Raw genomic sequence first — 57,671 nt, forward strand, 5'->3', positions numbered from 1 at the left:
GCGCTCCGAGCGGGTCAACAATGCAACTTTCTGAATTAAGTCGGTATTCGCCGGGAGTACGAGCAGGGCGCCCCCGCCGTCAGGACACCGCGGGCAGCGCCGGCCAGGGGCCGAGCGGATCGTCGTGCAGGGCGCCGAGGGCGACGGCCGTTCCCGCCACGGCCAGGACCCGGCCGGTGAAGCTGCTCGGCACGACGGAGCGCTCGGGGTCGTCGCAGACCAGCGACCGTTCGGCCGTGGTGGCCCGCAACTCGGCCAGGCAGGGTGCCAGTCGGCCGACGCTCGGTTCGACGACGACGAGTACCTCGGGGTCGAACATGTCGAGGAGGACGGCCGCGGCCCGGCCGACGAACCGGGCCCGCCGGCGGAACACCGAGACCGCCACCTCGTCCCCGTCCACCGCCCGCCGCAACAGCTCCGGGAACGACTCGGCGATCAGACCCCGCCGGGCAGCCCGGCGCAGCATCGCGGGCTCCGACACCTCGGACTGGAGGCAGCCGGGGACGCCGCACTCGCAGGTCGTGCCGGCGTCACCCGTCCCCACCGGCAGATGGGCGATGTTGCCCGCGCCGAACCTCGGCCCCTGGTGCACCGCTCCGGAGGAGACGAAGGCCGCGTCCACCACGTTTCCGACGAAGAGCACCACCGCGCTGGCCCGGGTCGACGCGACGCCGACGAGCTGTTCGGCGCGGGCCAGGGCGCGGGCGTGACTGTCCACGTGGACGGGGAGCCCGGTGGCCTCCGCGAGCACCTCCCGCACCGGGACGTCCCGCCAGCCCAGTTGCGGATGGTGGACGACGACCCCGGCGGCCGGGTCGACCCAGTGGCCGGTGGCGACGCCGAGCGCGAGCGCGGTCCGGTCGGCGCCCTGGGCGGCGAGCATCCGGGGCAGCCCCTCGGCCACCCGGTCGAGCACCTCGGTGGGTTCGGTGCCGGTGTGCGGGAGGCGCTCCTCGGCGACGAGGCGCCCCCGGAGGTCCATGAGAGCGAGCGTGGTGTGGGTGACGGCGACGTGCGCGCCGGCGAGGAGATAGCGCGCGGTGTCGATCTCGACGGGGATGTGGGGGCGGCCGAGGCCTCGCGGACCTGCCGTCTCCGGGCCCTCCTTGACGAGCCCCCGGCCGATCAGCGCGCCGCAGTGGCCGGTGACCGAGGCGGGCGAGAGACCGGTGAGGCGGGCGATCGTGCTGCGGGCGACCGGTCCGTGGTCGAGGATCGCCCCCAGGACGGCTCCGGTGCTGGCGGCGCGGCGCGGGGGGACGGCCGCGGAGGGGATGTCGGCGCGGCGCAGGGGGACGGGGCGGGAGGAGGACATGCGCGTTCTGTCCACGAGGGCCTTCTTCGGGTCCGTTGCGGTGGTGCGTACCGCCGCCGCGCGGGGTGCGGCCGCCCGTCCCGCCGGGTGCGGCGGCGGGGAGGGACGGCGGACCGGAGGGGCCGGACGGACGGGGGCCGTTCCGGGGCGGGCGGACGCGCGAAGCTCCCGGGCGGGAGCCGCTCTCGGCGTGCGCCGACGGGCCGCGGGTCCACTCCCCCGGAAGGCGCTCTCGGGGTGTCAGGGGGCCGCGCGGTCTCCGCCGTACGCTCGCGGAGCTACGGACACGCGGCAGAGCACACACGCTTCAGGTCGACGTGACCTCGTGTCGTGAGAAGCGCGGAACGGTGCATGGCGCGCAACATAGCCCGAGTGCCGCAAGACGGTCAATCGACGGCCCGCATGATGGACGGCGCCCGCCCGGGCGCTTCTCGGGCCCCCGACGATCATGACGTGACGTCAGTTTCGCTCCCCCATGAGCACTTTGAGTCCCTCCGTGAGGTCGTCCGCCGTCGGCGCCGTCTCCGGGTCCACCATCCACTGGATCATGACGCCGGTGGCGAGGGCCTGGCAGAGCAGTCCGGCCACCCGGGCCTTCTCCGGCTCCGCCTCCGGGTCGATGCCGAGGAAGCCCTCGGCCATGCCGAGTCGGCCCTCGCGCTGCGGCTCCTTGATCGCCTCGCGCAGCTTCTCGTCGTCGTCGAGCCGGGTGACGATCTCGGTCTGGAGCTTCCAGACGGGCCGGCTGGCCCCGGCCGCGGCGATGACCTGCTCCCAGACGGCATGGAAGCGCCGGTACGGGTCGGCCGGCAGCTCCCGCTTCTCCTCGCCGCTGCCCGCGGGGCCGACCGCCTCGCCCCACTCCTCGGTGACGGCGAGGAAGGCCTGCTGGAGCAGGGCGTCCTTGGAGCCGTAGTGGTAGCCGATGGAGGCGAGGTTGGTGCCGGAGGCGGCGACGATGTCGCGGGCCGTGGTCCGCCCGTACCCCTTTTCCAGGAGGCAGCGCTTGGCGCCTTCGAGCAGGTCTTCCTTGTGTCCCATGACAGCACTGTACCCGGCCGGTAGACGCTTGTGTAAGACGAGCGTCTACCAACCGGGTACGGGAACTCCGGGGTGCGTCAGATCAGGTTGACCGAGCGGGCCGAGGCGGCGCCGATCTCGTCCGAGATCTCCGCGAGCACCGCGGCCGGGACGGTGTCGTCCACGGTGAGGACGACGAGCGCCTCGCCGCCCTCCTCCGCGCGCGCCACCTGCATGCCCGCGATGTTCAGACCGGCCTCGCCGAGGATCCGGCCGACGGTGCCGACGACACCCGGACGGTCCTCGTAGCGCAGCACGACCATGTGGTCGGCGAGCGCCACGTCCACGTCGTAGTCGCCGACGGCGACGATCTTCTGGAGGTGCTTGGGGCCGGCGAGCGTGCCGGAGACCGCGACCTCCTCGCCGTTCGAGAGCGTGCCGCGCACGGTGACCACGTTGCGGTGGTCGGGCGACTCGGAGCTCGTCGTCAGACGCACCTCGACGCCGCGCTCCTGCGCGAACAGCGGGGCGTTGACGTACGACACGGTCTCGTCGACCACGTCCTCGAACACGCCCTTGAGCGCGGAGAGTTCGAGCACCTTCACGTCGTGCTGGGTGATCTCGCCGTACACCTCGACGTCGAGACGGGCCGCGACCTCGCCCGCCAGGGCGGTGAAGATCCGGCCGAGCTTCTCGGCGAGCGGCAGACCCGGCTTGACGTCCTCGGCGATGACACCGCCCTGGACGTTGACCGCGTCCGGCACGAGCTCACCGGCGAGCGCCAGGCGCACCGAGCGGGCGACGGCGATGCCGGCCTTCTCCTGGGCCTCGTCCGTGGACGCGCCGAGGTGCGGGGTGCAGACGACCTGGTCGAGCTCGAAGAGCGGGGAGTCCGTGCAGGGCTCCTTCGCGTACACGTCGAGGCCGGCACCGGCGACCCGGCCCTCCTTGAGCGCCGAGTACAGCGCCGCCTCGTCGACGATCCCGCCGCGCGCGGCGTTGACGATCCGGACCGAGGGCTTGACCTTGTGCAGCGCCTCGTCGCCGATGAGACCGAGGGTCTCGGGGGTCTTCGGCAGGTGGACGGTGATGAAGTCGGCGACCTCCAGCAGCTCGTCCAGGGCCAGCAGCTTCACCCCCATCTGGGCGGCGCGGGCGGGCTGCACGTAGGGGTCGTACGCGACGATCTTCATGCCGAAGGCCGACATGCGCTGCGCGACCAGGACGCCGATGCGGCCGAGGCCGACGACGCCGAGCGTCTTCTCGCTCAGCTCGACGCCGGTGTACTTGTTGCGCTTCCACTCGCCGTTCTTCAGCGCGGTGTTGGCCTGCGGGATGTTGCGCGCGGTGGCGACGAGCAGACCGCACGCGAGCTCGGCGGCGGTGACGATGTTCGAGGTCGGGGCGTTGACGACCATCACGCCGGCCTTGGTGGCGGCGGAGACGTCGACGTTGTCCAGACCGACACCGGCACGGGCGACGACCCGGAGCTTGTTCGCGGCGGCGATGGCCTCGGCGTCGACCTTGGTCGCGGAACGGACCAGGATCGCGTCCACGTCCGCGATGGCGGGGATCAGCTCGGCGCGGTCCGCGCCGTTGCAGTGCCGGATCTCGAAGTCCGGGCCCAGCGCGTCGACGGTGGCGGGCGACAGCTCTTCAGCGATGAGTACGACAGGTTTCGAGCTCACGTGAGTCCTCACAGATCCAGTGCGGACGGCCGTCCCGACGGCCGCAGGCGGTGGAGGGGGCTTGCCGCGTGAAAGCGCACGACGCTGTGGGCCTGAACGCGAATGTTGTTGAGCAGTGTAGTGGTGCGTCGGCGCCGATCATGCGCCTCGTTGGAAGGATCACCCGTCCGTGGTTGGACGGGGTGTCCAACGATGTGGAGAGGGGCCGGACACACGTCCGGCCCCCTTCCCGAAGGCTTACGCCTCCTCGTCGTTCACCCAGCTCATGAGCTTGCGCAGCTCCTTGCCGGTGGTCTCCAGGAGGTGGTTCTCGTCCTGGGTCTTGTACTCGTTGTACTTCTTCAGACCGCCGTGGTACTCGGCCATCCACTCCTTGGCGAAGGTGCCGTCCTGGATCTCCGCGAGGACCTTCTTCATCTCGGCCTTGGTGGCGTCCGTGATGATCCGCGGGCCGGTGACGTAGTCGCCCCACTCGGCGGTCTCGGAGACCGACCAGCGCATCTTCTCCAGGCCGCCCTCGTACATGAGGTCGACGATGAGCTTCAGCTCGTGGAGGCACTCGAAGTACGCGATCTCCGGCTGGTAGCCGGCCTCGGTCAGGGTCTCGAAGCCCGCCTTGACCAGCGCCGCGGTGCCACCACAGAGGACGGCCTGCTCGCCGAAGAGGTCGGTCTCGGTCTCCTCGGTGAAGGTCGTCTTGATGACGCCGGCGCGGGTGCCGCCGATGCCCTTGGCGTACGAGAGCGCCAGCGCGAAGGCGTTGCCGGTCGCGTCCTGCTCGACGGCCGCGATGCACGGAACGCCGCGGCCCTCCTCGTACTGACGACGGACCAGGTGGCCCGGGCCCTTCGGGGCGACCAGGGCGACGTCGATGCCCTCGGGCACCTTGATGAAGCCGTAGCGGACGTTCAGACCGTGGCCGAAGAAGAGCGCGTCGCCCTTCTTGAGGTTGTCCTTGATGGACTCCTCGTAGACCTGGGCCTGGATCGGGTCCGGGGTCAGGATCATGATGAGGTCGGCCTCGGCGGCGGCCTCGGCGACGGAGACCACGCGCAGGCCCTGCTCCTCGGCCTTGGCCTTGGACTTCGAGCCCTCCTGCAGACCGACGCGGACGTCGACACCGGAGTCACGGAGCGACAGCGCGTGGGCGTGGCCCTGGCTGCCGTATCCGATCACCGCGACCTTGCGGCCCTGGATGATGGACAGGTCGGCGTCGTCGTCGTAGAACAGCTCGGCCACTGGGTATCTCCTTGAGGTGCTGGTGTTGCGTCCCACCGTACGGCGGGGAGCGGGAGGAAAGTTTTCGGGTCTCGTCAGTCGGACCGGCGGATGGACCGGCGGTCGACCTTCGACGACTCCGGGGCGATGATTCTCAGGCGCTGCGGTCGAGGGCCCGGAGGGACCGGTCCGTGATGGACCGGGAACCACGCCCTATGGCGATCGTGCCGGACTGCACGAGCTCCTTGACGCCGAACTGCTCCAGCATCTTGAGCATCGCGTCGAGCTTGTCACTCGAACCGGTGGCCTCGATGGTGACCGCCTCGGGCGAGACGTCCACGGTCTTGGCGCGGAACAGCTGGACGATCTCGACGATCTGGGAGCGGGTCTCGTTGTCGGCGCGGACCTTCACCAGGACGAGCTCGCGCTGGATCGCAGCGCTGGGCTCGAGTTCGACGATCTTCAGGACGTTGACCAGCTTGTTGAGCTGCTTGGTCACCTGCTCCAGGGGCAGGTCCTCGACATTGACCACGATGGTGATGCGGGAGATGTCGGGGTGCTCGGTGATGCCGACGGCGAGGGAGTCGATGTTGAAGCCGCGGCGCGAGAACAGGGCGGCGATCCGGGCGAGGATGCCGGGCGTGTTCTCGACGAGAACGGAGAGCGTGTGCTTGGTGGACATGGTCTGGGTCTCTTCCTTTTCGCTCTGCTTCGTTCCGCGCTTCAGTCGTCTTCGCCGTCGCCGAAGTCGGGGCGGACGCCCCGGGCGGCCATGACCTCGTCGTTCGAGGTGCCGGCGGCGACCATCGGCCAGACCTGGGCGTCCTCGTGGACGATGAAGTCGATGACGACCGGACGGTCGTTGATGGCGTTGGCCTCGGCGATGACCTTGTCCAGGTCGGCCGGGTCCTCACAGCGCAGGGCGACACAGCCCATGGCCTCGGACAGCTTGACGAAGTCGGGGACGCGGGTGCCCTTGTTCGCCTGGACGTCGTCCGGGCCGGAGTGCAGGACGGTGTTCGAGTAGCGCTGGTTGTAGAAGAGGGTCTGCCACTGGCGGACCATCCCGAGGGCGCCGTTGTTGATGATGGCGACCTTGATCGGGATGTTGTTCAGGGCGCAGGTGGTGAGCTCCTGATTGGTCATCTGGAAGCAGCCGTCGCCGTCGATCGCCCAGACCGGGCGGTCGGGCATGCCGGCCTTGGCGCCCATCGCAGCGGGGACCGCGTACCCCATCGTGCCGAGGCCGCCGGAGTTCAGCCAGGTGGCCGGACGCTCGTAGTCGATGAAGTGGGCGGCCCACATCTGGTGCTGGCCGACGCCCGCGGCGAAGATCGTGTCGTCGGGGGCGAGCTGGCCGATGCGCTGGATGACCTGCTGCGGCGAGAGGCTGCCGTCCTCCGGCAGGTCGTAGCCGAGCGGGTAGGTCTCGCGCCAGCGGTTCAGGTCGCTCCACCAGGCGGTGTAGTCGCCCTTGTTGCCCTCGCTGTGCTCGGCCTGGACGGCCTGGACCAGGTCGGCGATGACCTCGCGGGCGTCACCGACGATCGGGACGTCGGCGGTGCGGTTCTTGCCGATCTCGGCCGGGTCGATGTCCGCGTGGACGATCTTGGCGTACGGGGCGAAGCTGTCGAGCTTGCCGGTGACGCGGTCGTCGAAGCGGGCGCCGAGGGCGACGATCAGGTCGGCCTTCTGCAGCGCGGTGACGGCGGTGACCGCACCGTGCATGCCGGGCATGCCCACGTGCAGCGGGTGGCTGTCGGGGAAGGCTCCGAGCGCCATCAGGGTGGTGGTGACCGGGGCGCCGGTGAGCTCGGCGAGGATCTTCAGCTCGGCGGTGGCGCCGGCCTTGATGACGCCGCCGCCGACGTACAGGACGGGGCGCTTGGCCGCGCTGATCAGCTTGGCGGCCTCGCGGATCTGCTTGGCGTGCGGCTTGGTCACCGGGCGGTAGCCGGGCAGGTCGGTCTGCGGCGGCCAGCTGAAGATGGTCTTCGCCTGCAGGGCGTCCTTGGAGATGTCGACCAGGACCGGGCCCGGGCGGCCGGTGGAGGCGATGTGGAAGGCCTCGGCGATCGTCCGCGGGATGTCCTCGGCCTTGGTGACCAGGAAGTTGTGCTTGGTGATCGGCATCGTGATGCCGCAGATGTCCGCCTCCTGGAAGGCGTCCGTGCCGATCGCCTTCGAGGCGACCTGGCCGGTGATCGCGACCAGCGGCACCGAGTCCATGTGCGCGTCGGCGATCGGGGTGACGAGGTTGGTCGCACCGGGGCCAGAGGTCGCCATGCAGACGCCGACCTTGCCGGTCGCCTGGGCGTAGCCGGTGGCCGCGTGGCCCGCGCCCTGCTCGTGCCGGACCAGGATGTGGCGGACCCTCTGCGAGTCCATCATCGGGTCGTACGCGGGGAGGATCGCGCCGCCGGGGATGCCGAAGACGGTGTCGGCGCCCACTTCCTCGAGAGAACGGATGAGGGACTGCGCGCCCGTGACGTGCTCGACGGTGACGGCGGGCTGCGCGCCGCTGCGGGGCCGCGGCTGCGGATGGTGCCCGGTGGCCTGGTCGGTCATCAGCATCTCTTCTCGAAGCAGAGGTTTTACGAGGGTTTGGGACGACTTTGGGGTGAGTCAGTGCAACAAAAAACCCCTCGTGCCGTGAGGCAAGCGAGGGGAGCGCGTCGGGTGCGTTTCAAGCGGGGCCTGCCGTGACCCTGCTTCAGCCGACGCGCTTTCCAAGTACGAGAATTCGGGTGCGCATGGCAATGACCCTCCCTCTCAGCCCTCACCACTGTCAAGTGGGTGGGACGGGCGTCTCATTATTTGAGCGAAACGGGGGACGGTTTCCGACCCGGACGGGGACCGCTCCGGGCAGCGGGTACTCGTCCCGTACGAGCGCCCTGCGCAGCCGGTACTCGTCGAGCGGGCCCGAGAAGGCCATGCCCTGGGCGTGGCTGCAGCCCATCGCCCGCAGCGCGACGACCTGCTCCGGTACGTCGACGCCCTCGGCGACGGTCTGCATCCCGAGCTCGTCCGCGATGCGGAGCACCCCGCGGGTGATCTTGCGGAGCCGGGCCGACTCGACGACGCCCTCGACGAGCCCCCGGTCCAGCTTCAGTATGTCGACGGGAAGCCTGCGGAGGGCGTTGATCGCCACATGTCCGCTGCCGAATCCGTCGAGCGCGATCCGCACCCCGAGGCGGCGCAGGGTGACCAGGCGCTGCTCCAGCTCGTCGAGCGGGATCCGGGGGTCGCTGTCGGCGAGCTCGACGATCAGCGAACCGGACGGCAGCCCGTGCCGGGTGAGCACGGACTCGATCGAGCCGAGCGGCAGGGAGCGGTCCAGGAGGCGGCGGGCGGAGAGCCGGACGGACACGGGGGCGCGATGGCCGATTCCCGCACGCTCGGCGGCCTGCTCGACGGCCTCTTCGAGCAGCCAGCGGCCGAGCTCGGCGGTGCGCTCGCCGTCGTCGGTGACCCGGAGGTACTCGGCGGGGGTGAAGAGGATGCCCTGGGCCGAGCGCCAGCGCGCCTGGGCGCTGACGGCGGAGATCCGGCCGGTGGCGAGGTCGACGACCGGCTGGTGGAGCAGGGCGAACTCGCCGTCGTGGAGGGCGGTGCGCAGCCGGGCGGCCAGTTCCGTCCGGCGGACCACCTCTGCCTGCATCTGGGGCGCGTAGAGCTCGACGCGGTCCTTGCCGGCCGCCTTGGCGCGGTACATGGCGAGGTCGGCGTTGCGCAGGAGGTCGCCCGCCTCGATGCCGGGCTCGGCGAAGGCGACGCCGATGGAGGCGGCGACCCGCACCTCGTTGCCCCCGTCGACGCGGTAGGGCCGGGAGAGGGTCAGGCGGAGCCGGTCGGCGATCTCCTGGACCTGCTTCTGGCGGGCCGCCTGGTCGCGGCCGCCGTCGCCGAGGATGAGGGCGGCGAACTCGTCGCCGCCGAGCCGGGCGGCGGTGTCCCCGGCGCGTACCGAGTCGTGGAGGCGGCGGGCGGCCTGGACGAGGAGGTCGTCGCCCGCCTGGTGGCCGAGGCGGTCGTTCACGCCCTTGAAGCCGTCGAGGTCGATGAAGAGCACGGCGGTGCCGGGGTCGGAGGCGCGGCGGCCGCTGAGGGCCTGCCGGACCCGCCGGGTGAAGAGCGCCCGGTTGGGCAGGTCGGTGAGCGGGTCGTGCTCGGCGTTGTGCTGCAACTGGGCCTGGAGCCGCACGCGTTCCGTGACGTCCCGGCTGTTGAAGATCAGTCCGCCCTGGTGCCGGTTGACCGTGGACTCGACGTTCAGCCAGTCGCCGCGGCCCGAGCGGAACCGGCACTCGATCCGGGTGGTGGGCTCATCGGCGGGCGAGACGGCCAGGAAGCGCCGTACCTCGTGGACGACGGCGCCGAGGTCCTCGGGATGGATGAGCGAGGCGAGCTCGGAGCCGATCAGCTCCTCGGCGTCCCGTCCGTACACCCCGGAGGCGGCCGGGCTGACGTAGCGGAGGATCCCGGTCGGCGCGGCGATCATGATGACATCGCTGGAGCCCTGCACGAGTGACCTGAAGTGGTTCTCCTTCTGGGCCAGTTCATGGGTCAGGGCGATGTTGTCGAGGAGCATGATGCCCTGCCGTACGACGAGGGCCAGGACCACCGTGCAGCCGGTGAGGACGACGACCCGGTCGACCCTGCGCCCTTCCACGACGTTGTACAGGATGCCGAGGGTGCAGACCGCGGCGGCCAGGTACGGCGTGAGGGCGGCGAGCGAGCCGGCGACCGGGCGGCTGTGCAGCCACGGCCCGCGCGCGGTGACGGCGCTGTCCGGGATGCGGCGCACACCCCAGGGCGCGTAGGCGAGCAGCAGGGAGCCGGCGAACCAGCCGGCGTCGAGCAGCTGGCCCGAGGCGTAGTTCTCACGCAGCAGCGGCGAGGTGAACAGGGCGTCGCACAGCACGGTCAGGGCGAGGGCGGCGATCGCGGTGTTGGTCGCCGAGCGGTTCGCCTGCGAGCGCCGGAAGTGCAGCACCAGGACCATGCTCACGAGGACGATGTCGAGCAACGGGTAGGCGAGCGACAGTGCCGCCTGGGCGACCGGCTCGTTCTGGAAGTGGGCGGTACGGGCGAGGGCGAGGCTCCAGGAGAGCGTGAGCAGCGAGCCCCCGATGAGCCAGGCGTCGAGCGCCAGGCAGACCCAGCCGGCCCGGGTGACGGGCTTCTTGGCCAGGACGAGCAGGCCGACGATGGCCGGCGGAGCGAAGAGTAAGAAGAAGAGGTCGGCGATGGAGGAGTCGGGCACCTCCGAGCGGAGCACGACCTCGTACCACCCCCACACCGCGTTGCCCGCGGAGGCCATGAACGAGGAGAACGCGAAGAGCAGCCAGGCGGGGCGGGCGCTGCCGCGGTGGGCGCGCCCGTAGAGGAAGCAGGAGACCGCGGCGGTGAGGGCGGCGGCGCTGAGTCCGAAGTCGCCCATGAAGAGCGCGATTTCCGGTGATCCCCAGCCGAGCGAGGCGCCGGTCGTGTAGCCCGCGCAGATCACCACCAGGGCGATCTGGGCGAGGAGCGAGCCGAAGCCGGGACGCCCGGGGTCCGGGTGTCCGGATTCGCCTCCGCCGCCGACGGGGCGCCGTGCGAGGACCGCCCCGGGCGCGCTCACCGGTCCCTCCGGCGCCGCGCCACCGCACCCGGCCGCGTCGTGCGGGCGCGCCGGCGGCTCGTCGGCGCCGCCGGGAGCGTGCCCGTCGCAGTCGTGGGGGCCGGCGGGGTCCCGTACGGCAGGGGCGGCCCGCTCCGGTGCGGCACCCGGCTTCCGTACGGCAAGGGGCGGCCCGCTCCGGTGCGGCGCCCGGCTTCCGTACGGCAGGGGCGACGGACTCCGGCGCGGCACCCGGCTTCCGTACGGCAGGGGCGACCGGCTCCGGCGCGGCGGCGTCGCAGGCGCTGTGTGGCGTGAAGTCGCCATGAGGCGCGGGTGCGCCGCGCGGCGCGGCGGCGCGGGTGGCCGGGGCCGTGGCGTCGCCGGGGCGAGCGGCCGTGCCCGGTGGTTCGGCACCGTGACCCTCGGCTCGGCGGTCCGTTCCGGTGCGCGGTCCGGAGGTCGGGCCGCTGTCCGGCCCGACCTCCGGTCCGGTGTCCGGTGGCTCGGCTGCTCGGGGCGCGAGGTGCGGCGCGGCCTGGTCCGGCACGGCACGTGCGAGGCCGGCGGCGAGGCGCGGAAGGCTCGCCGGCGGCGGCGTCGCCGCGTCGGATCGTCGCTCCTCCGGCCGTGCTTCACCCGTCGCCCCCCTCGAAACCTGATGACCCGTCACTTCGCTCCCCAGCGTCAGCCCGTACTCGACGCAGTCCCCCCGCTCCGGGACGATACACCAGGACGGTCACTCAGGGACAGGGTCGCAGTACTCTCCGTGACGGTCCAGGGGCTTGCAGGCGGCGCGTGTCGGGGGCGCGTACCACCCGACCGGCCCAGCACGGCCGGTCAGCCGGTGGTGAGCAGGACGTTGGCCGGCTCCTCGCCCGCCACGAACCGCCGCAGCTGCCCGGCGATCAGCCGCTTCGCCCGCGGCATGAAGGCCGAAGTGGAGCCTCCGACATGGGGGCTGATCAGGACACCGGGAGCGTGCCACAAGGGATGCCCGGCCGGCAGCGGTTCCGGGTCGGTGACATCGAGTGCCGCCGTGATCCTGCCGCTCTCGACCTCCTTGAGCAGGGCCGCGGTGTCGACGACCGGCCCGCGGGCGACGTTCACGAGGAGCGCCCCGTCCTTCATCCGGCCGAGGAACCCGGCGTCGGCGAGATGCCTGGTCGCGGGCGTAAGCGGAGTGGAGAGCACGACGACATCGGCGTCCGGAAGCAGCGCGGGCAGCTCCGTCAGGGGGTGGACCTCGCCGCGCGCTGTGGTGCGCGCGGAGCGTGCGACGCGCGACACCCGCGCGCACTCGAAGGGCGCGAGCCGGTCCTCGATGGCGGCGCCGATCGACCCGTACCCGACGATCAGGACGGACTTGTCGGCGAGGGCCGGGTAGAAGCCGGCCCGCCACTCCTCGGCGTCCTGGCCGCGCACGAAGCCGGGGATGCCGCGCAGCGAGGCCAGGATCAGCGCGAGCGTGAGCTCGGCGGTGCTGGCCTCGTGGACGCCCTTCGCGTTGCAGACGGCGACTCCCGGGCGCAGCGAGTCGATGCCGGGGGTGACGTGGTCGATGCCCGCGGACAGGGTCTGCACGACCCTCAGCGAGGTCATCGCGGCCAGCGGCCGTACGGCGATCTCGGAGCCCTTCATGTACGGGACGACGTAGAAGGCGCAGTTCGCCGGGTCGGCCGGGAACTCCGGTCCGCCGTCCCAGCAGCGGTAGTTCAGGCCCGACGCGCCCGGTTCGGGGAGATCCTCGATCTCGTCCGCGGGAATCGGAAGCCACACGTCGGCGGTCGTGTTCTCAAGTCTCATGAGCGGGAGGCTATGCGAAGGATCCCGTGCGTCATTGGTTACTTTGGGGGACGGCACAGGGAGGGGTACCGGCAGGTGGAGCGCAGGACTATCGGGGCGACGGCGCTCGACGTGGGTGCGATCGGCCTGGGGTGCATGCCGATGAGCTGGGCGTACAGCCGTTCGGAACAGCGGGGTGACCGCTCGCTGCGGACCGTGCACGCGGCGCTGGACGCCGGGGTGAGCCTGCTCGACACCGCCGACATGTACGGTCCGTTCACCAACGAGCTGCTGGTGGGGCGGGTGTTGAAGGAGCGACGGGCGGACGCCTTCGTCTCGACGAAGTGCGGACTGCTCGTCGGCGACGGCGGCGAGCGCCGGCACGTGGTCGCCAACGGCAGGCCGGGGTACGTCCGTCGGGCCTGCGACGCCTCACTGCGACGGCTCCAGACCGATGTGATCGACCTCTACCAGCTGCACCGCGCGGACCCCGAGGTGCCGGTCGAGGAGACCTGGGGAGCGATGGCCGAGCTGGTCTCGGCCGGCAAGGTCCGGGCGCTCGGGCTCTGCGCCGTCGGCAGCCGCTCGGCCCGGCGGGGCGCGACCGGCGTCAGCCGCGACGGATATGAGGGAACGATCCGCCAACTGGAGCGGATCCAGCAGGTGTTCCCGGTGGCGGCGGTGGAGGCCGAGCTGTCGGTGTGGTCCCAGGAGGCGCTGGTGCGGCTGCTGCCGTGGTGTGCGGCGCGGGGTGTCGGCTTCCTGGCGGCGATGCCGCTGGGGAACGGCTTCCTGACCGGGACGCTGACCCCGGGCGGCGGCTTCGAGCCGGACGATCCGCGGGCCCGGCACCCCCGGTTCACGGCGGAGATGATGGCGGCGAACCAGCCGCTGGTGGCGGGTCTGCGGCGGGTGGCCGCGCGGCACGGGGCGGAGGTCACCCCGGCGCAGGTGGCGCTCGCCTGGGTGCTCGGCCGGGGGCGGCACGTCGTGCCGCTGCCGGGGGCGAAACGGGAGTGCTGGGCCGTGGAGAACGCCCGGGCGGCCGGGCTGCGGCTGACGGCGGCGGACCTGGCGGAGATCGCGGCCCTTCCGGCGGCCCGGGGGTCCTGGGACTGAGTGCCTCGCGGTATCGCGGGAACGGGTTGTCGCGGCGGTCGGGAACCTGATCGCGCCGGGCGGTGTATCAAGGGTGAAGGGATGCCGCTCGACTCGTCGAAGGGGACCGTGCCATGAGCCGTCCTGCAGTTGTGAAGGCCCTGTGGGGCGCCGCCGTGCTGGTCCTGGTGGCGGGCTGCTCCTCGGGAGGTTCGGAGGATCGGCCGGGTACGGCTCCGCCGACGTCGGCCTCGGCCTCGGCCACCGCCCCGGCGAGCCCGTCCGGATCCGCCACCGCTCCCGCCGGCGGGCGGGCGACGGTGACGGGCACGCTCACCGAGGGGCTGAAGTCCCCCTGGGGACTCGCCGAGCTGCCCGGCGGGGATCTGCTGGTCTCCTCGCGGGACGAGCGGACGATCACCAAGGTCGACGGACGGACCGGGGCGAAGACCTCGCTCGGCGAGGTGCCGGGGGTGGTGCCGGGCGGTGAGGGCGGCCTGATGGGCCTCGCCGTGCGGGACGGCTGGGTGTACGCGTATCTGACCGCCGAGTCGGACAACCGCATCGTGCGCATGCGGTACGGCGGCGCGGAGGGCGACCGCCTCGGCGCGCCGCAGCCGGTGCTGACCGGCATCCCGAAGGGGATCGTGCACAACGGCGGACGGATCGCGTTCGGGCCGGACCGGATGCTGTACGCGGGGACGGGCGAGACGGGCCGGACCGGTCTGGCCCAGGACCGGGAGTCGCTCGGCGGGAAGATCCTCCGGATGACACCGGAGGGCAGGCCGGCACCCGGCAACCCCTTCCCCGGGTCGGTGGTCTATTCGTACGGGCACCGCAATGTGCAGGGCATCGCCTGGGACGACGAGGGTCGCCTGTGGGCGGCCGAGTTCGGGCAGAACACCTGGGACGAGCTGAATCTGGTGGAGCCCGGGAAGAACTACGGCTGGCCGGAGGCCGAGGGGCGGGCCGGGAAGGCCGGGTTCGTGGACCCGGTGGCCCAGTGGCCGACCTCGGAGGCCTCCCCCAGTGGGATCGCGTACGCGCGGGGCGCGATCTGGATGGCCGGGCTCAGAGGCGAGCGGCTGTGGCGGGTCCCGCTCTCCGGGGCGGAACGCTCGGGGGACCCCCAGGCGTTCCTCTCGGAGGAGTACGGACGCCTGCGCACGGTCCTCGCGGGGGGCGGCGGGCGGCTCTGGCTGGTGACCAGCGAAACCGACGGCCGGGGTACGCCCGGGCCCGGGGACGACAGGATTCTCCGGCTGGAGGTGAGCTGAAGGAGCTGGTGACCGTGTTCGACCCGTTGGCGGAGCTGTTCGCGCCCGGCCGCAGGCACACCGAGGAGGAGCTCCGCAGGCAGGCGCTGACCAGGGAGGACCCGGGTGACGCCGACCCGTCGCGGGGACCGATAGACCTCACCTCGGGCCGCGTGACGATACGGGCCCCCCGCCGCCCGGCGGCGGGGGGCACGGCGGCCGGGAACGCGACGGCCGGGGACGCGGCGGCGGGCGGTGGGACGGGTGGGTCAGAGGGGCGTGCCGAGGAGGTGGAGGCGGTGGGCCAGGGCGGCGGCCTCGCCCCGGCCGGCGACGCCGAGCTTGGCGAGGATGTTGGAGACGTGGACGCTGGCCGTCTTGGGTGAGATGAAGAGCTCCTCGGCGATCTGACGGTTGGTGCGGCCGGCCGCGACGAGGCGCAGGACGTCCTGCTCGCGGGGGGTGAGGCCGAAGGTGTCGTCCGCCGGCTCCGCGGGCGCCGGGACCTGCTTCTCCTCGGTCAGGGAGAGGCGGGCGCGGGCGGCGAGGAGTTCCACGTCCTCGCGGAGCGGGCGGGCGCCGAGGCGGACGGCGGTGGCGCGGGCCTGCCGGAGCAGGGCCGTGGCCTCCTCGCGGCGGCCGCCCTCGACGAGCAGGGCGTCGGCGAGGCGGTGGCGGGCGCGGGCCAGCTGGTGCGGGCGTTCGAGCGGTTCGTAGGCGGCGACGACCTCGGCCCAGCGGGCGGCGGTCTCGCGGCCCTCGGCGCGGGCGATCTCCTCGGAGACCTGCCGGGAGTAGGCCTCCCAGACCGGGGCCGGGGTCGCGAGGCCGCGGACGCTGCGGCGGACGACGGCGAGCGCCTCGGCGCGGCCCTCGGCGGCGGCGGGCAGTCCCCGGCTGTCGGCCTCGGCGGTGACGGCGGTGAGGAGGAGGGGCCAGCCGTAGCGGTGGGTGCCGGGCGGGAAGCCGGCCTGTTCGGCGGCGGCCAGCTGGGTCCGGACGTCCTCGATGCGTCCCGCGGCGGCGGCCACGGCGATCTCGACCTGGGCCATGGGCAGGACGTACTGCGGGATGGTGTCGCGGCTGCCGTAGGCGGCGCGGGCGTCGGCGAGGTGGCGGCACGCCGCGTCGAGTTCGCCGCGGGCGACGGCGAGCTGGGCGAGGCGGAGGGAGGCCGAGCCGCGGGGCTTGCTGCTGGTGACCGAGCGGAGCAGCCGTGCGGCGATCTCCCCGATCTCGTCCCAGCTGCCGAGGGAGAAGAGGGACTCGGCCCGGTTGGCCTCGACCCAGCCGACGCTGTCGACGAGTCCGTAGGAGCGGGCGACGCGGATGCCGGTGTCGGCGAGTTCGACGGCCTCCGCCGAGCGGCCGAGGGACTCCAGGGCGGAGGAGATGTTGATGTGGGCGCGGGCGGTCTCGGTGAACTGGCCGAGGGCCGCGGTGCGTTCCCGTACCGCGTGCATCTCCTCGAGGCCGGCCTCGACGTCGCCGGCCGCGGTCATGAGGGTGCCGAGGGTGAGCCGGGCGTTGAGTTCGATCGACTCGGCCTTGACGAGCCGGGCGTACTCGACGGCGCGTTCGGCGGCGGCGAGGGCGTCGGGTCCGGGGTTGCGGAGCATGCCCCAGCCGGCGGCGCCGACGAGGACCACGGCGTGGACGGCGGACGGCGGGAGGCCCTTGACGAGTTCCTGGGCGCGGGCGATCTCCTCCCAGCCGTCGCCCCGGCCGAGGTTGGACTGGAGACGGGCCCGCTCGGTCCAGAACCAGGCGGCGCGCAGCGGGTCGCCCGGATCCGCTTCGTCGAGGAGGCGCAGCGCCGTCTTGCCGATCTTCAGGGCGCGTTCGCGGTCACCGCTGAGCCGGGCGGCGACGGCGGCCTCGGCGAGCAGGTCGAGGTAGCTGAGCGCGGCGGTCTCGGGGTCGCAGCCGCAGGCCGGGTAGGCCTCGGCGTAGTCCATGGGCCGGAGCGAGCCGCGGATCTCGGCGGGGGCCTCGTCCCAGAGCTCCATGGCCCGTTCGAGGAGGCGGAGTTGCTCGGCGTAGGCGTGGCGCTTGCGGGTCGCGACCGAGGCGCTGAGGACGGCGGGCAGGGCCTTGGACGGGTCGTGCGCGTGGTACCAGTAGGTGGCCAGCCGGTTGGCGCGCTCGTCGGCCCGGACGAGCCCGGGGTCGGCCTCCAGGGCTTCGGCGTAGCGCCGGTTGAGGCGGGAGCGTTCGCCGGGCAGCAGGTCGTCGCTGACGGCCTCGCGGACCAGGGAGTGGCGGAAGCGGTAGCCGTCGCCGTCGGGGACGGCGAGCAGGAGGTTGGCGCCGACGGCGGCCCGCAGGGCCTCGATGAGTTCGTCCTCGGTGAGCCGGGCGACGGCGGCGAGCAGTCCGTACTCGACGGTGGAGCCGCCCTCGGCGACGATCCTGGCGATCCGCTGGGCGTCCTCGGTGAGCGTCTCGACCCGGACGAGCAGGAGGTCGCGCAGGGAGTCGCTGAGCTGTCCCGCGGCGCAGCCGGCCTCGTGGGAGACGATGAGCTCCTCGACGAAGAAGGCGTTGCCGTCGGAGCGTTCGAAGACCTCCTCGACGAGGCCGGGGTCGGGTTCGGCGGCGAGGATGCCGGTGAGCTGGCGGTGCACCTCGGTGCGGGTGAAGCGGGCGAGTTCGATGCGGCGGATGGTGCGGAGCCGGTCGAGTTCGGCGAGGAGGGGGCGCAGCGGGTGGCGGCGGTGGATGTCGTCGGCACGGTAGCTGGCGACGACCACGATGCGGCCGCGGCGCAGGGTGCGGAGGAGGTAGGTGAGGAGGTGCCGGGTGGAGGCGTCGGCCCAGTGCAGGTCTTCCAGGACGAGCACGATCGTACGGTCGGCGGCGAGCCGCTCCAGAAGCCGTACGGTCAGTTCGAAGAGGCGGGCGGTGGAGTCCTCGTCCGAGGACTCGTGGCCGCCGGGCTCGCCCAGTTCGGGGAGCAGCCGGGCGAGTTCCGCCTGCTGGCCGTCGGCCGCCGCGGCGAGTTCCTCGGGGAGGCGCCGGCGGAGCGAGCGCAGTGCGGTGGCGAAGGGGGCGAAGGGCAGGCCGTCGGCGCCGAGCTCGACGCAGCCGCCGAGCGCGACGACGGCGCCCTGAGCGCAGGCCGTGTCGAGGAACTCCTCGATGAGCCGGGTCTTGCCGACCCCCGCCTCGCCGCCGACGAGCAGGGCCTGGGGCTCCCCCGCGGTCGCGCGGGAGAGCGCCTCGGTGAGGGCGGTGAGTTCGCCGGCGCGGCCGACGAACACGGGACTGACTGACCTGGTCTCCACGGCGCCGAGCATCGCACAGCCGTCCATGCCGTCGCTCATACGGGGGTCACGCGGCCCGGACGAAGCGACCCCGTCCGCCGTCACTCACCCGCCCCTCCGCGTCCTTGTTCCCGCTCCGGCGGCCGAGGCGGCGCAGGCCCCGGGCGGAGCCGACCGTCTCGGCGGCCTCGTGGGACAGCCGCTGGGCGGCGGCCTCACGGACGAGCTGGGCGTGGTTCATGCGGTGGAGTTCGTACTCGAACATCGGGTGCTCCCTGGTTCTTCGGGTTTCGGTATCGCTCCTTGCGATGCCTCTACTCTCGTTTCCCAGGGGGTGCGGCCACATCGGGCGTGTGCCGCATGTTCGGGGTACGGGGGTCCTTAGGCGGGTCCTGGGGGTACTTAGGCGTCGCCCCGGGCTGCCCTGGGCAGGGGTCAGGATCCGGCGGTCGGCAGGCTCAGGAACAGGTCGAAGTAGGTACCGACCGACAGGAGCAGCCCCAGGCCGCCGAGGACGGCGCCGGCGACGGCGACGGAGCGGACCCAGGCGGGGCGCCCCGGGAGGACGAGCACGAGGACGGCGACGAGCAGGGCGATCAGCGCGAAGACGCCGTTGACCAGGGCGGTGCTGTGCCAGGCGTCGCCGTAGATCTCGGAGATCTGCTGGGCCGGGGTGCCGGACCCGGAGGTCTTGATCTGCCCGAGGAGGGTCTCGCGCTCGGAGACGACCTTGCCGGTCCAGGTGCCGGTGAGCGCCACGGCGCCGAGAGCGGCGGAGACCACGGCCGCGGCGGCGCCGCCGATGCCGGCGGAGGCGGGAGCCGCCGCCTCGGCGAACAGCTCGTCGTCCTCGTCGCCGTCCCCGGCCTCGTTCTCGGCCTCGTTGTCGTCCCCGTCGATCAGCGCGGTGGCCGGCTCGGTGTCCTGCTTGTCGAGCGCGACCGCGGCCTTCTCCTCGACGGGCGCGGCCGCCTCGGCGGTCCCGGCGGCGTCCGCGCTCTCGCCGGTCTTCTCTGTCGTCGTCTTCGTGTCCATGCGCGGCACGCTAGGCGCCCCGGATGAGAACCGTATGAGGAAAGCGGGTTACGAGGCCTTCGCCGCGCGCCACTCCGGGGCGAGGACGGCCCAGACCTCGGTGTCGGCGCGGACGCCGCGGTGCGGGTAGTTCTCCCGCAGCACGCCCTCGCGGGTCATGCCCAGGCGGCGGGCGACGGCGATGCTCGGCCCGTTCTTCGCGGAGGCGTGCCACTCGACGCGGTGGATGCCGCGCTCCTCGATCGCCCAGTCGATGATGACCCGGCAGGCGCGGGTGATCAGGCCCTTCCCGGCGGCGGAGGGCTCCAGCCAGCAGCCCGCCTCGGCGGTGCCGTACGTGACGTCGAAGGTCCGGAAGAGGACGCCGCCGACGAGGGTGCCGCCGGCCCAGATGCCGTAGATGCGTCCGGTGTCGTTCGCGGCCTTCTCGGCGTACGAGCCGAGGAAGGAGCGGGCGGAGTCGATGTCCGCCACGAAATCGGGGAGGGCGATGTGCTCGCCGATGAACTCGCGTCCGCGGTCCATGTGGGCGAGGAACTCCTCGGCCTTCGAGGGCTCCAGGGGCCTCAGCTCGGCACCGTCGTCACCCAGCGATATCGCGAACATCGTCGTCCCTCTCCTCCACGGCCGACGCCGCGGCCGCCGTCACTGCCGTCACACGTTGAGCGGGTATTTTCCCACGCGCGTCGGCGGCCTCGCGGCACTCGGGCGTTTCGATGCTGATCCGGGGCAGGAGGCGGTCGAGCCACTTGGGCAGCCACCAGTTCGCCCCGCCGAGCATGTGCATGAGGGCGGGGACGAGAAGCGTCCGGAGCACGAAGGCGTCGAGGGCGACGGCCGCCGCGAGCGCGATGCCGAACATCGCGATGACCCGGTCGCCGGAGAGGACGAAGGCGAGGAAGACCGCGATCATGATCACGGCGGCGGAGTTGATGACGCGGCTGGTCTCGGCGAGGCCGACCCGGACCGCCCGCCGGTTGTCGCCGGTCTCCAGCCACTCCTCGTACATCCGGCTGACCAGGAAGACCTGGTAGTCCATGGAGAGTCCGAAGAGGACCGAGACCATGATCACCGGGAGGAAGGGTTCGATCGGCCCGGCGCTGCCGAGGCCCAGGAGCTCGCTTCCCCAGCCCCACTGGAAGATCGCCACGACGACGCCGAAGGCACCGGCGACGGCGGCGACGTTCATGGCGGCGGCCTTGAGCGGGATGCCGATGGAGCGGAAGGCGAGCAGGAGCAGCAGACAGCCGAGCGCGATGACGACACCGACGAAGAGCGGCAGCTTGCCGATGATGATCTCGGCGAAGTCGTCGTACGAGGCGGTGACGCCGCCCACGTGCACGTCGAGCGAGGTGCCGCTCTCGGCCGCCGGGAGGACGTCCGTGCGGAGCCGGTCGACGAGCTCGCTGGTCGCCTTGGACTGGGGCGAGGAGTCGGGGACGACGGTGAGGACGGCGGTGTCGCCGGAGCTGTTGTACGTGACCGGGGAGACGGACGCGACCCCCTTGGTGGCGGTCAGGGCGGCCGGCAGCTGGTCGAGGGCGACCCGGTCGTCGGCGCCGTCGAGCCCGGCGACCAGGGTGAGCGGGCCGTTCACACCGGGGCCGAAGCCGTCGGCGATCAGGTCGTACGCCTGCCGCGTGGTCGCGGTGTCCGGGCCGTTGCCCTGGTCGGACGTGCCCAGGTGGAGCGAGAGGGTGGGCAGCGCGAGGACGCCCATGACGACGGCGGCGACGATCCCGAGGAGCTTGGGGTGCCGCTCGACGAAGGCGGACCAGCGGGCGGCGAAGCCGGTGGGCAGCTCGGGCTGCGGCCCGTGCTCGGCGAGGGTCCGGCGTTCGCGCCGGGACAGCGCCCGCATGCCGATGAGGGAGAGCAGCGCCGGCAGGAGGGTGACGGAGGCCGCCACCGTGAGGACGACGGTGAGGGAGGCGGCGATGGCGACGCCGTTGAGGAAGCTGAGCCGCAGGATCAGCATGCCGAGCAGGGCGATGCAGACGGTGGCGCCGGCGAACACGACGGCGCGGCCGGTGGTGGCCACGGCGGTCTCGGCGGCCTCGGCGACGGAGAGCCCGCGTTTCAGGCCTCTGCGGTGCCGGGTGACGATGAAGAGGGCGTAGTCGATGCCGACGCCGAGGCCGACGAGCATGCCGAGCATGGGGGCGAAGTCGGCGACGGTCATCAGATGGCCGAGGAGCACGATCCCGGAGTAGGCGATGCCGACGCTGACGAGCGCGGTCGCGATGGGGAGCGCGGAGGCGGCGAGGGAGCCGAAGGCGAGGAAGAGCACGACGGCCGCGACGGCGACGCCGACGACTTCGGCGATGTGTCCGCCGGGGGCCTCGGTGAGGGCGACGGCGCTGCCGCCGAGTTCGACCGAGAGGCTTTCGTCCGCGGCGTCCTTCGCGGTGTCGACCAGGGCCCGGGCCTGCGCCTCGGGGATGTCGTCGGCCTGCTCGTGGAAGGTGACGGTGGCGTAGGCGGTGTGCCCGTCCTCGCTGACCTGGCCCCGGGTGTCGCCGTACGGGGAGGTCACGGTGGCGATGCCGGGGAGCTCGGCGACCTTGTCGAGCATCGCGGTCATGCGGCGCTCGACGGCGTCGGCGCGGACGCTGCCCTTGTCGGTGTGCCAGACGATGGTGTCGCTGTCACCGCCGAGGCCGTGGAAGCCGCGCTCCAGGAGGGCGGTGGCACGGCCGGACTCGGTGCCGGGGACCTCGTAGTCGTTGGAGTACGCGCTGCCGGCGACGACCGCCGAGGTGCCGACCCCGCCGAGAGCGACGAGCCACAGCAGGACGGCGACGAGGCGGTGCTTGATGCACCACCGTGCGATGGCTGCCAAAGGACGTGCTCCCTGGGTGGTTCGAGGATCTTCAGCGGGAACAGCCCGAAAAAGAACGCTTGACCTACGTGGGCCCACTGTGGCAGTCAAACGTGATCGTTTGTCCGTTTCGTGTCGATGCTCACAGGCATGCCCGGAGGGTCGGGGCGGAGGTCCCGGACCTCGTCCCGACCCTCCGGGCACTACGGCTCACCGCGGGTGTTCAGCCGGAGACGCTGGCACGGCCGTTCTCGATGTGGCCCATGAGCCGGCGGCGGAAGCCGCCGGGCGCGGTCACCTCGATGTCGTACCAGCCGTGCGCGTCGGCGGCCGAGTGCACGACGGTACGGGTCTTCCCGGGCTTCACGGTGACGGTACGGGTCCAGTCTCCGAGGTCGGCCGAGTCTTCGGGGTCCACGTACCCCAGCGGCCGCACGGTGAAGGAGACCGGCGCCGAGCCCGTGTTCCGTACGGTGAGATGCAGGTCACGGTCATGATGATCGATCCGGGAGGCGAGCTCGGCACCGCCGGTCGCGGGTCCCTCGAACTCGCGGCGGAAGCCGTTGGGGCCGGTGATCGTGAAGCGGTAACGATCACCCGGAACGGGGACGGTCCACTCCCCCGTCCCCCTGACGTCCTTGTGCTGCGGGACGGCGAACTCACCCGCGTACGGGTAGAGCGCGAAGTGCGCGCTCGCCTTCCCCCTGTTGCTGAGCGCCACGCGCACGGAGCCGGCCGCCGAGGTCACGGCGGCGTCCGGCTGGTACGGCAGCGGGCGGGCGCGGCGGACGCCGGGCTCCTGCACGGGCATCCGCTGCACGGCCGGGGGCTGCGGCCGCCAGCGGCCGCTGAAGGGCGGGATCGGGCCCGGCTGGTCGACGTCGGGCTGCCGGCGGCCCCGCTGGAAGTCGAAGGCGGAGGTGAGGTCGCCGGTGACGGCCCTGCGCCAGGGGGTGATGTTGGGCTCCCGGATGCCCGTGAGCTTCTCCAGGAAACGGATCACCGAGGTGTGGTCGAAGGTCTCGGAGCAGACGTAGCCGCCGACCGACCAGGGGGAGACGACGAGCAGGGGGACGCGGATGCCAAGGCCGGTGGGCAGGCCCTTCCAGCGCTCGTCCGTGTTCTCGGCCGGCGGGACCGGCGGCGGCACGTGGTCGAAGAAGCCGTCGTTCTCGTCGTAGTTGATCAGGACGACGGTGTGGCGCCAGACGTCCGGGTGGGCGCCGAGGGCGTCGAGCACCTTGTAGACGAGGGTCGCGGAGGCGATCGGCGAGGAGGAGCCGGGGTGCTCGGAGTCGATCGCGGACGGCACGAGGTAGGAGACCTCGGGGAGGGTGCCGGCGGCGACGTCGGCGCGGAAGGCGTCGGCGAGGGTGCCGCTCTCGACGCGGCGCAGTCCGCGCTCGAAGAGGGAGCGCTCGGCCTCGGTGAGGGTCGCCACGCCCTCCTCCAGGAGACCGAGGAGGCGGGCGCGCTCGGTGGCGTCGTCGGTGTCGCGGACGGCGGCGTAGAAGGACTCCATGAAGGTGTGCCCGCCGGTTCCGGCGAGCGCCTTGCGGGCGATCTTCTTGAAGCCGGTGAAGAACTCGATGTTGTTGTCGGTGAAGTTCTCCCACTCGGTGTACGTCTTCCAGCTGCGCCCGGCGGCTTCGAGCCGCTCGGCGTAGGTGGGCCAGCCGTAGCCGGGGTGGGTGCCCTCGGCGTACGCGGCGTTGGTGACGGCGCGGCTGCCGTCGGCCTCGAAGCCGGTCCAGCCGGACCAGAGGTGGTTGCGGTTGGGGCTCGTCGAGGTGTGGATGGACGAGTGGTAGGCGTCGCAGACGGTGAACGTGTCGGCGAGCTCGTAGTGCAGGGGGATGTCCTGCCGGTCGTAGTACGCCATGGTCGCGGCGGTCTTGGCCGAGACCCAGCCGTCCATCCAGCCGTCGCGCCAGGCCTTGCCCCCGCCGCCCCAGGAATGGTCGAGGTCCCCGATGTACTGGAGGTCCTTCTGCTGCGTCTCGGCGGCGCCGCGGATCGGGAAGGGCAGCACGGTCCGGCCGAGCGCGGCGGGCTGCTCGAACACGGGCTTGCCGGAGGGCAGCTCGACGGCGTTGCGGTCGGAGAAGCCGCGGACGCCGCGGAGGGTGCCGAAGTAGTGATCGAAGGAACGGTTCTCCTGCATCAGGATCACCACGTGCCGAACCGCCGACATCCCGCCGGCCGGCGGCTCCGCGGCCATCGCGGCCTGCAACGACGGCGGCAGCAAGGAGCCGGCTGCGGCAACACCGAGGGCGCCTCCGCCCAGTGCGAGGAGCCTTCTGCGGGACATCTCGGATGACAAGACCGACCTCCAGTCGACGACCAATGGTTCGCCATCGAGCCATTGGGTGGTACGCCGGGGACGGTAGTGAGGCGGAATGACGGAAAGAAGACCCGACGGGGACGCGGTGGTGAACGTCCAAGAGCCCGTGACGGGAGTCCAAGCGGTCCCCCCTGCCGCGCCACCCCCTTCCGCGTTGACCACGGGCATGTCGGAGCGGCAAGCTGACCATCTGTCAATCACTGTGCCCTGGGGGAAACTTGAGCAACACGGCACATCACATCGGGCCCGACGCGACTCCTGACCGGTACCGGCTGCTGCGGTCCATCGGGCGGGGCGGCGAGGCCGTGCTCTATCTCGCGGAGATCGAGCTGGCCGGCGGCACCGAGCCCGTCGTCGTCAAGGTCCTCGACTCGAAGACGACGATCACACCCGAGGTCTTCGAGCGGATCAGCCAGAAGTGGAACGAGCAGGCCGAGCTGCTGCGCTTCGTCCACCGGCCCGGTGTCGTCGGCGTACGGGAGCACTTCCAGGGGCCGCCGATCCACCGGCCCGGCGAGTCCGGGACGATCACCGGCCGGGCCCTGGTCCTCGTGATGAACCACGTCGACGGCCTCGACCTGCGCGACTGGCGGGCCGAACGCACCCTCACCACGCCCGGCGAGCGGCGCGAGGTGATGCGGACCCTGGAACAGCTCGCGGACGTCCTCGACTGGCTCCACTCCGGCAAGGCCACCCCGTCCGGGCGCATGGTCGTCCACGGCGACCTGTCCCCGGGCAACGTCATGGTCGATGAACACGGCCAGGCCACCCTGGTCGACTTCGGCCTGAGCAAGCTGACGGCCGACCACCAGACCGCGGAGGTGTGGTTCACCCCCGGCTACGCGGCCCCGGAGATCTTCGAGGGCAAGCGCACCCCGGGCACGGACCGCTACGCCTTCGGCGCCATCGCGTACTTCCTGCTCAGCGGCCAGTCCCCGCCCACCGCCCCCGAACAGCTGGTGTCCGCGCTCGGCGCGCTGCCGCAGATCGCGGGGATGCCGGAGGAGCAGCGGGAACGGGTGCTGAGCATCGCCTCGGCCGACGCGGCCCGGCGGCCGCTCTCCCTGTCGGCCTGGGTGAAGGACGTACGGCACGGAGTGGTGTCCACGACGACGACCTCGCGCCCGGCGACGGTCGAGGACGCGGTGCCGGCCGCGCCGTCTGCCGCCCCGTCGGCCGCGCCGTCTGCCGCCCCGGAGAAGCCCGCGGCGCCGCCCCTGCCCACGACACCGCCGCCGGCCGCCGCCCCGCCACCCGTGGCCCCGCCGGTCGTGGCCCCGCCGGTCGTGGCCCCGCGGCCCCCGGTGACACCGGAGCCGGTCGTGACCCCGCAGCACATCGCGGCCCCGCAGCCCGCCGTGGCGCAGCCGTCCGCCGAGCCGCCCACCGTCGCCACACCCGGCTTCGGGCCGCCGGCGCCTCCCGCGGCGTCCGCCGGGGCCGCGACCACCGCTCCCCCGGCGCCCGAGCCGCGCCGCCGCCGCAAGGGCCCGCTCATCGGGGCCGTGGCAGGGGTCCTGGTGGTCGCCGTCCTCGCGGTGATCGGTGTCCAACTGCTCGGCGACAAGAAGGACAAGGGCGACGAGGGCAAGGGCGGCACGCCCTCCGCCACCGTCACCACGGAGCCCACGGCCGACCCCACCACCGAGGCCCCGACCGAGGAGCCCACCGGGGAGCCGACGACCGCCGAACCGACCGACACGGCGACGACGGACCCGGCGGAGTCGGCGAGTCCGACCGACGACCCCGGGACCGTGCCGGACGCGCCCACCGCCGATCTGACCACCCTCGCCTCCGTCAGCGAACCCGACAGGTTCTCCGTCGGCACGGCGAAGATCGACACCAAGGAGTACGGAGCCGCCCTCATCGGCGACTGCTACAACGGCGCGTACGTCGAGTACGACCTCAACCGCGAGTGGTCGTGGTTCGACTTCACCGCCGGCATCGACGACGGATCGAACATCGAGACCGCCCGCGTCATCGTCTCCGTGGACGACCAGCCGGCCCTCTTCAACGAGACCGTCGACCTGGGCAAGCCGATCAAGAAGACGCTGAAGATCGAAGGGGCGCTGCGGCTGCGCCTCAAGGTCGAGGAGACCTGCACCGACGAGGGCAGCGGAGTGATCGCGGCCCCGATCCTGCGCCGCTGACCGGACGGCACAAGGGAGCGGCCCCGCACCGGAGTTCCGGTGCGGGGCCGCTCACATGCCCGTACGAGAAGGGGATCAGCCCTCGCTGACGCCCAGCTTCTCCAGGATCAGGTCCTTCACGCGCGCCGCGTCCGCCTGGCCGCGGGTGGCCTTCATGACCGCGCCGACCAGGGCGCCGACCGCCGCGACCTTGCCGCCGCGGATCTTGTCGGCGATGGCCGCGTTGGCCGCGATGGCCTCCTCGACCGCCGTGCCGAGCGCGCCGTCGTCGGAGACGACCTTCAGACCGCGCTTCTCGACGACCTCGTCCGGGGTGCCCTCGCCGGCGAGAACGCCCTCGATGACCTGACGGGCCAGCTTGTCGTTGAGGTCGCCGGAGGCGACCAGGGCGGAGACCCGGGCCACGTCCGCCGGGGTGATCGCCAGCTCCTCCAGGGACACGCCCTGCTCGTTGGAGCTGCGGGCGAGCTCGCCCATCCACCACTTGCGGGCCGAGGTCGCGTCCGCGCCCGCCTCGATCGTGGCGACGATCGCGTCGACCGCGCCCGCGTTGAGGATGGACTGCATGTCCAGCTCGGACACGCCCCACTCCTCGCGCAGCCGGTTGCGGCGCACCCGGGGCGGCTCGGGCAGCGTGCCCCGCAGCTCCTCCACCCAGGCACGGGCCGGGGCGACGGGGACGAGGTCGGGCTCCGGGAAGTACCGGTAGTCCTCGGCGTTGTCCTTGATGCGGCCGGAGGTGGTGGAGCCGTCGTCCTCGTGGAAGTGACGGGTCTCCTGCACGATCGTGCCGCCGGAGGACAGCACCGCGGCGTGCCGCTGGATCTCGAAGCGGGCAGCGCGCTCCACCGAACGGAGCGAGTTGACGTTCTTCGTCTCCGAGCGGGTGCCGAAGGTCTTGGTGCCGTGGGGGCGCAGCGACAGGTTCACGTCGCAGCGCATCTGGCCCTTGTCCATGCGCGCCTCGGACACGTCGAGCGCGCGGATCAGCTCGCGGAGCTCGGCGACGTACGCCTTGGCGACCTCGGGGGCCCGCTCGCCCGCGCCCTCGATCGGCTTGGTGACGATCTCGATGAGCGGGATGCCGGCCCGGTTGTAGTCGAGCAGCGAGTGGGACGCGCCGTGGATACGGCCGGTGGCGCCGCCGACGTGCAGCGACTTGCCGGTGTCCTCCTCCATGTGGGCGCGCTCGATCTCCACGCGGAAGATCTCGCCGTCCTCCAGCTGGACGTCCAGGTAGCCGTTGAAGGCGATCGGCTCGTCGTACTGGGAGGTCTGGAAGTTCTTCGGCATGTCCGGATAGAAGTAGTTCTTCCGGGCGAAGCGGCACCACTCGGCGATCTCGCAGTGCAGCGCGAGGCCGATCTTGATGGCGGACTCGACGCCGATCGCGTTGACGACGGGCAGCGAGCCCGGCAGACCGAGGCAGGTCGGGCAGGTCTGCGAGTTCGGCTCGGCGCCCAGCTCGGTCGAGCAGCCGCAGAACATCTTCGTCTTGGTGCCGAGCTCGACATGGACCTCCAGGCCCATGACGGGGTCGTACTCGGCGAGCGCCGCTTCGTACGACAGCAGTTCAGTGACAGTCACGGTGAGACTTTCCCTCTCAGCCCAGCAGGACGTCGTCGTCGCCCAGGCGCTTGAGCTCCCGGTAGAGGATCGCCAGGCCGGTAACGATGGCGGCGGCGGACACGGCGGAGTCGATCAGCCGCAGCATGTCGTTGTCGTTGCGGGCCAGCTTGGCCTGCTTCGCGACGCTGACGGCACCGAACGCGGTGGTCGCGAGCGAGACGTAGACGCCGGTCTTGGACTTCTTGAAGTTCTTGGCCTTCTTTGCCATGGCACTCACAGCGACGGAGCCTCCTCAAGCAGCGGGTGCCCCCACTTTTCCACGAAGGCGGCCTCGACGGCGGCGCCGACCTTGTACAGCCGGTCGTCCTTCATGGCGGGAGCGATGATCTGCAGGCCGACCGGCAGACCGTCCTCGGGCGCCAGGCCGCAGGGCAGCGACATGGCGGCGTTGCCGGCCAGGTTGGTCGGGATGGTGCACAGGTCCGCGAGGTACATCGCCATCGGGTCGTCGGCACGCTCGCCGATCGGGAAGGCGGTGGTGGGGGTCGTCGGGGAGACGATCACGTCCACCTCCTCGAAGGCCTTCTCGAACTCGCGGGTGATCAGGGTCCGCACCTTCTGGGCCGAGCCGTAGTACGCGTCGTAGTAGCCGGAGCTCAGCGCGTACGTACCGAGGATGATGCGGCGCTTGACCTCGTCGCCGAAGCCGGCCTCACGGGTGAGGGCGGTGACGTCCTCGGCGGACCGCGTGCCGTCGTCGCCGACCCGGAGGCCGTACCGCATGGCGTCGAAGCGGGCCAGGTTGGAGGAGCACTCCGACGGCGCGATCAGGTAGTACGCCGAAAGGGCGAGGTCGAAGGTCGGGCAGTCCAGCTCGACGATCTCGGCGCCCAGCGACTTGAGCAGCTCGACGGACTCGTCGAAGCGCTGCACGACACCGGCCTGGTAGCCCTCGCCGCGGAACTGCTTGACGACACCGACGCGCATGCCGGCGACCGAGCCGTTGCGCGCGGCCTCGACGACCGGCGGGACCGGGGCGTCGATGGAGGTCGAGTCGAGCGGGTCGTGCCCGGCGATCGCCTCGTGCAGGAGGGCCGCGTCCAGGACCGTACGGGCGCAGGGGCCGCCCTGGTCGAGGGAGGACGAGAAGGCCACCATGCCGTAGCGGGAGACGCCGCCGTAGGTCGGCTTGACGCCGACGGTGCCGGTGACGGCGGCGGGCTGGCGGATCGAGCCGCCGGTGTCCGTGCCGATGGCGAGGGGCGCCTCGTACGCGGCGAGGGCGGCGGACGAGCCACCGCCGGAGCCGCCGGGGATCCGGGTCAGGTCCCAGGGGTTGCCGGTCGGACCGTACGCGCTGTTCTCGGTGGAGGACCCCATGGCGAACTCGTCCATGTTGGTCTTGCCGAGGATGACGACGTCGGCGGCCTTCAGGTTCTTGACCAGGGTCGCGTCGTACGGCGGGATCCAGCCCTCGAGGATCTTCGAGCCCACGGTCGTCGGCATGCCGGCGGTGGTGAAGATGTCCTTGAGCGCGAGCGGCACACCGGCGAGCGGGCCGAGCTTCTCGCCGCGGGCGCGCTTCTCGTCGACGGCACGGGCCTGGGCGAGCGCGCCCTCACGGTCGACGTGCAGGAAGGCGTGGACCTTCTCGTCGACGGCCTCGATGCGGGCGAGGTGCGCCTCGGTGACCTCGACGGCGGTCAGTTCGCCGGCGGCGATCTTCCCGGCGATCTCGGCCGCGGTGAGCTTGATGATGTTGTCCGTCATGACTGTTAGTCCTCCCCCAGGATCTGCGGCACCTTGAAACGCTGCTGCTCCTGGGCCGGGGCGCCGGAGAGCGCCTGCTCGGGGGTGAGCGACGGACGGACCTCGTCCGCGCGCATGACATTGGTCAGCGGCAGCGGGTGGGAGGTCGGCGGTACGTCTTGGTCGGCGACCTCGGAGACGCGGGCGACCGCGCCGATGATGTCGTCGAGCTGGCCGGCGAAGTGATCGAGTTCTTCGCCCTTCAGCTCCAGACGCGCCAGCCGTGCGAGGTGGGCGACCTCCTCGCGCGTGATGCCAGGCATGCGGATCCTCACGGGGTGAGCTTGATGGTGTGGGCCCATCCTATGGGGCCGGTGCCGCTGCCCGTGAAACGGTTTGCCCGGGGTCGTCTCCCCGGGTGGACGAGGCCTACGGAACGACCTGGCCGGAGGGGTGGTCCACGTCGAGTTCGGCGGCGATGTCGGCGGGTCGGCGCCAGCCGCGCTCGCCGCGGGCGAGCAGCCACGCGGTGGCCTCGCCGGGCGGCATCGCGGCGGCGACGAGCCAGCCCTGGACGGCGTCGCAGCCCAGGTCGCGCAGGCGCTCCCAGGTCTCGTCGTCCTCGACGCCCTCGGCGACGACGAGGAGGCCGAGGGAGTGGGCGAGGTCGACGGTGCAGCGGACGATCTCGGCGTCCTCGGTGTCGACGGCGAGCCGGGCGACGAAGGAGCGGTCGATCTTCAGTTCGCTGACGGGGAGCCGGCGCAGATGGACGAGGGAGGAGTAGCCGGTGCCGAAGTCGTCGAGGGACATCTTGACGCCGTGGCCGGTGAGGCCGTTGAGGGTGTCGGCGGCGCGCTGGGGGTCCTCCAGGAGGACGTGCTCCGTTATCTCCAGCTGGAGCGCGCCGGCCGGGACGCCGTGGCGGGCGAGCCGGGCGGCGACGGCGCCGGCGAAGCCGGGGGTGTGCACGTCGCGGGGCGAGACGTTGACGGCGACCGGGACGTTGAGGCCCTGGGCGCGCCAGCGGGCGACCTGGGCGAGGGCGGTCTCCAGGACGTACTCGGTGAGGTGCGGCATCAGGCCGGAGGACTCGGCGATGGCGATGAACTCGTCCGGCGGGACCTTGCCGCGCTCGGGGTGGACCCAGCGGACGAGGGCTTCGAGTCCGGCGACCTGGCCGTCGAAGCGGACCTTGGGCTGGTAGTGGAGTTCGACCTCGCCGGCGTCGAGCGCGCGGCGCAGGTCGCCGAGGAGGCCGAGCCGGTCGGGGGTGTTGGAGTCGCGCTTGGACTCGTAGACCTCGACGCCGGTGCGGTCGCGCTTGGCCTGGTACATGGCGACGTCGGCGCGGCGCAGCAGGCCTTCGGCGTCGAGGGCGTGGTCGGGGAAGACGGCTACGCCCGCGCTGGCCTCCAGGACGAGGGTGAGTCCGTCGAGGTCGAGCGGGGAGGAGAGTTCCGCGACGAGGTGGCGGGCGACCCGCTGGGCGCTGGTGGTGGAGTCGGCGGTGGGCAGCAGGACGGCGAACTCGTCGCCGCCGAGCCGGGCGGCCTCGGCGCCGCGGGGCAGGGCGAGGCGGAGCCGGTCGGCGATCTGGAGGAGCAGCCGGTCGCCCGCGAGGTGTCCGAGGGTGTCGTTGACCGATCGGAAGCGGTCGAGGTCGATCAGGACGAGGGCGGCGCGGGCCCCTTCGCCTTCGGCCTCCTCCAGGGCGGTCCAGGCCCGTTCGAGGAGCCACTGGCGGTTGGGGAGCCCGGTCAGCGGGTCGCGCAGCTGTTCCTCGGCGCGGGCGCGGGCGATCCACAGGGTGGAGTCGAGGGCGATGAGGGGGACGGCGAAGAGCGGCAGCAGGACGGGCCGGGTGGCGGCGACGACGCAGATCAGCGGGGCGATGCCGAGCAGGGCGACGGCGACGAGGCCCTGTCTCAGGAGCGCGGTGCGGGCGACGGTGGGCAGCCCGCGGGTCTGCGGGGCGAGCGTGTACCACAGGAGGAGCCGGGTCACCACGAGGTAGGTGGCGGCGGCGAGGACGACTTCCGGGAGGTCCCCGATCGTCCAGTCGAGGGGCTGCCAGGGCTGTTCGACGGTGGGGACGTCGCCGAAGAGGGCGAGGACGAGGGCGGCGGCGGCGACTCCGAGGACGTCGGCGGCGCCGTGCAGCAGGCCCTGTCGCCAGCGGTGCCGGCGGGCCGCGCCGACCAGGGTGACGACGGTCATCGAGACGAGTCCGGCCGGCACCCAGCCGTAGAGCAGGAGGACGGCGAGGGTGAGGGCGGCGCCCGAACCGGTGCCGCCCCACCAGCGGTCGCGGCCGAGGGCGACCAGATGGCCGACGATGAGGCCGGTGAGGACCGCGAGGGACCAGCCGGTGACCCCGCCGGGGAAGAGGCCGCTGCCGGCGCTCAGGCCCTGCTGGAGGCCGACGACGAGTACGACGGCGGCGATGCCCACCACGGCTGCGGGCAGCCGGGAGGTGAAACCCGGGGACACCACACGGCCGTGCGGCCGTGGGACCGGGGCGGCGCTCTCGGTCGGTTCCATTCCCGTCCCTCTCACAGGCGGCGGTGCCGTCGGTGTGCGATGGGCCGCGGTCAGGCGGCCGTCCGTCGTCCGGCCGTCCGTCGTCAGGCCGTCCGTCGTGCGTCCGCCGTCGGGCGGTCGTACGTCGTGCCTCGGGGCCGTTGTCCTGACGCCACGACCGGCAGAGCCCTCGCGCGGTCGTGCAGGACTGGGCGCACGGTCACCACACTAGGCCGCCGAGGGCGTCGACGGGCAGCGCTCTCCCTGTCTTGCCCGAATGCGACCAGGCCACCCGTAACGATCTGGTATGCGCCGAACGGGTGACCGTCGCACGGTCCTCGGGCGGGGTGCGGGCGGGGTGCCGACGGCTACTCCGCGACGGGGACCGCGGCCTCCCGAGCGGCGTCGGGCCCTTGTTCGAGCAGGATCGCGAAGCCGTCCTCGTCCAGAACCGGAACCTTCAACTGCATCGCCTTGTCGTACTTCGAACCAGGGTTTTCACCGACGACCACGAAGGCGGTCTTCTTCGAAACGGAACCGGTCACCTTCGCACCGAGGCTCTGGAGGGACTCTTTTGCGCCATCCCTGGTGAACTTCTCCAGAGTGCCGGTCACCACGACCGTGAGGCCCTCCAGCGGGCGCGGACCGACATCCTCCCCGGCGCCCTCGTCCTCCAGAGTGACCCCGGCCGTGCGCCACTTGCGCACGATCTCGCGGTGCCACTCCTCGGAGAACCACTGCTTCACCGCGGTCGCGATGATCCCGCCGACCCCGTCGACGGCCGCCAGCTCCTCCTCGCTCGCCTGCTCGATCCGCTCCAGCGAGCGGAACTCACGGGCCAGCGCCTCGGCCGCGACCGGCCCCACGTGCCGGATGGAGAGGCCGTTGATGAAGCGGGCCAGCGGGCGCGTCTTCGCGGCCGCGATGTTCTCCAGCATCGACAGGGCGTTCTTCTTCGGCTCGCCCTTCTGGTTGGCGAAGACCGTGACGATCTTCTCCTCGCCGGTCTTCGGGTCCCGCCGGGGCAGTCCGCTGTCCGGGTCGAGGACGTACGCCTTGATCGGCAGCAGCTGTTCGATGGTGAGGTCGAAGAGGTCGCCCTCGTCCAACAGCGGGGGCTCGGCTGGCTCCAGGGGGCGGGTGAGCGCCGCCGCGGCCACCGCGCCGAAGTTCTCGATGTCCAGGCACTGGCGCCCGGCGAGGAAGAAGAGGCGCTCGCGCAGCTGGGCCGGGCAGGTCCGGGCGTTCGGGCAGCGGAGGTCGATGTCGCCCTCCTTCATCGCCTTCAGCGGCGTCCCGCACTCGGGGCACTCGGCGGGCATCACGAACTCCCGCTCGCTGCCGTCCCGCAGGTCGGCGACCGGCCCGAGGATCTCCGGGATGACGTCGCCGGCCTTGCGCAGCACGACGGTGTCGCCGATCAGCACGCCCTTGGCCTTCACCACCTCCTGGTTGTGGAGGGTGGCGAACTCGACCTCGGAGCCGGCCACGGTCACCGGCTCCACCTGCGCGTACGGGGTGACGCGGCCGGTCCTGCCGACGCCGACCTTGATGTCGATCAACTTGGTGTTGACCTCCTCCGGCGCGTACTTCCAGGCGATGGCCCAGCGCGGGGCGCGCGCGGTGGAGCCGAGCCGGCCCTGGAGCGGGATCTCGTCGAGCTTGACGACGACGCCGTCGATCTCGTGCTCCACGGAGTGACGGTTCTCCCCGAAGTACGCGATGAACTCCCGCACCTCGTCGAGCGAACCGACCACCTTGTTGTGCCGGGCGGTGGGCAGGCCCCATTCGTGGAGGAGCGCGTACGTGTCGGAGAGCCGGGAGATGTCGAAGCCCTCGCGGGCGCCGATGCCGTGGACGACCATGTGGAGCGGTCGGGAGGCGGTGACCTTGGGGTCCTTCTGGCGGAGCGAACCCGCCGCCGCGTTCCTCGGGTTGGCGAAGGGCTTGTCGCCGGCCTCCACCAGGCGGGCGTTGAGCCCCTCGAAGGCCTCCATCGGGAAGTAGACCTCGCCGCGGATCTCCACGAGGTCCGGGATCCGGTCCCCGTGCAGCCGCTCCGGGATGTCGCCGATCGTCCGCACGTTGGGCGTGATGTCCTCGCCGGCGCGGCCGTCGCCGCGGGTGGCGGCCCGGGTCAGCCGCCCGTGCTCGTACGTCAGGTTGACCGCGAGGCCGTCGACCTTGAGCTCGCACAGGTAGTGGAACTCGGGGGTGCCGACGTCCCGCGCGACCCGCTCGGCCCAGGTGGCCAGCTCCTCGTCGTCGAAGGCGTTGTCGAGGGAGAGCATCCGCTCGCGGTGCTCGACGGAGGTGAACTCGGTCTCGTACTGCCCCGCGACCTTCTGCGTCGGCGAGTCCGGCGTCCGCAGCTCCGGGTACTCCTCCTCCAGCGCCTCCAGGGCGCGCAGGAGCGTGTCGAAGTCGCCGTCGCTGATGACCGGCTGGTCCTTCACGTAGTACCGGAAGCGGTGCTCCTCGACCTGCTCGGCCAGTTCGGCGTGCTTCTCCCGTGCCTCGGCGGGCAGGGCCCCCTGTTCGACTGCCACCTTCGTCCGTCCTCCCGTGCCTCGAAACCCGGTCACTCTGGGTTGTCCGCGAGCGATCTCGCCGCCCGGGCGCAGTGGGCGAGCGCCGCCCGGGCGTAGGCGGGCGAAGCGCCCGCGAGCCCGCACGTGGGAGTGATGACCACGGACTCCGCGAGAGTCCCCGGATTCAGCCCCAGCCTGCGCCACAGCGTCCTGACACCCATGACGCTACCGCCCGGGTCGGACAATGGGCCGTCGGTGGACGCCACCACACCGGCGAAGAGCCTGGTACCGGCCTCCACGGCCTCGCCGATCGTGTCCTCGTCACGCTCGGTGAGCAGGGAGAAGTCGAACGAGACGCCCGAGGCACCGGACCGCCGGAGGAGCGCGAACGGGACGTCGGGGGCGCAGGAGTGGACGATCACCGGCCCGTCGTGGACGGCGATCACCTCGCGCAGGGCGCTCTCCACGACCTGCCGGTCGACGGCCCGGTAGGTGCGGTAGCCGCTGGCGGTGCGGACGTGGCCGCGCAGGACGGCGGTGAGCGAGGGCTCGTCGAGCTGGAGGACGACCCGGGCGCCCGGGATCCGCCTGCGCAGGTCCGCGAGGTGCTCGTGAAGGCCCTCGGCGAGCGAGCCGACGAGGTCGCGGCAGGCGCCGGCGTCGCCGAGGGCCGCCTCGCCGCCGTGCAGCTCCAGGGCCGCGGCGAGCGTCCAGGGGCCCACGGCCTGCACCTTGAGGGGTCCCTCGTACCCCTGGGTGAACTCCTCCAGGGCGTCCAGGTCCTCGCCCATCCAGGACCGGGCGCGCTTGGTGTCGCGGCCGGGCCGGTCGCTGATCCGCCAGCCGCTCGGCTCCACGTGCGCGTAGAGGTCGACGAGCATCCCGATGGTCCGGCCGATCATGTCGGCGCCGGGACCGCGGGCGGGCAGCTCCGCGAGGTACGGGAAGTCCTCGAAGGACCCGGTGACGGTCTTCGCGGTCTCCCGGGCGTCGCCGCCCGGCATGGAGCCGACGCCGGTGGCGGGCCCCCAGAGCACGCGGTCGTCCTCAGCCTGCGTCTCGCTCATGTCTAGCGTCCCGGACGAACGGTGAGGTCGTTGATCTCCGCGTCGCGCGGCAGGTCGATGGCGGTGAGGATCGCCGTCGCGACCGATTCGGGGTCGATCCACTTCGACGGGTCGTACTCCTTGCCCTCCTGGGAGTGGACCTTGGCCTGCATGGGGCTCGCGGTACGGCCCGGGTAGACCGAGGTCACCCGCACGCCGTTGCCGTGCTCCTCGTGGCGCAGGGAGTCGGCGAGGGCCTTGAGGCCGTGCTTGGAGGCGGCGTACGCGCCCCATTCGGCGTGCGCGGCGAGCCCGGCTCCCGAGTTCACGAAGACGACGTGGCCCTGGGAGACCCGCAGCTGGGGCAGGAGGTGCCGGGTCAGCTCGGCCGGGGCGACGAGGTTGACGTTGAGCTGGTGGTGCCAGGTCTTGGGGGTGAGGTCCCCGATCGGCCCGAGGTCGACGACGCCCGCGATGTGCAGCAGGCTGTCCACCTGCTCCGGCATGGTCTGGTGCGAGAACGCCCAGGAGAGCCGGTCCGGGTCGGCGAGGTCCCCGACGAGCGTGCGGGCGCCGGGGAACTGCGCGGCGAGCTCCTTGGCCCGCCCCGCGTCGCGCGCGTGGAGCACGAGGTCGTCCCCGCGGGCGTGGAGGCGGCGCGCGACGGCCGCGCCGATGCCGGAACCGGCTCCGGTGATCACATGTGTAGCCATGGTCACCATGCTCGCATCAGCGGGCGGCGATGTTCTCCTCCAGGTGGGTGAGGGCCGTCGGGGCGTCGTCGGCGAAGAGGACGAGGTCGGCGAGGGGGATCGGCAGGAAACCCTCCTCCTCCATCCGGCGGAACTGGGCCTTCAGTCCGTCGTAGAAGCCCGCCGTGTTCAGCAGGACGACCGGCTTGGTGTGCTTGCCGTGCTTCTTCAGCTCCAGGATCTCGGTGGCCTCGTCGAGGGTGCCGGTGCCGCCGACCATGACCACGACGGCATCGGACTTGGCGAGGAGGAGCGCCTTGCGCTCGGCCAGGTCCCCGGCGACGACCATCTCGTCGGCGTTCGGGCGGGCCTTGTGGGCGAGGAAGTCGACGGAGACGCCCACGAGCCGGCCGCCGGCCTCCTGGACGCCGTCGGCGACGACCTTCATCAGACCGGTGTCGGAGCCGCCCCAGACCAGGGTGTGGCCGGCCTTGCCGAGGAGCCGCGCGAAGTCGCGGGCGGGGCTCGTGTAGCGCTCGTCGAGGTCGGCCGCGGAGAGGAAGACACAGATGTTCATGGCCCCACCGTAGGCCCTGACCAGCGGCTTCAACCTTGCTCCGAGAAATCCCGCTGTGGGGCGATGAGTTCCGGTGCCGGGTCCGGTCTCCCCTGCCATGGACGAGGTGAGCACCACGCCGAGCAGGCTTCGGGGACGGGTCACGTCACGGGACGGGACGACGATCGCGTACGAGCGGTACGGGGAGGGGCCGCCGCTCGTCCTGGTGAGCGGCGCGCTGGGGACGGCCGCGGGCGAGCGTGCGCTGGGCGGGTTCCTGGCCCGGCGCTTCTCGGTCGTGGCGTACGACCGGAGGGGTCGCGGGGGGAGCGGCGACACCGGGCCGTACGCGGTGGAGCGGGAGATCGAGGACCTGGCCGCGGTGGTCGGGGAGGCGGGGCCGGGTGCGGCGCTGCACGGGACGGGCACGGGGGGCGCGCTGGTCCTGGCCGCGGTGGCCGCCGGGCTGCCGGCCGGGGCGGCGTCGGTGTTCGAGCCGCCGTACTCGGCGGCGGCCGCCGAGCGGCGGCGGCAGGTGGCCGTGCTGCTCGCCGGGGGACGGCGGGCGGAGGCGATCGACCTGTTCCTGGCGGAGTCGACGGTGCCCGCGGGGCTGCGGCCCGGGATCGCGGAGCTGGCGCACACCCTCGCGTACGACTTCGCCGTCCTCGGCGACGGGACGGTGCCGGAGCGTCTGCTGGCCCGGGTCCACGCGCGCGTGCTGGTGGTCGACGGGGGCGTGAGCCCGGTGGGCGTCCGGCAGGCGGCCCGCGCCCTGACGGAGGCTCTCCCCCGGGGCCGGCACCGCACGTTGACGGGCCAGACGTACGAGGTGGCCCCGCACGTCCTCGCCCCGGTCCTGGAGGAGTTCCTCACCGACGAGCGGGAGCCCGCGGAGGCGGCCTAGGGGGTGTCCGACCATGATCCGCCGGACGGGCCCCAGGGCCGTCCGACCCGATCGACCCTGATCGGGCCACGACCGATCCTGGCCATGAGCTGACCGACCGTGATCCGCCGGGCAGGGCCCTGGGCGGGAACGCCACCGGACTGAGTACCTCGCGGCGGGTCTGAGTACGCCAACGGGCTTTCTCGGGCCCCTCCTTGGGGAGATCATGGCTGTCCGGACAACGGAGATCGGGGGCTGTGATGGCACGAGTCGTGGTCGTCCACGGGGTGGGTCAGGAGTATCTGGGTCGCAGGAGCCTCCAGGGGCCCGTCGCCGCCGCGCTCGCCGACGGCGTCGACGGGGCCGCGCGGGCCGGGGACGTGCCCGCGGACGCCGTACCGGCGGTCGAGGACGTCGACGTCGCCTTCTACGGCGACGCGTTCCGCGCCCCCGGCGCCAAGGCGGGGCAGGCCGGCCCGCTGTCCGCCGCGGACGTGACCGACCCGTACGAGCGGGAGCTCCTCCTGGCCTGGGCGGACGCGGCGGTCCGCGGGCAGGAACCCCGGGGCGACACGAAGGCGCCGACACCGCAGGTGGTGCAGCGCGCCATGAACGTACTGCTGCGCTCCCCGTTCCTGCCGGGGCCGGTGGCCGAGCGGTTCCTGCTCGGTGTACTGCGGCAGGTGCGCCGCTACTTCGGCGAGGACGCCGTGCGCGCCCGGGCCATGGAGGCCGTCGCCTCCCGCGTGGGGCCCGACACGACCGTGCTCGTCGGTCACTCCCTCGGTTCCGTCGTCGCGTACGAGGCCCTGTGCGCCCATCCCGAGTGGCCCGTCCGGACCCTGGTGACCCTCGGTTCCCCGCTCGGCATGCCGTCGCTCGTCTTCGACCGGCTGCGCCCCGCTCCCCACGCCGGCCGCGGCCGCTGGCCGGAGGGGCTCGCGCACTGGACGAACCTCGCCGACCGGCACGACGTGGTGGCGTCGGTCAAGGAGCTCGCCGGTCTGTTCCGCCCGGCCGACGGCACGGCGGGCGGAGTGCTGCGCGACGTGCCGGTCGACAACGGGTGGAAGGTGCACGACCTGCTGCGTCATCTGACGGCCCGGGAGACGGGCGCGGCGATCGGCGAGGGGCTGCGGGCGGGGTGACGGAGGCCGTGGAGCCGAAGCGGTACGTGCTGGCCTTCGGCGCCGCGCGGTACGCGCACGAGGAACTGCCCGCCCTGCCCCGGGTCGCCGACGACCTGGCCCGGGTGCTGGACTCGCTCGCCGGCGTCGGGTACGAGCCGGTGCCCGTCTTCCCCGACGGCAGCCTGGATCCGCCCGGCCCCCAGGACGTGCTGCGGCCGTTGCTGCGCTGGCTCCCGGAGGGCTTCGAGGACGACGACGCGTTGCTCGTCTACTACAGCGGGCACGGGCAGGCGGACGGTCGGGAGCACTTCCTGATGTGCGCGGAGTCCGATCCGGGCTCGGCGGAGGTACGGATCACCGCCATGAGCACCCGTCAGCTCGTGGAGCTCCCCGCGCGCAAGGGCGTCCGGCGGATCCTGCTCGTGATCGACGCCTGCTACGCGGGCCAGGGCGCCGTGGACGCCTTCACCTGGGCCGTCGAGGCCAAGCACGCGGTCGCCCACGCGCCGAACACCGACCACCGCTACCTGAAGTCCTTCGGCGTGCTCAGCGCGGCGCGGATCACCGAGGAGGCGCAGGACGGCGCGTTCAGCGCGGCGCTCGCCCATGTCCTCGGCGACGAGGGCTGGCTCGGCCACCGCTCCAGTCACATCTCCCTGTCGGACCTCACGGGCGCGCTCAACGCGGAGTTCCGGCGCCGGGGCGTCGACCACCACGCAGACTGGGCCCAGCTGTGCGACGACACCGTGCGCGGGGACACCGCCACCGGGTTCTTCCGCAACCCCTTCCACGTGCCGGAACTGGGCCTGGTCGACCGCGACCTCGACGTCGCCGAGCAGCGCCACTTCGTGCGGCGGCTCGAAGCGGCGTCCGGATACGGGGCGGCCGAGCGGCAGCGCCGGTACAAGGATCTGGTCGAGCACTTCTCGCCCCGCGGGACGGGCCGGCAGGCCGTCCAGGAGACGGGCCACTACTTCACCGGCCGGGTCCGCGTCCTGACCCGGCTGGCCGGCTGGCTGCGGAGCGGGAACGACCAGGAGGCCCGGGTCTTCGTCGTGACCGGCCCGCCGGGCGTCGGCAAGTCCGCGGTGCTCGGCCGTCTCGTCGCCCTGGCCGACGACGACGCGCGCGGTGTCGTCCCGGCCGGCACCATCGCCCCCGGGACGGCGCCGCCGTCCGGTTCGGTCACCGTGGCCCTGCACGCCCGCGCCCTGTCGCTGCCGCAGGTCGTCTCCGCGCTCGCCGCCGCGTTCGGCTGCCCCGAGCCGACCGAGACGGCGCTGCGCGCCCGTCTCGCGGAGCCCGGTCACGTCGCCACCGTCGTCGTCGACGCGCTCGACGAATCGGGCGTCGCCCACGACGAGGAGCGCCGCATCGCCCGCTTCCTCGCCGACCTGGCGGCCTCGGCGCCCCGGCTGCGGCTCCTCGTCGGCACCCGGCCCCATCTCGCGGGCGCGGTGGCGGACGGGGCGCCGTACACCCGGGTCGTCGATCTCGCGTCCTCCGACTGGACCGAGCCCGACGACCTCGTGCGGTACGCGGCGAGCATCCTGCGGTCACCGCTCGGGCCGCACAGCGGGACGGGTGTGTCCGACGCGCTGATCGACTCGGCCGCGGCCGAGATCGCGCGTGCCTCCGACCCGATCTACCTGGTGGCCCGGCTGATGGCGCGCTCGGTCGCCGGCTCCGGGCTGCTGCGGACCCGCGCGCCGCTGGCGCTGCCCGCCCGCGATCCGGCGGCGGGCCCGGCGGCCCAGGTCGGCCGTGCCTTCCGGTGGGCGCTGGCACAGCACCTGGCCCCGGCGGAGGTGGCCGAGGTCGGCGCTCTCCTGCTGCCGCTGGCGTACGCGGAGGGGCACGGCATGCCCCTCGCCCCGATCTGGGCGGCGCTCGCGGCCGACCGGCCGCGACAGGTCGGCCCGACGGCCGAGCGGCTGACGCGGCTGCTGCGCGACGAGGCCGTCGGCCCGTATCTCGTCGAGGCCCTCGACGAGGACGACCGCTCGGTGTACCGGCTCTACCACCAGGCGCTCGCCGACGAGTTGCGGCGCCACGACGCGCCGCCGGACGCCGAGACACGGTGGTACGTACGGCTTCGGGACACGGTGCCGCGGGCGGCCGACGGGACCGTGCTGTGGCACGCGGCCGACCCGTACGTCCTGCGTCATCTGCCGGCGAAGGCCGCGGCGGCGGACCGGCTCGACGAGCTGGTCACCGACGGTGAGTTCCTCGTGCACGCCCACCCGGCCGGACTCGCCCCGTGGTTGCACGGGCTGCGGACCGAGCAGGCGCGTTCGGCCGCGGCCGTCTACCGCGCCCATCTGGATCTCCATCAGGACATGACGCGCGAGGAGCGCCGGCACGTCCTCGCCTGCGACGCCGCCCGGCACCGGCACACCGCCCTGCTCGCCGGGCTGAACTCCGGCGGGAAGGTGGGGCGTTGGCGCCCCCAGTGGGCGGCGGCGGGCAGCACGCCGACCACCCTCTCCGTGCAGCGCCTGGCCGACGGCCGGGGGCCGGTCGAGTCGGCGGCCTTCGTCGGGACGGCGGGGCGGGACACCGTCGTCGTCCTCGGCGGCGGGACACCGCAGGCCTGGGCGCTCGCGACGGGGCGGACGTCCGCACTGCCGGACGCGGTCGCCGAACGGCAGGTCACCGCCCTGACCGCGACCTCGTCGGCCGGGCACGACCTGCTCGTCACCGGCACGGAGACCGGCGCCCTCCGGTTCCACGACCTCGCCACCGGAAAGACCCTCACGGCCGAGCCGGTGGAGGAGAGGACCGCGCGCGGGTCCGTACCCGCGGGTGGGAGGAACGTGCGCGTGGACGCGCTCGTCACCCTCGAACTGGACGGCCGGAAGGCCGTGGTGAGCGCGTGGGCCGACGGGGAGCTGCGCGCCTGGGACGTCGCCGACGCGAGGGCGCTGCCCTGGCGGGTCCGGCTGCCGGACGGCTGCTGCGGCGGCCTGGCGGTCGTCACCGTCGACGCGGACCCCAAGGCGGAGAACCTCGCCCTCCGCCGGGGCCGGGACCTGGTCGTGGCCGGCGGTCCGCAGGGCGTCCTGTACGTCTGGGACCCCCTGCGCGGAATGCTCACGACGAGCGCGGAGGACCCGAGCCGTCCGGCGCTCGACTCGGTCGACTGCACCCTGCTCCACGCCGTCCCCGTCGCCGTGACGGCCGACCGCGCCGCCGTCCGCATCTGGTCGCTGCGGCGGCCGCGCGCACCCCGCGAGGTGGGCACCGTGCCGCTGCGGTCTCCGGCGGTCGCGGTGTCCTGCACCACCCTGGGCGGCCGCCCCACGGCAGTGCTGGCGTGCGCGGACGGCACCGTCCACCTGCTCGACCTGGAGAGCCGCCGGCTGACCGCGTCCTCGGCGGCGCCGCCGTCACCGGCGGAGGCGGTGCCACCGTCCGCCGGCCCCGCACCGGCGCCGCCGTTCACCACCCTGCGCACGCACGCCTCCGCCGACGGCGCCGTCACCGCCGTCCTCGGCGCGTCCGACGGGTCCGTGCACGTGTGCGACGTGACGGCACCACCCGCCGCGCCGAGCGCCGGCCACACCCGGCCCGTGACGGCTGTGGCCTGCGTCGGAGGCGGGGACCAGCCCCGTTACGTGGTGACCGCGAGCACCGACACGACGGTACGCATCCGGTGGATGGAATCGGGAGCGAACGCCCTGCCGCCGCTCACCGACGCGGTGTCGGCGTTCACCGGCGTCGTCGCCGCCTCCGTCGACGGTCGGCTGGTCGCGCTGACCCGGGCCGCCAACCGCCCGGCGGAGGTGTGGGACCTGTCCAGCGGCATGACGATGGACCGGCAGTCGCCTCGCTGGCCCGTGGCGGAGACCGTCGGCCGGTACGGGGGCCGCCCGGTCGCCGTCACCGCCGGTCGCACGCACCACGTGGAGGTGTGGGACCTGATCAGCGGTGTCTCGCTGCGCCGGCTGGAACAGGGCCCGGGCCCGATCCCGGTGACGGCCCTCGCGTGTGCGCCCGGGGACGGGGGGCTCGCCGTGGTCGCCGCGCGGGCGAACGGCTCGGTGATGATGTGGCGCGACGCCAGGCGTCCGCGCCGCCACGAGCTGCGGATGGACTGGGAGGCGGTCGCGGTCGCGTGCGTCCGCGCGGAGGGCCGCCCGGTGGCCCTCATCGCCTGCGACGACGCGGCGATCCGGGCCTGGGACGGCACCGACACGGTCACCGTGGCCCGCTGGGAACCGCGGCGCGACGGGCCGGAGGCGTCCGCGCCGGCGTTTCCGGGCGGGCGGACGAGCCGGGTCACGGCGCTCTCGGCACATGTCGTGGACGGCCGGCTGCTGTTCGCGGTGGGGGACGGCGACGGGCGGGTGACGGTGTGGGAGACGCACGCCGGGGCCTGGCCGCCGCCCGCGTGCGGCGACGCCGCCGACTCGTTCACCATGCCCGGCGGCGTACCGGTCACCGCGCTGGAGTTCGCCCCCGACGGGCGTCTCGTGATCTGCGCGGAGACGGACGTCCATGTCTTCGGCACCTCGCCGGCACCCGAGCCGGCCGACGGCCCGACCGCGCCTCCGCGCCCGCTCCCGGCGCCGCGGGCGGCCGGGTCCGGGGACGGCGGGAGGCGGGAGGCGGCGGGAGCCGCCGCCCGGCCGGACCGGAAGGGGCGGACCTAGGGGGCGTCTGCGAGACACCCCCTGGGGGTGGGCCTACGCCGTCGCCGGTGCTGCCGCCGTCGTGCGGCGGGTCGTCGTCGCGATCGTGGCCGAGCCGACCACGCGCGTGCCGTCGTACAGCACGATCGCCTGGCCCGGGGCCACGCCGCGGACCGGCTCGTCGAAGGCGACCGCGAGCTCGCCGTCCGTCAGGGACGCCGTCACCTCGGTCTCGCCGCCGTGGGCGCGGAGCTGGGCCGTGTAGCGGCCCTCGCCCTCCGGCGCGGTGCCGCACCAGCGGGGCTTGACGGCGGTCAGCGCCGTGACGTCCAGGGCCTCGACGGGGCCCACCGTGACCCTGTTGTCGACCGGCGAGATGTCCAGGACGTAGCGCGGCTTGCCGTCGGCGGCGGGGTGGCCGATCCGCAGGCCCTTGCGCTGGCCGATGGTGAAGCCGTACGCGCCCTCGTGGCTGCCGACCTTCGTACCGGCCTCGTCGACGATGTCACCCTCCGCCTTGCCCAGGCGGGAGGCGAGGAAGCCCTGGGTGTCGCCGTCGGCGATGAAGCAGATGTCGTGGCTGTCGGGCTTCTTCGCGACCGCGAGCCCGCGCCGCTCGGCCTCCGCGCGGATCTCGTCCTTGGTGGTGAGCGTGTCGCCCAGCGGGAACATCGCGTGCGCGAGCTGCTTCTCGTCGAGCACGCCGAGCACGTACGACTGGTCCTTCGCCATGTCGGAGGCGCGGTGCAGCTCGCGGGTGCCGTCCTCGTTCAGGACGACCGTCGCGTAGTGACCGGTGCAGACCGCGTCGAAGCCGAGGGCGAGCGCCTTGTCGAGCAGTGCGGCGAACTTGATCTTCTCGTTGCAGCGCAGGCACGGGTTGGGCGTGCGGCCGGCCTCGTACTCCGCGACGAAGTCGTCCACGACGTCCTCGCGGAAGCGCTCGGCGAGGTCCCACACGTAGAACGGGATGCCGATGACGTCGGCCGCCCGGCGGGCGTCGCGGGAATCCTCGATCGTGCAGCAGCCGCGTGCTCCCGTACGGAAGGACTGCGGGTTCGCGGAGAGGGCGAGGTGCACGCCGGTGACGTCGTGGCCGGCCTCGGCGGCACGGGCGGCGGCGACGGCGGAGTCCACTCCGCCGGACATGGCGGCAAGTACCCGGAGGGGACGGGTCTGGGGGCGCGGGGGCGGAGTCTGAGTCATAGCCCTACCAGGGTACGGGGCGCCGGGAACCACGGTCGCGGTAGTAAGCGTTCTCGGTGGCATGGGGAGCAAGGCGAGTGGTGCGGGCAGGGCCGGCGGTTCGGGAAAGGCCGGCGGTTCCGGCAGACGGGTGGGGCGGCGCGCGGTGCTGCTGGGCGGCGGGGTCGCCGTCCTGGGGACGGCGGCGCTGGCCAGGGACGAGCTGGCGCGTGCCTGGTGGCGGCTGCCGGGGATGGAGAGGAAGCGGGTCGAGGGCGAGCTCGACCACCGGGCCGCCGAGTGGACCTCGGCGTCGCGGGCGAACTGGCGGCGGGCCGACCGGCCGGACGACTACCGGATCGACCGGGTCGTGATCCATGTCGTCCAGGGCAGTTACGCGACCGCCCTGAAGGTCTTCAAGGACCCCGGGCACGGGGCCGCCGCGCACTACGTGGTCCGCAAGGACGGGCATGTGGCGCAGATGATCCGGGAGCTCGACGTCGCGTTCCACGCGGGGAGCCGCGACATGAACGAGCGGAGCATCGGCATCGAGCACGAGGGCTTCGTCGACCGGCCGCAGGACTTCACGGCGGCGATGTACGCGGGGTCGGCGCGGCTGACGGCCGACATATGCGCCCGGTACGGGATACCCGTGGACCGGGAGCACATCATCGGGCACGTCGAGGTCGAGGGCACCGACCACACCGACCCCGGTCCGCACTGGGACTGGGACCGCTATCTGAAGCTGGTGCGGGAGGCGTCGAAGACGCGCGCCTGAGCGCCCGCACGCGGTTCGCGTGCGGGCCTGGGCGCGGGTCTGGGCTCACGCGCTGGCCGCGCGCCGGCCTGGGCTCTCACGACCCGCGCGGGCCTCGGGCGCGGGTCAGCTGAGGCCCGCGGTCCGGGCCCGTTCCACGGCGGGGCCGATCGCGTCCGCGACCGCCGCGACGTCCTCCTTGGTGGAGGTGTGGCCGAGCGAGAAGCGCAGGGTGCCCCGGGCCAGGTCCGGATCGGTGCCGGTGGCGAGGAGGACGTGGCTCGGCTGCGCGATGCCGGCGGTGCAGGCGGAGCCGGTGGAGCAGGCGATCCCGGCCGCGTCGAGCAGCAGGAGCAGGGAGTCGCCCTCGCAGCCGGGGAAGGTGAAGTGGGCGTTGGCGGGGAGCCGCTCGACGGGGTCTCCGCCGAGGATCACGTCGGGGACGAGCGCCCGGACCTCGGCCACGAGCTCGTCGCGCAGCGCGCCGATCTCCCGGGCGAACTCCTCGCGCCGCTCGGTGGCGAGCCGGGCGGCGACCGCGAAGGCGGCGACGGCCGGTACGTCGAGGGTGCCGGAGCGGACATGCCGCTCCTGGCCGCCACCGTGCAGTACGGGTACGGGGGTGTGCTCGCGGCCCAGGAGCAGGGCGCCGATGCCGTAGGGGCCGCCGATCTTGTGGCCGGAGACGGTCATCGCGGCGAGTCCCGAGGCGGCGAAGTCGACCTCGGTCTGGCCGACGGCCTGGACGGCGTCGGCATGCAGCGGTACACCGAACTCGGCGGCGACGTCGGCCAGTTCGCGGACCGGCATGACGGTGCCGATCTCGTTGTTGGCCCACATGACGGTGGCGAGGGCGACGGATTCGGGGTCGCGGGCGATGGCCTCGCGCAGGGCCTCCGGGTGCACGCGGCCGTACCGGTCGACCGGCAGGTACTCGACGTCGGCGCCCTCGTGGGTGGCGAGCCAGTCGACGGCGTCGAGCACGGCGTGGTGCTCCACGGGGCTGGCGAGGACGCGGGTACGGCGGGGGTCGGCGTCGCGGCGGGCCCAGTAGAGGCCCTTCACGGCGAGGTTGTCGGCCTCGGTGCCGCCGGAGGTGAAGACGACCTCGCTCGGCCGTGCGCCGAGGGCGGCGGCGAGCGTCTCGCGGCCTTCCTCGACGGTCCGCCGGGCCCGCCGTCCGGCGGCGTGCAGGGAGGAGGCGTTGCCCGTGACGGCGAGGTGGGCGGTCATCGCCTCGATCGCCTCGGGCAGCATGGGCGTGGTCGCGGCGTGGTCGAGGTAAGCCATGGTGGGTCGATTCTACGAGCCCGCGCCCCCGGCCCTGGCGGGTGGCCGGTTTACGCCGCCGGGCGCGGCGGATGCCGGGGCCCGGGGCCGTGTCCGCGCCGGGTGGGCGGAGGCCCGGGACCAGGGCCGGCGGCGCGCCCCTGAAGCCGTCCTCCGAGCGTCCTCCGCCCGGCCGGACGTGGGGCGCCCGGGGCCGCCTCGGCCCGGTGCCCGGATTCTCCGGGGTGCGGGTGTCTTCGGGTCCCGGACGTGGCCGATGGCTCACGTCCGGGACCGTCCCGGAGCCGATCGGTCCCCTTCGGGACCGGGATCGGGTCCGGGCCGTACGCGCTCCGGGCCGTACGCGCTCCGGGGTGTGCGGCCCCGGGGCGTACGGACCCTGTCGTCGCCCGTCGGCGCGTTCCGGCTCGGGGTCGGAGCCGGAACCGCGTCAGGCGCGCGGCGCGCGGGCCAGCTGCCGGGACTGCGCCACCAGACGGTCGGCGCTGTCCCAGACCTCCGCGTCCTCCTCGAGGAAGCCGCCGGCGAGGTTGCGGGTGGTGATGGAGACCCGCAGCGGGCCCGGGGCCGGGCGGCAGCGGATGTGGGTGGTGAGCTCGACGGTCGGGGTCCAGCCCTTCAGGCCCAGCTCGAAGGAGGTCGGCGGCAGCGCGTCGACCGTCAGGAGCAGCGACAGCGCGTCCGGCTCACGGCCGTCCGCGAGGCCGAACCACGCGCGCATCTCGCCCTTGCCGGACGGCGCGCCGATCGCCCAGCCGACGCAGGCCGGGTCGAGGCGCAGGTCGAGCCGGTCGGCGATCGCCGAGGAGCCGGGGATCGCCGGGGTCGGGCCGTCGGAGGCGGCGAAGCAGTTCTCGACGGCGGCCATCGCCGGGGGCGTCGCGGTGGTGCGGACGTCGTCGGGGAGCGTGTCGAGGTCGCCGTACGAGGCGAGGACCCGGATGCGCTCGACCTCGGTGCCGTCCTCCGCGTACTGGAAGAGGGAGGCCTGGCCGGTGGAGAGCGTACGGCCGGTGCGGACGGTCTCCGTCCTGATCACCGCGGGGCCCGGCGCGGACGGCGTGAGGTAGTGCGCCGAGATCGTGAACGGGTCGGGGTGCGGGAGGTGGTCGCCGAGGGCACGGCCGAGCAGAGCGAGGAGGTAGCCGCCGTTGACCGCGTGGATGATCGTCCAGCCCGCGGAGAGGTCGGCGTCGTAGACGCCGGGCTCCCGGAGGGCTACGGCGGTGTCGCGGTCGAACTCGTACGCGCGCTCGTCGTCGCGCTCGCCCTCGCGTCCGCGCTCGCTCGTCGCGACGGGGGTCTCGATGCTCGTGCTCATGTTTCCGACGGTACCCCAGGAAGCTACTGAGCGGTAGCTTTTTCCGGTTCCTCGCGCGCGGAGGACCGCCGGTTCCAGGCGCGGGGCGCGCGCCAGTGGTAGCGCATCGCGAGCAGGCGGAGCAGGAAGGCGGTGAGGACGGCGGCGCCGCTGGTCCAGCCGTTGAGCATGTCGAAACGGATGCAGAGCGCGACCATCGCGGCCCCGACGATCGCGGGGACGGCGTACAGGTCCCGGTCCCAGCGCAGCAGCGACGGCACCTCGTTGGCGAGCACGTCGCGCAGGACGCCGCCGCCGACGGCCGTCGCGAGACCCAGCGCGGCGGAGGAGGTGAGGCCGAGGCCGTAGTCGTACGCCTTCGTCGTACCGGTCACGCAGAAGAGGCCCAGGCCGGCGGCGTCGAAGACGTTGACGGCGGTCTGGGTGCGCTCGACCTCCGGGTGGAGGAAGAAGACGAGGCCCGCGGCGATCAGGGGCATGAGGAAGTAGCCGAGATCGGTGAAGGCGGCGGGCGGTACGGCGCCGATGATCAGGTCGCGGAAGAGACCGCCGCCGAGGGCGGTGACCTCGGCGAGGACGGCGATGCCGAAGACGTCGAAGTTCTTGCGGACGGCGAGGAGGGCGCCGGAGATGGCGAAGACGAAGATGCCGACGAGGTCGAGGGCGTGTTGGACGGAGGGGGTGAACAGGTCGTGGAGCACCGACCAATTGTGCCGGTAGTTCCCGTGGGGTCTGCGGGGGCTCCCCGTCCGGGGGCTCGGCCCCCGGACGGGGCGGGGGACTTCCCCCACCCCGCCCCTCCCCGAAACCCTGACGGGACCGGGGCTCCGCCCCCGAACCCCCGGGCCCCGGAGAGCTGGGGCCGAGGGCGGAGTTCCGGCCTGGGTCGCGCAGCCCGGGCCCCGCTGGGCACCCCGCACGCACGGAGGCCCCCGGTCGCCTTTCGGGACCGGGGGCCTCCCCTGTGTCATGCCTTCGGTGCGTCGTCCTCGGTGGTGGCCGCGGCCGGTGCCTCGGATGCCTTCGGCTCCGCCGGTGCCTCCGGTGCCTCGGGTGCCTCGGGTGCCTCCGGTGCCTTCGGTGCCTTCGGTGCCTTCGGGTCGGACGGGGGCTCCGTCTTCGTCGTTGCCTGCGGCTCCGGCTTCCTGATCTCCACCGACTCCCTTGCTCCCGGGATCGTCAGGGACTCCGCGTTCTCCGGGTGGTGGCAGGCCACCCGCTGGCCCGGCCGGAGTTCGACCAGCGGGGGTTCCGCCGTGCGGCAGACGTCCGTGGCCTTCCAGCAGCGGGTGTTGAAGCGGCAGCCCGGCGGCGGGGCGATCGGGGACGGGACGTCGCCCGTCAGGAGGATGCGGTCGCTCTTCGCGCCACGCCGGCGGGGGTCCGGGATCGGGACCGCCGACATGAGGGCGCGGGTGTACGGGTGCATCGGGTTCTCGTAGAGGGACTTCCGGTCCGCGAGTTCCACGATCTTGCCCAGGTACATCACCGCGATGCGGTCCGAGACGTGCCGGATGACCGACAGGTCGTGCGCGATGATCACGTACGTGAGGCCGAGCTCCTGCTGGAGGTCGTCCAGGAGGTTGACCACCTGGGCCTGGATGGAGACGTCCAGGGCCGAGACCGGCTCGTCCGCCACCACGAGCTTCGGCTTCAGGGCCAGCGCGCGGGCGATGCCGATGCGCTGGCGCTGACCGCCGGAGAACTCGTGCGGGTAGCGGTTGTAGTGCTCCGGGTTGAGGCCGACCAGGCCGAGCAGGCGCTGGACCTCCTTCTTCACGCCGCCCTCGGGCTCCACGCCCTGGAGCTTGAAGGGGGCCGAGACGATCGTGCCGACCGTGTGGCGCGGGTTCAGCGAGCCGTACGGGTCCTGGAAGATCATCTGGATGTCCCGGCGGAACGGGCGCATGCCCGAGACGCCGAGGTGCGAGATGTCCTTGCCCTGGAACTCGACCGTGCCGCCGGTCGGTTCGAGGAGCCGGGTGATCAGACGGCCCATCGTGGACTTGCCGCAGCCGGACTCGCCGACGACGCCGAGGGTCTCACCGGGCAGGACCTCGAAGTCGATCCCGTCGACCGCCTTGACCGCGCCGGTCTGGCGCTGGAGAAGCCCCTTCTTGATGGGGAAGTGCTTCTTCAGGCCGGTGACCTTGAGGAGGGGTTCCATGGTCTCGCTCACAGTTTCGGCGCAATCTCTTCGGTCCAGATACGGGTCCGCTCCTCCTGCGGCATGTGGCAGGCCGAGAAGTGGCGGTCCCCGGCCGGCGCGAGCTCCGGCCGCAGGGTGCGCGTGATGCCGCCCTTGGGGACGTCCGCGTACGGGCAGCGGGGGTTGAAGGCGCAGCCGCTCGGGATGTTGATGAGGCTGGGCGGGTTGCCCTTCACCGGGATGAGCCGCTCGGTCTGTTCGCGGTCGATCCTCGGCATCGAGCCGAGCAGGCCCCAGGTGTAGGGGTGCTGCGGCTCGTAGAAGACGGACTCGGCCGGTCCGCGCTCGACGCAGCGCCCGCCGTACATCACGAGGATGTCGTCGGCGAGCTCGGCGACGACACCGAGGTCGTGGGTGATGATGACGACCGCGGAGCCGAACTCCTTCTGGAGGTCCCGCATCAGGTCCAGGATCTGGGCCTGCACGGTCACGTCGAGCGCGGTGGTCGGCTCGTCGGCGATGAGCAGCGCGGGGTTGTTGACGAGCGCCATGGCGATCATCGCGCGCTGGCGCATGCCGCCGGAGAACTCGTGCGGGTAGTTGTCGAACCGCTTGGCTGGCTCGGGGATGCCGACCCGGTCGAGGAGTTCGATGGCCCGCTTGCGCGCCGTCTTCTTGTCGACGTCGTGGTGGACGCGGTACGCCTCCACGATCTGGTTGCCGACCGTGTAGTACGGGTGCATCGCGGACAGCGGGTCCTGGAAGATCATCGCCATGTCGCGGCCGCGCATCCTGCGGACCTCGTCCGGGTCGGCCGAGAGCAGCTCGCGGCCGTTGAGCCAGATCTCGCCCGAGATCTTCGCCTTCTGCCGCCCGTACTGGCCGACCGTGTGCAGGCCCATGATGCCGAGCGAGGTGACCGACTTGCCGGAGCCGGACTCGCCCACGATGCCGAGGGTCTTGCCCTTCTCCAGCTGGAAGCTGAGACCGTCGACCGACTTGACCAGACCGTCGTCGGTCGGGAAGTGGATCTTCAGGTCGCGCACGTCGAGGAAGGCGTCGGAGGGGGCGGACCCGGTGGCGACGGGTTCTCCCACCGCCGCGCCGGTCTTCGTCAGCTTGTCCGTCATGCGAGCCTCACTCGGGGGTCGATCACGGCGTACAGCAGGTCCACGACGAGGTTGGCGATGACGACGCAGGCCGCGGTGATGAGCGTGACGGCCAGGATCAGCGGCAGGTCGCGCTCGCTGACGCCCTTGATGGCGAGTCCGCCGAGGCCGTGGAGGCTGAACGCGGTCTCGGTCAGGATCGCGCCGCCCACGAGGGCGCCGAGGTCCATGCCGAAGATGGTCAGGATGGGGGTCATGGTGGAGCGCATGGCGTGCTTGCCGAGCACGACGGACTCCGGGAGGCCCTTGGCCCGTGCGGTGCGGATGTAGTCCTCGCCGAGGACCTCCAGCATGGTGGCGCGGGTGAGCCGCGCGTACATCGCCGCGTACAGGAAGGCGAGGGTCACCCAGGGAAGCAGCAGGCCGCCGAACCAGCCACCGACGGACTCGGTGATCGGCACGTACGAGGCGTTGAGCCAGCCCAGTTGGGTACGGAAGACCAGCATCGCCAGCATGGCGGTGAAGAAGATGGGCAGCGAGACACCGGCGAGCGCGGTGATCATGGCCGCGCGGTCGATGATCGTGCCCCGCTTGAGCGCGGAGACGACGCCCGTGGAGACACCCAGGATCAGCCACAGCACGGCGGCGCCGATGACCATGGAGAGGGTGACGGGGAAGGCGTCGACCAGCATCGACGAGACGTCCTGCTCGGTGCGGAACGAGTAGCCGAAGCAGGGCGCCGCGCAGTGGATGGTGTCGCCGCCGCCGGTGTAGTCGCGACCGACGAAGATGCCGGAGACGAAGTGCCAGAACTGCACCAGGAGTGGCTCGTCCAGGCCCAGTTTCTGCCGGACGGCCTCGATGGATGCCGGATCCGCCTGCTTGCCGACGAACATCGCGGCAGGGTCGCTGCCGGTCAGCTTGGGTATGAGGAAGAAGATGCTGAGCGTCACGAGCGTGACGACGAGCAGCATCACGACGACTGCGAAGAGTCGCCGGACTATGTATGCAAGCATGCGGTCGGCCGGTCGGCGGCCGGGGGACCCGATCGGGTCCCCCGGCCGCCGCCCTCGGCCATCACCTGCCCTTCGGACCTGGCGGCGGGTGGTGCGCCGGTGGAACGGGTCGGATTACTTGACGACGCCGAGCGACGCGTAGTCGTAGCGGCCGTTGTAGGCGTCCGCCGTGTAGACGTTGGTCAGCCGGGAGCTGCGCCAGATGATGTTCTTCTCGTGGGTGAAGGGCAGGTAGACCGCGGCCTCCGAGACCTTCGTGTTGATCTGCTTGTAGAGCTCGCCGGCCTTGACCGGGTCGGTCTCCTTCAGCGCCTGGTCGAACAGGCCGTTGACGGCCTTGTCGTTCAGCTCGGAGAAGTTGTTGTTGCCGCTCTGGAGGATGAAGCGGCCGTCGACCAGCGGCTGCAGGAAGCCCTGTCCGCTCGGGAAGTCGGCGCCCCAGCCCATGATGATGATGCCGTAGCCCTTGTCCTTGACGACCTTCGGCGAACCGATGATGCCGGACGTCTGGGCGCCGTCGAACTGGTCGATCTCGGCCTTGATGCCGACCTTCAGCAGCGACTGCTGGAGGGACTCGGCGGTGGCGATCTCGATCTTCTTGTTGTTGCGGACCGCGATCGTGGTCTCGAAGCCGTTCGGCTTACCGCACTTCTTCAGGGCTTCCTTGGCCTTGGCCAGGTCCGGGGCGCCCCCGAGCTTGCCGTACGGGTCGGCCTTCGGGTCGGCACCCTTGATCGCCGGCGGCAGCATGTTGGAGGCGATGTCGCCACCGGCCTGCGGGCCGCCACGGGCGGTCTGCAGGGACTTCGAGTCGGCCGCGTAGATGATGGCCTTGCGGCACTCGACGTTGGGGATCACCGTCTGCGGGAAGACCGCGTAGCGGATGAAGCCCGTCTGCGGGTTGTCGACGTTGCCCTTGTGCTGCTGGAGCACCTTCTGGCGGGCGGAGGCGCCGACGCCCGTGGCGTTGATGTCGAGGTCGTACTCGCCCTCGACGAGGCGGTTGTCCATGTCGTCGGCGTTCGTGGTGAACGTGACGCTGACGCTGTCCGGGAGGGCCTTGCGGATGGTGTCCGTCTTGGCGTCCCACTTGTCGTTGCGGACGAGCTTGATGGACTTGTTCGGGGTGTACGACTGCCACTTGTACGGGCCGGAGGAGAAGGGCTTCAGGCCGTACTTGGCCTTGGTGTCCTTGTCCTGGCGGACCGGGGAGGCGGCGGGCATGGCCAGCATCTGCAGGAAGTCACCGTTGGCGACCGGCAGCTTGAAGATGATGGTCTTGTCGTCCGGGGTCTCGATCGCCTTCAGGCCGAGCTTGTCCGCGGAGGTGTCCTTGTAGGGACCCTTGTACTCGCCCTTGGGGTCGAGGACCTGCTGGAGGTAGATCGGGCCGCCGGAGATGACGTCCTGGGCCCAGATGCGCTCGATGCCGTACTTGATGTCCTTGGAGGTGATCGGCTTGCCGTCCTCCCAGGTCACCCCGTCCTTCAGCGTGAAGGTGTAGGTGAGGCCGTCGGCCGAGACCTTGCCGGCGTCGGTGGCGAGGTCCGGGACGAGCTCGGTGGAGGCGGCGCCCGGCTCGGCCTTGAAGGTGACCAGCTGACGCGTGTAGTAGCGCGCGAAGTCCCACACGAAGCCGTAGTAGCCGCGCTGCGGGTCCCACGAGTCGGCCTCCTGCGAGCCGATGAACTTCAGCTCGCCGCCCTTCTTGTCGGAGGCGTTGGCGACCTTGTTCACACCGGCGTTGAAGCCGGGCGCACCGCCCTTGCCCTTGTCGCCGCTGTCCCCGGTGCCGCCACCGCAGGCGGTGGTGACGACCATCGTGGCCGCCGCGAGCAGCGCGCCCGCGGCGATTCTGCGCTGAGAGCTCTTCAGCATGGTTCCAGCAACCTCCGGGATAGTGGCGGCCGTACGGCGGTCCGCCGATTGGGGTTTGGCCTCCTGTCGCCAGCGGCAGGGGCGGGTCGTGCGGGTCGTCGGCGAACGGTCAGCGGGAGCCCTTCGGGTCGAGCGCGTCACGCACGCCGTCGCCGAAGAGGTTGAACGCCAGAACGGTGATGAAGATCGCGAAGCCGGGGATCACCATGAACAGCGGGTCCGACTCGTAGGTGGTGATGGCCGTCGACAGCATCTGTCCCCAGGAGGCCGTGGGCGGCTTCACACCCGCGCCGAGGAAGCTGAGCGCCGCTTCGGTGAGGATGTTGGTGGGGATCATGAGGGTCGCGTACACCGTGATCGGGGCGATCAGGTTCGGCAGCAGCTCACGGCGCAGGATGTAGAGGCGGCCGGCGCCGAGGCTCTGGGCGGCCTCGACGTACTCGCGGTTGCGCAGCGAGAGCGTCTGGCCGCGGACGATGCGGCCCACGTACGGCCAGCCGAAGAAGCCGATGACGAGCACCAGGGCGGCGATGCGGACGCCGGAGCCGTCGAGGCCGAGGAGCTGGTTCGGCAGGACGGAGACCAGGGCGATCGTGAAGAGCAGCTGCGGGAAGGCGAGCATCACGTCCATGACCCGGCTGAGGGCCGCGTCGATCCAGCCGCCGAAGTAGCCGGCGATGATGCCGAGGATCGTGCCGAGGACGACGGCGAAGACCGCCGCGAGGAAGGCGACGAGCAGCGAGATCCGGGCGCCGTAGACGATGCGGCTGAAGACGTCGCGGCCGTTGACGGGCTCGACTCCGAAGAGGAAGTCGGAGCTGACCCCGCCCCAGGACCCGATCGGGGTGCCGAACAGCGGGTCGATCTGGTCCTCGTGGAACTCGTCCGGCGGGTGGCCCAGGAGGCCCACGATGACCGGCGCGAAGAGCGCGACGAGGACGAGGAAGATGACGATGAAGGCGCCCGCGAGGGCCAGTTTGTCTCGCTTGAGGCGGGTCCAGGCGATCTGCCAGGGCGAGCGGCCCTCGATCGCCTTGGCGGGGGCGTCGCCGGGAGTGCCGGGGGCGTCGGGCGCGCCATCGACGGTGGCGGTCGCCTCGCCCGCACTCTTCTCGTGCAGTGGTGCCGTCATCGTGGTGAGGACCCCTCTCGGCCGCCGGTAGCCGGCCCTTGCCCGCCGCGGGTAGCGGCTCGGTGGAACAACCTGCTGGGCACCTGCTCGAAAGGAGCCGAACGCCCGGTGTTCCGGGGAGTCTTCAATGCGCTTGTGATCACCCGCCAGCCCTGACGAGGAATGTTTGCTCAAACGTGATGCGGTGCTGCGACTTCCGTTATCCGGACGTCGCGATCACGTGAGCGGACCATCTCGGGTCCTCTTCCCCCCAATCGGACATGTCCCCTCAACTAGGCGTTCGAGCTCCTCAATTGGGGCGAACGAAAGCCTCCGGAGCAAGCTCCGGAGGCTGGTGGGGCAGTACGTGAGAAGGGGTACGTCTCAGTATCCGGACGGCGCCGGCGGCGGGTATCCGTAGCCCGGAACGGGCGCGGAGCCGCGTCCGGCGTGCGCCTCGCGGTCGTAGAACGGGCGGCCGTTCGCCCGCAGCCAGAGGGCGACCGGGTCGTACGCGTCGGAGAGGGCGACCGTCGAGACGGGCAGCCCCTCGGGTACGGCTCCGATGGACTGGCGCATCATCGCCCGGACCGTGTCCACGGCCGCCGGCGAGGTGTCGTACAGATCGAGGCCGATGGCGAGGTACGGGGAGCCGAGCGCGGGCTGCACCCAGCCGCGGCGCAGCGCCCGGACGGCCGGGGTGCGGTGCGCGTTCTGCGTGAGGAGGGCGTAGAACTGCGGGATCTCCAGGGTGGGCTCGGTGACCCGGAGCGGCCCTGCGGGCATCCGGTCGAGGCCCGTGGCGATCCGGCGCAGGTCGGCCCAGGGGATGCCGACACCACCGCCGGGGGCGTGCGGATTCAGCCAGACGCCCCAGCGGTCGGGGTAGAGGGCGCGGGCGATCTCCCGGCCGGTGACGAGCTCGTGGGCGCGGTGCCAGCCGGAGGCGGCGAGTTCCTGGGCGGAGGTGACGCAGGGCGCGTAGCCGAAGCCGTCGACCTCCATGTTCCCGTACTGGGCGTCGGACGAGCCGGGCGAGCCGTGCCAGAGCAGCATCCAGAGCTCGCCGTCGGCGAGGGCGTGCAGCAACTGCTCGTACGCGTCATAGCGTCCGGGTGCCACCTGGCGCAGCATGTGCTCGACCTGTCCGGTCGCAGCGGTGCCTGACGCGCTCACCCTGGGTCCCGCCCCTCTTCCGTCACCACGTCTGTGCCGACGTCCGTCCTGACGACGTCCGTCCTGCTGTCGAGAAGTTCAGCTTAAACAGGCCGTCCGTCACACGGCGGCGCGCTGGTAGAAGGGGCGCACCCGCTCCAGCATCCAGTCGCCGACCGGGTCCTGCGCCATGTCGAGCAGGATGAGGTTGACCGGCCAGGCGCATTCGACGCGGCCGAGGGCGCGGCCGAGGGCGTCCAGCGGCGCGTTGCGGTCGACGCCGTCCCAGGCGACGAGCTGGACGCCGACGAAGAGGGCGGGTTCGGTGCCCTCGACACTGGCGAGCGCCCGGCGGGCGGTGGTGACGACGCCGGTGGCCTCGAACTCGGCGGACGCGGCGGCGAGGAAGTCGACGGGGTCGTCCTGCCAGTCGGGCTCGAAGAGCCGGACGCGGCCGCCGGTGGCGGGCCCGTCGAGCGGGGTGCGGCCGACGCGGCAGAGCTCGGCGACGGCCGGCGGGGGCAGCGGGACGCCGACGACGCCGCCCGGGTTCACGGCCATGCCGAGCTGCGGGGGCAGGCCGCGGGCGAACTCACGGGCCGGGGCGACGGTGAACGACATGTGGCTGCCGACGCAGGCGAGGAACTGCTCCTCGGAGCTGAAGACGGGGACGTACGCCGCGCCGTCGATCTCCATGGTGGGGAGGTCCAGGTTCGGGCTGTCGGGTCCGCCGCCGTTGGGCAGGGGCACCCAGACCGGGCTGCGGCCGAGGACCTCGACCAG

Annotated in this window: 42 protein-coding genes (1 of these 42 only partly in view); 8 read left to right on the top strand and 34 right to left on the bottom strand. The window is 72.5% G+C overall.

Annotated features, from left to right (window positions below; all coding sequences use genetic code 11):
* Positions 1-79: 79 nt before the first annotated feature.
* From E0F75_RS15510 to E0F75_RS15545, 8 genes are all read right to left on the bottom strand, one after another.
* A complete protein-coding gene (locus E0F75_RS15510) occupies positions 80-1,315 on the bottom strand; it encodes an ROK family transcriptional regulator (protein ID WP_187623236.1) in 1,236 nt (411 codons plus the stop codon).
* Positions 1,316-1,774: 459 nt separating this feature from the next.
* The gene (locus tag E0F75_RS15515) at positions 1,775-2,356 is read right to left on the bottom strand and encodes a TetR/AcrR family transcriptional regulator (protein WP_187623105.1); all 582 of its coding nucleotides are present in this window, start codon (positions 2,354-2,356) and stop codon (positions 1,775-1,777) included.
* 77 nt (positions 2,357-2,433) lie between these two features.
* Positions 2,434-4,023: a phosphoglycerate dehydrogenase gene (gene serA / locus E0F75_RS15520; protein WP_187623106.1), complete on the bottom strand. Its 1,590-nt coding sequence runs from the start codon at positions 4,021-4,023 to the stop codon at positions 2,434-2,436.
* Positions 4,024-4,260: 237 nt separating this feature from the next.
* Positions 4,261-5,262 carry a ketol-acid reductoisomerase gene (gene ilvC, locus E0F75_RS15525; protein WP_187623107.1) on the bottom strand — a complete coding sequence of 334 codons (1,002 nt, stop codon included), beginning with the start codon at positions 5,260-5,262 and terminating at the stop codon, positions 4,261-4,263.
* 133 nt (positions 5,263-5,395) lie between these two features.
* Entirely contained in the window at positions 5,396-5,923 is a 528-nt protein-coding gene (gene ilvN, locus E0F75_RS15530) for an acetolactate synthase small subunit (RefSeq protein WP_030216183.1), read from the bottom strand.
* Positions 5,924-5,964: 41 nt separating this feature from the next.
* Positions 5,965-7,815, bottom strand: a complete 1,851-nt coding sequence (locus E0F75_RS15535) for an acetolactate synthase large subunit (protein ID WP_187623108.1) — start codon at positions 7,813-7,815, stop codon at positions 5,965-5,967.
* Between the two features lie 214 nt (positions 7,816-8,029).
* A complete protein-coding gene (locus E0F75_RS15540) occupies positions 8,030-10,867 on the bottom strand; it encodes an EAL domain-containing protein (RefSeq protein ID WP_187623237.1) in 2,838 nt (945 codons plus the stop codon).
* An 819-nt stretch (positions 10,868-11,686) separates the two neighbouring features.
* Positions 11,687-12,652: a 2-hydroxyacid dehydrogenase gene (locus tag E0F75_RS15545; protein WP_187623109.1), complete on the bottom strand. Its 966-nt coding sequence runs from the start codon at positions 12,650-12,652 to the stop codon at positions 11,687-11,689.
* A 75-nt stretch (positions 12,653-12,727) separates the two neighbouring features.
* Between E0F75_RS15545 and E0F75_RS15550 the strand changes: the two genes are divergently transcribed.
* From E0F75_RS15550 to E0F75_RS15560, 3 genes are all read left to right on the top strand, one after another.
* A complete protein-coding gene (locus E0F75_RS15550; RefSeq protein ID WP_187623110.1) occupies positions 12,728-13,750 on the top strand; it encodes an aldo/keto reductase in 1,023 nt (340 codons plus the stop codon).
* Positions 13,751-13,863: 113 nt separating this feature from the next.
* Complete coding sequence (locus tag E0F75_RS15555) at positions 13,864-15,006, top strand: sorbosone dehydrogenase family protein (protein ID WP_187623111.1); 1,143 nt, start codon at positions 13,864-13,866, stop codon at positions 15,004-15,006.
* Positions 15,007-15,020: 14 nt separating this feature from the next.
* Positions 15,021-15,371 (top strand): DUF6191 domain-containing protein, encoded by a 351-nt coding sequence (locus E0F75_RS15560; RefSeq protein ID WP_229312682.1) that lies wholly within the window; start codon positions 15,021-15,023, stop codon positions 15,369-15,371.
* On the opposite strand, the gene E0F75_RS15565 is transcribed toward E0F75_RS15560, so the two are convergent.
* The 6 genes from E0F75_RS15565 to E0F75_RS15590 all read right to left on the bottom strand — a co-directional run bounded on the left by E0F75_RS15565 (position 15,255) and on the right by E0F75_RS15590 (position 24,430).
* A complete protein-coding gene (locus E0F75_RS15565; RefSeq protein ID WP_374115405.1) occupies positions 15,255-18,311 on the bottom strand; it encodes an AAA family ATPase in 3,057 nt (1,018 codons plus the stop codon). The genes E0F75_RS15560 and E0F75_RS15565 overlap by 117 nt on opposite strands.
* A 7-nt stretch (positions 18,312-18,318) precedes the next feature.
* Entirely contained in the window at positions 18,319-18,516 is a 198-nt protein-coding gene (locus tag E0F75_RS15570; protein WP_187623112.1) for a hypothetical protein, read from the bottom strand.
* Positions 18,517-18,686: 170 nt separating this feature from the next.
* Positions 18,687-19,286 (bottom strand): hypothetical protein, encoded by a 600-nt coding sequence (locus tag E0F75_RS15575; RefSeq protein ID WP_194480908.1) that lies wholly within the window; start codon positions 19,284-19,286, stop codon positions 18,687-18,689.
* A 48-nt stretch (positions 19,287-19,334) separates the two neighbouring features.
* A complete protein-coding gene (locus E0F75_RS15580) occupies positions 19,335-19,892 on the bottom strand; it encodes a GNAT family N-acetyltransferase (RefSeq protein ID WP_187623114.1) in 558 nt (185 codons plus the stop codon).
* Entirely contained in the window at positions 19,870-22,128 is a 2,259-nt protein-coding gene (locus E0F75_RS15585; RefSeq protein ID WP_187623115.1) for an MMPL family transporter, read from the bottom strand. The genes E0F75_RS15580 and E0F75_RS15585 overlap by 23 nt, the downstream gene beginning before the upstream one ends.
* 202 nt (positions 22,129-22,330) lie before the next feature.
* A complete protein-coding gene (locus E0F75_RS15590) occupies positions 22,331-24,430 on the bottom strand; it encodes a phosphocholine-specific phospholipase C (RefSeq protein ID WP_187623116.1) in 2,100 nt (699 codons plus the stop codon).
* Positions 24,431-24,669: 239 nt separating this feature from the next.
* Here E0F75_RS15590 and E0F75_RS40045 point away from each other — a divergent pair, with 239 nt between their 5' ends.
* Complete coding sequence (locus E0F75_RS40045) at positions 24,670-26,601, top strand: protein kinase (RefSeq protein ID WP_187623117.1); 1,932 nt, start codon at positions 24,670-24,672, stop codon at positions 26,599-26,601.
* A gap of 75 nt (positions 26,602-26,676) precedes the next feature.
* Here E0F75_RS40045 and gatB read toward each other — a convergent pair whose 3' ends face one another.
* From gatB to E0F75_RS15640, 9 genes are all read right to left on the bottom strand, one after another.
* A complete protein-coding gene (gene gatB / locus E0F75_RS15600) occupies positions 26,677-28,188 on the bottom strand; it encodes an Asp-tRNA(Asn)/Glu-tRNA(Gln) amidotransferase subunit GatB (RefSeq protein ID WP_187623118.1) in 1,512 nt (503 codons plus the stop codon).
* 16 nt (positions 28,189-28,204) lie between these two features.
* A complete protein-coding gene (locus E0F75_RS15605; protein WP_187623239.1) occupies positions 28,205-28,438 on the bottom strand; it encodes a hypothetical protein in 234 nt (77 codons plus the stop codon).
* A 5-nt stretch (positions 28,439-28,443) separates the two neighbouring features.
* Positions 28,444-29,940: an Asp-tRNA(Asn)/Glu-tRNA(Gln) amidotransferase subunit GatA gene (gatA, locus tag E0F75_RS15610; protein ID WP_187623119.1), complete on the bottom strand. Its 1,497-nt coding sequence runs from the start codon at positions 29,938-29,940 to the stop codon at positions 28,444-28,446.
* A gap of 5 nt (positions 29,941-29,945) precedes the next feature.
* Positions 29,946-30,242: an Asp-tRNA(Asn)/Glu-tRNA(Gln) amidotransferase subunit GatC gene (gatC, locus tag E0F75_RS15615; RefSeq protein ID WP_015036350.1), complete on the bottom strand. Its 297-nt coding sequence runs from the start codon at positions 30,240-30,242 to the stop codon at positions 29,946-29,948.
* A gap of 106 nt (positions 30,243-30,348) precedes the next feature.
* Complete coding sequence (locus E0F75_RS15620) at positions 30,349-32,463, bottom strand: bifunctional diguanylate cyclase/phosphodiesterase (RefSeq protein WP_187623120.1); 2,115 nt, start codon at positions 32,461-32,463, stop codon at positions 30,349-30,351.
* A 347-nt stretch (positions 32,464-32,810) separates the two neighbouring features.
* The gene (gene ligA, locus E0F75_RS15625) at positions 32,811-34,991 is read right to left on the bottom strand and encodes an NAD-dependent DNA ligase LigA (RefSeq protein ID WP_187623121.1); all 2,181 of its coding nucleotides are present in this window, start codon (positions 34,989-34,991) and stop codon (positions 32,811-32,813) included.
* A gap of 32 nt (positions 34,992-35,023) precedes the next feature.
* Positions 35,024-36,040, bottom strand: coding sequence for a methionine synthase (locus E0F75_RS15630; RefSeq protein ID WP_187623122.1), 1,017 nt, complete (start codon positions 36,038-36,040; stop codon positions 35,024-35,026).
* 2 nt (positions 36,041-36,042) lie between these two features.
* A complete protein-coding gene (locus tag E0F75_RS15635) occupies positions 36,043-36,741 on the bottom strand; it encodes an SDR family oxidoreductase (RefSeq protein WP_187623123.1) in 699 nt (232 codons plus the stop codon).
* Between the two features lie 7 nt (positions 36,742-36,748).
* Positions 36,749-37,288 (bottom strand): TIGR00730 family Rossman fold protein, encoded by a 540-nt coding sequence (locus E0F75_RS15640; protein ID WP_187623124.1) that lies wholly within the window; start codon positions 37,286-37,288, stop codon positions 36,749-36,751.
* A gap of 97 nt (positions 37,289-37,385) precedes the next feature.
* On the opposite strand from E0F75_RS15640, the gene E0F75_RS15645 reads away from it, so the two are divergent.
* From E0F75_RS15645 to E0F75_RS15655, 3 genes are all read left to right on the top strand, one after another.
* On the top strand, positions 37,386-38,174 hold the full coding sequence (locus tag E0F75_RS15645; RefSeq protein WP_187623125.1) for an alpha/beta fold hydrolase: 789 nt from the start codon (positions 37,386-37,388) through the stop codon (positions 38,172-38,174).
* Positions 38,175-38,413: 239 nt separating this feature from the next.
* Positions 38,414-39,301 carry an alpha/beta hydrolase gene (locus E0F75_RS15650; protein ID WP_187623126.1) on the top strand — a complete coding sequence of 296 codons (888 nt, stop codon included), beginning with the start codon at positions 38,414-38,416 and terminating at the stop codon, positions 39,299-39,301.
* Positions 39,298-43,938: a caspase family protein gene (locus E0F75_RS15655; protein WP_187623127.1), complete on the top strand. Its 4,641-nt coding sequence runs from the start codon at positions 39,298-39,300 to the stop codon at positions 43,936-43,938. The genes E0F75_RS15650 and E0F75_RS15655 overlap by 4 nt, the downstream gene beginning before the upstream one ends.
* Before the next feature lie 33 nt (positions 43,939-43,971).
* Here E0F75_RS15655 and mnmA read toward each other — a convergent pair whose 3' ends face one another.
* Positions 43,972-45,123, bottom strand: a complete 1,152-nt coding sequence (mnmA, locus tag E0F75_RS15660; RefSeq protein WP_187623128.1) for a tRNA 2-thiouridine(34) synthase MnmA — start codon at positions 45,121-45,123, stop codon at positions 43,972-43,974.
* Between the two features lie 61 nt (positions 45,124-45,184).
* Between mnmA and E0F75_RS15665 the strand changes: the two genes are divergently transcribed.
* Positions 45,185-45,880, top strand: a complete 696-nt coding sequence (locus E0F75_RS15665) for an N-acetylmuramoyl-L-alanine amidase (protein ID WP_187623129.1) — start codon at positions 45,185-45,187, stop codon at positions 45,878-45,880.
* 105 nt (positions 45,881-45,985) lie between these two features.
* On the opposite strand, the gene E0F75_RS15670 is transcribed toward E0F75_RS15665, so the two are convergent.
* The 10 genes from E0F75_RS15670 to E0F75_RS15715 form a co-directional block, all read right to left on the bottom strand.
* Positions 45,986-47,149 (bottom strand): cysteine desulfurase family protein, encoded by a 1,164-nt coding sequence (locus E0F75_RS15670; RefSeq protein ID WP_187623130.1) that lies wholly within the window; start codon positions 47,147-47,149, stop codon positions 45,986-45,988.
* Positions 47,150-47,579: 430 nt separating this feature from the next.
* Entirely contained in the window at positions 47,580-48,470 is an 891-nt protein-coding gene (locus E0F75_RS15675; protein ID WP_229312683.1) for a thioesterase family protein, read from the bottom strand.
* 23 nt (positions 48,471-48,493) lie between these two features.
* Positions 48,494-49,171 carry a trimeric intracellular cation channel family protein gene (locus E0F75_RS15680; RefSeq protein WP_073912656.1) on the bottom strand — a complete coding sequence of 226 codons (678 nt, stop codon included), beginning with the start codon at positions 49,169-49,171 and terminating at the stop codon, positions 48,494-48,496.
* Positions 49,172-49,437: 266 nt separating this feature from the next.
* Complete coding sequence (locus E0F75_RS15685) at positions 49,438-50,637, bottom strand: ABC transporter ATP-binding protein (RefSeq protein ID WP_187623241.1); 1,200 nt, start codon at positions 50,635-50,637, stop codon at positions 49,438-49,440.
* An 8-nt stretch (positions 50,638-50,645) separates the two neighbouring features.
* Positions 50,646-51,749 (bottom strand): ABC transporter ATP-binding protein, encoded by a 1,104-nt coding sequence (locus tag E0F75_RS15690; protein WP_187623131.1) that lies wholly within the window; start codon positions 51,747-51,749, stop codon positions 50,646-50,648.
* Complete coding sequence (locus E0F75_RS15695) at positions 51,746-52,744, bottom strand: ABC transporter permease (RefSeq protein ID WP_187623132.1); 999 nt, start codon at positions 52,742-52,744, stop codon at positions 51,746-51,748. The genes E0F75_RS15690 and E0F75_RS15695 overlap by 4 nt, the downstream gene beginning before the upstream one ends.
* Positions 52,745-52,858: 114 nt before the next feature.
* Positions 52,859-54,622 carry an ABC transporter substrate-binding protein gene (locus E0F75_RS15700; RefSeq protein ID WP_187623133.1) on the bottom strand — a complete coding sequence of 588 codons (1,764 nt, stop codon included), beginning with the start codon at positions 54,620-54,622 and terminating at the stop codon, positions 52,859-52,861.
* A gap of 109 nt (positions 54,623-54,731) precedes the next feature.
* Positions 54,732-55,754 carry an ABC transporter permease gene (locus E0F75_RS15705; protein WP_187623134.1) on the bottom strand — a complete coding sequence of 341 codons (1,023 nt, stop codon included), beginning with the start codon at positions 55,752-55,754 and terminating at the stop codon, positions 54,732-54,734.
* A gap of 363 nt (positions 55,755-56,117) precedes the next feature.
* Positions 56,118-56,909 carry an enhanced serine sensitivity protein SseB C-terminal domain-containing protein gene (locus E0F75_RS15710; protein ID WP_187623135.1) on the bottom strand — a complete coding sequence of 264 codons (792 nt, stop codon included), beginning with the start codon at positions 56,907-56,909 and terminating at the stop codon, positions 56,118-56,120.
* A 99-nt stretch (positions 56,910-57,008) separates the two neighbouring features.
* Positions 57,009-57,671 carry the 3' portion of an enhanced serine sensitivity protein SseB gene (locus tag E0F75_RS15715; protein WP_187623136.1) on the bottom strand. Its footprint extends 78 nt past the window's final position, so 663 of the gene's 741 nt are visible here — the last part of the coding sequence; its start codon lies off the right edge, out of view — the gene reads right to left on this strand; its stop codon occupies positions 57,009-57,011.

This window comes from Streptomyces sp. CB02980 (assembly GCF_014451325.2).
GTDB lineage: Bacteria > Actinomycetota > Actinomycetes > Streptomycetales > Streptomycetaceae > Streptomyces.

Bases quoted from the DNA above. Each gene is read 5' to 3' on its own strand.
- E0F75_RS15510 (WP_187623236.1), bottom strand. From the start codon at position 1,315: ATGTCCTCCTCCCGCCCCGTCCCCCTGCGCCGCGCCGACATCCCCTCC.
- E0F75_RS15515 (WP_187623105.1), bottom strand. From the start codon at position 2,356: ATGGGACACAAGGAAGACCTGCTCGAAGGCGCCAAGCGCTGCCTCCTG.
- ilvN (WP_030216183.1), bottom strand. From the start codon at position 5,923: ATGTCCACCAAGCACACGCTCTCCGTTCTCGTCGAGAACACGCCCGGC.
- E0F75_RS15535 (WP_187623108.1), bottom strand. From the start codon at position 7,815: ATGCTGATGACCGACCAGGCCACCGGGCACCATCCGCAGCCGCGGCCC.
- E0F75_RS15545 (WP_187623109.1), bottom strand. From the start codon at position 12,652: ATGAGACTTGAGAACACGACCGCCGACGTGTGGCTTCCGATTCCCGCG.
- E0F75_RS15555 (WP_187623111.1), top strand. From the start codon at position 13,864: ATGAGCCGTCCTGCAGTTGTGAAGGCCCTGTGGGGCGCCGCCGTGCTG.
- E0F75_RS15565 (WP_374115405.1), bottom strand. From the start codon at position 18,311: ATGAGCGACGGCATGGACGGCTGTGCGATGCTCGGCGCCGTGGAGACC.
- E0F75_RS15570 (WP_187623112.1), bottom strand. From the start codon at position 18,516: ATGTTCGAGTACGAACTCCACCGCATGAACCACGCCCAGCTCGTCCGT.
- E0F75_RS15575 (WP_194480908.1), bottom strand. From the start codon at position 19,286: ATGGACACGAAGACGACGACAGAGAAGACCGGCGAGAGCGCGGACGCC.
- E0F75_RS15580 (WP_187623114.1), bottom strand. From the start codon at position 19,892: ATGTTCGCGATATCGCTGGGTGACGACGGTGCCGAGCTGAGGCCCCTG.
- E0F75_RS15605 (WP_187623239.1), bottom strand. From the start codon at position 28,438: ATGGCAAAGAAGGCCAAGAACTTCAAGAAGTCCAAGACCGGCGTCTAC.
- gatA (WP_187623119.1), bottom strand. From the start codon at position 29,940: ATGACGGACAACATCATCAAGCTCACCGCGGCCGAGATCGCCGGGAAG.
- gatC (WP_015036350.1), bottom strand. From the start codon at position 30,242: ATGCCTGGCATCACGCGCGAGGAGGTCGCCCACCTCGCACGGCTGGCG.
- E0F75_RS15620 (WP_187623120.1), bottom strand. From the start codon at position 32,463: ATGGAACCGACCGAGAGCGCCGCCCCGGTCCCACGGCCGCACGGCCGT.
- E0F75_RS15630 (WP_187623122.1), bottom strand. From the start codon at position 36,040: ATGAGCGAGACGCAGGCTGAGGACGACCGCGTGCTCTGGGGGCCCGCC.
- E0F75_RS15635 (WP_187623123.1), bottom strand. From the start codon at position 36,741: ATGGTGACCATGGCTACACATGTGATCACCGGAGCCGGTTCCGGCATC.
- E0F75_RS15640 (WP_187623124.1), bottom strand. From the start codon at position 37,288: ATGAACATCTGTGTCTTCCTCTCCGCGGCCGACCTCGACGAGCGCTAC.
- E0F75_RS15645 (WP_187623125.1), top strand. From the start codon at position 37,386: ATGGACGAGGTGAGCACCACGCCGAGCAGGCTTCGGGGACGGGTCACG.
- E0F75_RS15650 (WP_187623126.1), top strand. From the start codon at position 38,414: ATGGCACGAGTCGTGGTCGTCCACGGGGTGGGTCAGGAGTATCTGGGT.
- mnmA (WP_187623128.1), bottom strand. From the start codon at position 45,123: ATGACTCAGACTCCGCCCCCGCGCCCCCAGACCCGTCCCCTCCGGGTA.
- E0F75_RS15665 (WP_187623129.1), top strand. From the start codon at position 45,185: ATGGGGAGCAAGGCGAGTGGTGCGGGCAGGGCCGGCGGTTCGGGAAAG.
- E0F75_RS15670 (WP_187623130.1), bottom strand. From the start codon at position 47,149: ATGGCTTACCTCGACCACGCCGCGACCACGCCCATGCTGCCCGAGGCG.
- E0F75_RS15675 (WP_229312683.1), bottom strand. From the start codon at position 48,470: ATGAGCACGAGCATCGAGACCCCCGTCGCGACGAGCGAGCGCGGACGC.
- E0F75_RS15685 (WP_187623241.1), bottom strand. From the start codon at position 50,637: ATGGAACCCCTCCTCAAGGTCACCGGCCTGAAGAAGCACTTCCCCATC.
- E0F75_RS15690 (WP_187623131.1), bottom strand. From the start codon at position 51,749: ATGACGGACAAGCTGACGAAGACCGGCGCGGCGGTGGGAGAACCCGTC.
- E0F75_RS15695 (WP_187623132.1), bottom strand. From the start codon at position 52,744: ATGCTTGCATACATAGTCCGGCGACTCTTCGCAGTCGTCGTGATGCTG.
- E0F75_RS15700 (WP_187623133.1), bottom strand. From the start codon at position 54,622: ATGCTGAAGAGCTCTCAGCGCAGAATCGCCGCGGGCGCGCTGCTCGCG.
- E0F75_RS15705 (WP_187623134.1), bottom strand. From the start codon at position 55,754: ATGACGGCACCACTGCACGAGAAGAGTGCGGGCGAGGCGACCGCCACC.